Here is a 56,512-nt window from a genome sequence, read left to right as displayed (position 1 = left end):
GCTGTCGACGAGGCGTGCGCCATGCTGCTCGCCATCGCCACCCGCGACGCCGAGCTGGAGTGCCGCTTCGCGGTCACCGAAGACGCGCTGACCGTCGAGGTGACAGTGCCGACAGTGCGCGGTGCCACCCTGCCCGCCGAGTCGTCGTTCGCATGGAAGGTGCTCACCGCGCTGACCACCTCGGCGTCCGCCACGTCCGCCGACGACCGGGCCACTATCTCGCTGCTCACCCGCCGCTCCGGCGGCTACTGACCGGCCCGACGGGCCGGCGCGGTCACTCGAAGCCGAGGGCGCGGGTCGTCGGTGGGCAGATCAGCAACCAGGCCACGCCCAGGCCGAGCGCCATCAGCGGCACGCCCAGCCAGCCAAGGCCAGCCTGGATCATGAACCAACCGATCGGCAGCAGCATCAGCTGAAGCACGATCGCGGGGGCTCGTGCGCCCGCCTGACGGCGCAGCAGCGCGCGGCCCAGGGCCCAGAGCGCGACGGCAGCCCCGATGGCGAACGCTGTCACCAGCAACGCCGTCAGCAGGTCGGTGCGGGTGGCCGTGAGGTCGGCCCAGACCAACCAGACGGCGATCAGCCCGACGACGGCCGCCTCCGCCCACAGCAGCCGGACCGCCCAGCGGAGCGTGACGGGGATCGGGTCCGAGTCGATGGTCACGCGCGCCACGATACCCGGGCTTCCGGAAGGTACAGTGCCGCCCATGCGGGCCGTCCTGGTGGTCAATCCGAAGGCCACCACCACCAGCGAACGCAGCCGGGACGTGCTCGTCCGGGCGCTGCGCAGCGAAGTCGATCTCAGCGTGCGCTACACCCGTCGGCGTGGGCACGCCGTGGCGCTGGCCCGGGAGGCAGCCGCGGAGGGCGTCGACCTGGTCGTCACCCTGGGTGGCGACGGCACTGTGAACGAGGTGGTGAACGGTCTGATGACGGCCGAACCGCCGACTCGCGCCGGCGACCCGCCGATGGCCGAGCGACTGCCCGCGCTGGCGACCGTCCCCGGTGGCTCGACAAACGTGTTCGCCCGCGCCGTGGGTCTGCCCCGGGAGTGGCCGGAGGCGACCAGCATGATCCTGGAGGGGCTGCGGCTGGGCCGGAGCCGGACGGTGGGGCTGGGCCTCGCCGACGACCGCTACTTCACCTTCTGCGCTGGCTTCGGCCTGGACGCCGCGGTGATCCACCGGGTGGAGCAGGCCCGGCGGAAGGGGCGGGTCTCCACACCGTCGCTCTATCTGCGTTCGATCATGAATCAGTACTTCTTCGCCTCGGACCGGCGACACCCGGCGATCGTCCTGGAGCGTCCGGGCGAGCCGGCGGAGGCCGAGCTGGCCACCGTCATCATCCAGAACACGGCACCCTGGACGTACCTGGGCGACCGGGAGGTCAACCCGAACCCGGCGGCGTCGTTCGATCTCGGGCTGGATGTGCTGGCCCTGCGTCAGCTCCGGGTGGCTAGCACAACACGGACGGTGACGCAGTTCCTGTCCCGGCAACCGGATCCACGCGGCCGACAGGTGTTACGACTCCATGACACGGCGGAGTTCACGCTGGTCTCCAACCGCCCGCAGGCGTTCCAGCTGGACGGGGACTATCTCGGCGAGCGGGAGAAAGTCAGATTCACCTCCGTTCCGGCCGCACTGAGAGTAATCTGCTAGGTCTCGGGTACTGCCCTTGGTCGACACGGTGGCCACAACCGATCGACTTGGTCGCCGCCACACCGAGGGGCAGGTGCCGGAAATGTCAGCAATGTCACGCGGACTGTACTATATTGATCCTCGACTGTGGCACGGCGGGTAACCAGGAAAGCACTGGAACCCGGACAAATGGGTTGTGGGCTTGCTCACCGCCCGGAGTTTTTCCGAGCGTCACCCTTGACATCGCGACTGTTCGTGAAAGTATTCACAAGCGAACTTGAGTTACCGGGACATTGCCTGGATATGCTCGTCAGGTTGAGCTGTTCCAGCAGGTCCCCGGCGCTGAACGCCTGCTCACGCACTGCCGAATGGACGGACGCTAACTGTCACCATCGGCACTGCGGATGCATATAGGAAAAGCACGACAAGCAATTGTTCGCCACCCATCCAGAATGAGGAGTGTTGCCGCCATGGACTGGCGTCACCATAGTGTCTGCCGCGACGAGGACCCAGAGCTGTTCTTCCCGATCGGGACGTCTGGACCGGCTCTGCTGCAGGTCGAGCAGGCCAAGGCCGTCTGCAGGCGCTGCTCCGTGACCGACCAGTGCCTTCAGTGGGCACTCGAGTCTGGTCAGGACGCCGGCGTCTGGGGCGGAATGAGCGAGGAGGAGCGGCGCGCCGTCAAGCGGCGCGGCGGTCTCCGGGTGCTGCGCGCTCACTCCGCCTGATCCCCAACGACACAGCTGTACGCCCCGGTGGGTTCGCCCACCGGGGCGTTCTGCTGTCCGGCACCGGATCATCCCGCGCCGGCACTGTTCAGCCTGCGGACGCCAGCACGGGTCGGTCGTCGACCCGACGCAGGACCAACTCGACCAACTCCGGTGCGTCGGTCAACGGAGCGGCGACCGCCACCGCACCCGCCACCCCGGCCGCCTCGATCACCGCGTCGTGGAACAGCCCCGGCGCCAGGAAGTACGCGGACACCGCGACCCGGCGTGCGCCGGACGCCCGCAGCCGGGACACCGCCACACCGGCCGCCGGCGGCGCCGCCGACGCGTACGCCACCCGGCAGGGCACCCCGAACTCCACGCCGAGCGCATCGGCTACCCGGCCCACCGATCGTCGCGCCCGCGCGTCCCGGGTGCCCGCCGCGGCCAGCACCAACGCGTCGAAGCGGCCCGGGCGCGTCTCACCCAGCCGACGGCACAGCCCGGCCAGCAGCCCAGGGTCGGGCGTGTCGTCCGCCGGGCCGAGCACATCGGTCACCCGTACCGACAGCTGTGGCCCGGACCGCGCCGCAGCGGCGACCGCCGCCGGAATGTCCACCCGATGGTGGTACGCGGCGGTCAGCAGCAACGGCACCAGCACCGCCCGGCGGTGACCGGCCACGGCCAGGTCGCGCAGCACCTCGGTCGGCCCCGGCTCGGTGTGGTCCAGCCAGCTCGCCCACACCGGCGTGCCCGGCCGGGCCGCCGACACCGCCCGGGCCAGCGCCCGGGTGGCATCGGCCGCCCGTGGGTCACGGCTGCCGTGCGCGACAAGGACCACCGGGTCCGCCCCGCCGGCCGCACCGAGGCCGGTCAGGGTCGTCGCCGGGGAGGTCAGACGTGCAGCCCGCACTCGGTCTTCTCGAACATGGCCCACCGGCCGGCCCGCGCGTCCTCGCCGGCCTTGGTACGGCGGGTGCACGGCCAGCAGCCGATCGACCCGTAACCCTGCTTGAACAGCTCGTTGACCGGCACGTCGAAGCGGGCGATGTAGGAGTCCACATCCTTCTGCGACCAGGCCGCGATCGGGTTGACCTTGACCTTGCCGCGGCGCGCGTCGAAGGTCACCACAGGTGTGTTGGCCCGGCTCGGCGACTCGTCCCGCCGCAGACCAGCCGCCCAGGCGTCGTACCCGGTCAGTGCCCGCTCCAGCGGCTCCACCTTGCGCAGCTGGCAGCAGTCGTCCGGCGACTTGTTGAACAGCCGGGGGCCGTACTGGCCGTCCTGCTGGCCGACGGTGAGCCGGGGCCGGATCGACCTGACGTTCACCGGCAGCGTCCGGGCGACCTCGTCGCGTACCCGCAGCGTCTCGGGGAAGTGCAGGCCGGTGTCGAGGAAGACCACGTCCACCCCGGGGGCCACCCGGGACACCAGGTGCGCCAACACGGCGTCGGCCATCGAGCTGGTCACGCAGAACCGGTCACCGAAGGTCTGCGCCGCCCAGCGGGCGATCTCCAGTGCCGGGGCGCCCTCCAGGTCCCGAGCGGCCTGCTCGGCCAGCGCCCGCAGCTCGTCCGGGCCGCGCCGGGCCGGGTCGGCCGGCGTCGCGCCGCCCGGACCCACCAGGCGCAGGCTCGCGGCCGAGACGAGACTCATGAGGTCACCGCCCGACTCAGCAACCCGGTGAACTTCACCGAGAAGACCCGGGTGCAGGCGTGGCACTCCCAGGCGCCGTGACCCGCCTCGTGCGGCCGCAGGTCCTCCTCGCCGCAGTACGGGCAGTACAGAGGTGCCGCTCGGTTCTCGCTGCTCACCGCAGTTCCTCCTCGTCGACTCTGATCACCCAGTTGGCGAACGTCTCGCCCTCACTCCGACCGGCCAGGTAGCGACGGGCCAGCCGTTCCACGTACTCCGGAAGTTCGTCGGCGGTGGTCTTCAGGCCGCGCAGCTTGCGGCCGAACCCGGCGGTCTGCCCCTGGGCCATGCCCAGGCCGCCGCCCAAGTGCACCTGGAAACCCTCGACCTGCCGGCCGTCCGGGCCGACCACCAGTTGACCCTTGAGCCCGATGTCGGCCACCTGGGTGCGTGCGCACGCGTTCGGGCAGCCGTTGATGTGGATCGAGATGTCCGCGTCGAAGTCGCGCAGCCGCTGCTCCAGCCGGGCCACCAGCTCCTCGCCGCGGGCCTTCGTCTCGACGATGGCGAGCTTGCAGTACTCGATGCCGGTGCACGCCATCGTGCCGCGCCGCCAGGCCGAGGGCCGGGCCTCCAGACCGATCCCGCGCAGCCCGTCGATCAGCGACTCGGTCCGCTCCGACGGCACGTCGAGCACCAGCAGCTTCTGGTACGGGGTGAGCCGCACCCGGTCGCTGCCGTGCGCCTCGACCACGTCGGCCAGCTGGCTGAGCTGCGCACCGGAGACCCGCCCGACCACCGGAGCGGCGCCCACGTAGTGCCGCCCGTCGGCCTGCTCGTGCACACCCACGTGGTCGACCGGCTTCGACGGCAGGATCGGCGCCGGGCCGTCGAGCAGCGTACGACCGAGGTAGTCCTTCTCCAGGACCTCGCGGAAACGCTCCACGCCCCAGTCGGCCACCAGGAACTTCAACCGGGCCCGGTTGCGCAGTCGGCGGTAGCCGTAGTCGCGGAAGATCCCGACCACCCCGGCCCACACGTCGGGCACCTCGGCCAGCGGCACCCAGACGCCGAGCCGCTTGGCGAGCATCGGGTTGGTGGAGAGGCCCCCGCCGACCCAGACGTCGAAGCCGGGCCCGTGCTCCGGGTGCTCGACACCGAGGAAGGCGATGTCGTTCGACTCGTACGGGGTGTCCACCAGCCAGGAGATAGACGTCTTGAACTTGCGGGGCAGGTTGGAGAACTGCTTGTCGCCGACGTAGCGGGAGACGATCTCGTCGACCGCCGGGGTCGGGTCGAGCAGCTCGTCGCGGGCCACCCCGGCGACCGGGCTGCCCAGCACGATCCGCGGGCAGTCGCCGCACGCCTCGGTGGTCTGCAACCCGACCGACTCCAGCCGACGCCAGATCTCCGGCATGTCCTCGACCCGGATCCAGTGGTACTGGATGTTCTGCCGGTCGGTGATGTCGGCGGTGTCCCGCGCGAACTCCCGGGAGATGTCCGCGATCACCCGCAGCTGCGCCAGGCTGAGCTGGCCACCGTCGATGCGGACCCGGAGCATGAAGAACTCGTCCTCCAGCTCGTGCGGCTCCAGCACGGCGGTGCGCCCGCCATCGATGCCCGCCTTGCGCTGGGTGTAGAGGCCCCACCAGCGGAACCGGCCCCGCAGATCCTGCGGGTCGATCGAGGCGAAGCCTCGGTGCGCGTAGATGGTCTCGATGCGGGCCCGGACGTTGAGCGGGTCGTCGTCCTTCTTGATCCGCTCGTTGGGGTTGAGCGGCTCGCGGTGGCCGAGCGCCCACTGACCCTCACCCCGTGGCCGGCGCGGCGCTCGGGTCGGGCGAGCCGTCGGGTCCTCGGAACGGGCCGGGATGCTGCTGACCGCCATCGCGGCGTCCTCCGTTGTCTGCTGTGCCTCGGGATACGCGGGGCGCGGCGGCCGGCCCGCGAAGCGGGCGGGACAACGGTGTCTTCAGACAGCCGGCGCGGAGCGCGCCCGAGACAGAATGGTCGGGCGTCGTCAGTAGGCCGGACAGATCGCGCTGCGCACGCGGCCGTAATCGACGTGGCGACGTGCCACGAAGCGGCGGACGACTGCGGCGGTCATGGGGCCCATGCTGCCACACGCCATGGGGGCCGGCCAATGTCCACGTGCTGGATCCCACATCACGGGCCGGGGTTCAGCCGACCAGCTGGTCACGGCGCCCGCCACCTGCCGCCGGCTGACGCCCACGGAGGGGGTGGCCGTGGCAGGCTCGGACCGTGGGGCAATTGTCCGAGAATTCGGCCGGGGCGGCGTGGGAGCGCCTGCGCCGCCTGCCGGTCTGGCTCCCCCCGGCACTGTTGACACTGGCGGTGACAGTGACCGGGCTGGGCTCCGCCCAGCTCTGGCGCGACGAACTGGCGACCTGGAGCGCGGCCACCCGGTCGCCGGGCGACCTGGCCCGACTGGCCGGCACCATCGACGCCGCCACCGGGCCGTACTACCTGCTGATGCACCTCTGGACCAGCGTCTTCGGCGACTCCACGATCGCCCTGCGCGTACCGGCGGTGTTGGCGATGACAGTGGCCTCCGGGCTGCTCGCCGTGCTCGGCGCGCGGCTCGTCGGCCGGCGTGGCGGCCTCTTCGCCGGGCTGCTGTTCGCGGTGCTTCCCGGCACCTCCCGCTACGGGCAGGAGGCTCGCCCGTACGCGCTGGCCACCATGCTCGCCGTGCTCGCCACGCTGCTGCTGGTGACCGCGCTGCGTCGGCCGACCGGGGCCCGTTGGGCCGGTTACGCCGCTGCCGTCGGCGCTCTCGGGCTCATCCACCTGATCGCGCTCACAGTGCTCGCCGCCCACGCGCTGGTCGTCCTCATGGCCTGGTGGCGTGGGCCGGCCCCGGCCGGCATCGCCGCCCCGACCCAGCCCGACGTCGAGCGGGACCGGCGGGTGTGGCGGTGGCTGGTCGCCGTGCTGCCGGTAGCGCTGCTGGCCGGCCCGCTGCTGGTCAAGGCCCGGACCCAGCAGTCCCGGCAGTTGAACTGGGTCCACCTGGCCCGGCTGGACGACCTGACCGCGCTGCCCGGCGGCGTGGCCCAGAGCAGCGTGGTCGGTGGCCTGCTGGTCGGGGTCGCCGCGCTGGGCGCGGCCCGGCTCGGGCGACGCGCCCTGCTACCGGTCAGCGCGGTGCTGCTGCCCGTACTGCTGCTCTTCGCCGCCGGCACTGTCGTACCGCTGTGGGTGCCCCGGTACCTGGTCTTCGTGGTGCCCTTCGCGTGCCTGCTGGCGGGCGCGGCGCTGGCCGCCGTGGCCTCTCCGGCCGCGCTCGTCGTGGTGGTCCTGGCCGGGCTGCTCGGCCTACCCGATCAGGCCGCGCTGCGACGGACCCACGAGTGGCCGCGCAGCGCGCCGGTGGACTACGCGGGCGCGGCCCGGGTGATCGCCGACGGTCAACGCCCGGGAGACGCGGTGGTCTACTCGCCCCGGCACAGCTGGCTGTTCCTCGACCTCGGCATCGAGTACCACCTCAGCGACCCACCCCGGGACGTGCTGGTGACCGAGGACGAGGTCCGCCGCGGCGATCTGTGGGCCGCCGAGTGCCCCCAGCCAGCGCAGTGCCTGGCCGGTACGACACGGGTGTGGCTCGTCGTCTCCGGCCGGCACGCCGAGCCGCTGGCCGCCGTGCCCGGCGCCAAGGGCGACGCGCTGCGCATGGACTTCACAGTCACCCAGGTCTGGCCGCGCCCCGGCCTCACCGTCGCCCTGCTGACCAGCCGTCCCGGCCGCTGACCGGTTCGTCCATGGTCGGGCCGCGCACCTCGTTGAGGGTGATGCCTCTGAGTCATCGTGATGACTCACCGGCATCACGCTCATCCAGACATCCGCTCCCCGACGCGGACCCGCCCGAGCGCGAGCGGGAGGCGGAAGCCGCCGGCGGGCGGCGGCTCAGCCCTGCGAGCGGCCGTCGTGGGTGTTGCGGGCCAGCGGGACGACCAGCATGGCCTCGGTGCCACCGTTGGCGCCGGCACGCAGTTCGATGGTGCCGCGCAACTCGCCGGTGATCAGGGCTCGGACGATCTGGAGGCCGAGCCGGCTGCCGCGTTCGGCGTCGAAGTCCGGGGGCAGGCCACGTCCGTTGTCGGTCACCGAGACGTGCAGCATCTTGCGGAACCGGTGCGCGGAGACCACCACCTCGGGCCGCAGTGACGGGTCGACCTCGGGCGCGGCGACCGGCACCATGCCGGAGGCGCCGGCCACCGGGGCCTCCTCTGTCTCGTCGGCCGGCGGAAAGCCGTGCTCGACGGCGTTGAGCAGCAACTCGTTGAGGACCATCACCAGCGAGGTGGCGATCTCCGCCGGCAGTACGCCGAAGCTGCCCCGCCGACGCATGCCGACGCTCACCTCGGTCGCCGCGACCTCGGTCGCCGCGCTGGCCACCCGGTCGACGATGCCGTCGAACTCCACCGCCTCGTCGCTGGACATCGAGAGTGTCTCGTGCACCAGGGCGATCGAGGCGACCCGCCGGACCGATTCCTCCAGCGCGACCCGGGCCTCCGGCATCGCCACCCGGCGGGCCTGCAACCGCAGCAGCGCGGCCACCGTCTGGAGGTTGTTCTTCACCCGGTGGTGGATCTCCCGGATGGTGGCGTCCTTGGTGATCAGCGCCCGGTCCCGGCGGCGGACCTCGGTGATGTCCCGGACCAGCACCAACGCTCCGATCGGCACCCCGGCCGGCATCAGCGGCAGCGCCCGGGTGAGCATCGTGGCACCTCGTGCGTCGATCTCCCGGCGGGGTGGCGCCTCACCGCGCAGCGCGGCCAGGATGCCGTTGGAGGCCTCGGTGCCGTCCAGCGGGTCACCTGCCAACCGGCGGTGCAACGCGGCCAGGTCCTCCCCCACCAGGTGCGAGGCGTAGCCCAGTCGGCGGTACGCGGACTGCGCGTTCGGGCTGGCGTAGGTGACCTTCCCGCCGGCGTCGAGCCGGACCAGGCCGTCGCCGACCCGGGGCGCCGAGGTGGTCTCGCCCGGATGCCGCGGCGGCGGGAAGGTGCCATCCGCGATCATCTGCGCCAGGTCGTCGGCAGTGGTGAGGTAGTTCAGCTCCAGCTGGCTGGGCGTACGCGCCGTGGAGAGGTTGGTGTCCCGCCCCACCACGGCGATCACCTCGCCGGCCTCCCCCTCGGCGGTCCGCAGCCGCACCGGGATCGCCTCGTGCCGGGCCGGTACGTCGCCGTACCAGACCGGGTCGCCCTCGCGCCAGATCCGGCCCTGGGAGTACGCCACCCCCAGGTGGGCCACCTCCGGCCCGCCGACGATCCGACCCACCTGGTCGTCCTGGTAGGCGGTCGGTGCGGTGGTCGGGCGCACCTGGGCGACGCAGAGGAACGTGCCGTCGGCGTCGACGGGCACCCAGAGCAGCAGGTCAGCGAAGGACAGATCGGAGAGCAGTTGCCAGTCGCCGGCGATCCGGTGCAGGTGGTCGATGTCGGCCGGACGGAGATGGGTGTGCTCCTCGGCGAGGTCGCGCAGCGTGGACACGGTGACCAGGGTGCCACGCCGCGCCTCACATCGTCGCGGTGACCTTCTTCAACCCGCGCGGCGCGTCCGGGTCCTCGCCCCGGGTGAGCGCCAGGGCCAGCGCCAACCGCTGCATCGGCAGGATGTCCAGCAGCGGGGCGTACCGCTCGTCGACCTTGGGGACGGCCAGCCGGGTGGCGCCCGGCACGTCGGCGGAGCCGACCACCACGACGTCGGCGCGGCGTTCGCCGAGGCGGGGCAGCACCTCACCCATCGACCGGCCGCCGGGGCCGGAGCCGACCACGGCGAGCACCGGGACCTCCGGGTCGGTCATCGCGAGCGGGCCGTGCAGCAGGTCGGCGCCGGAGAAGGCGAGGGCCGGCAGGTACGAGGTTTCCATCAGCTTCAACGCGGCCTCCCGGGCCGTCGGGTAGGCGTACCCCCGGCCGGTGGTGACCAACTGACGGGCGAACCGGTAACGCGGGGCGAGCTGCGCCGGGGTGCCGTCGGCCAGGGTGCGGGCGGCCAGCTCGGGCAGTGCGTCGAGCGCCTCCCGTTCGGCCTTCGGGAGCACGCCGTCACCGGCCCGGATCCCCTCCACCAGCATCAGCAGGGCGAGCAACTCGGCGGTGTACGTCTTGGTGGCGGCGACCGCCCGCTCGTGCCCGGCGGCGATGTCGACGCTCAGCTCGGCCACGTCGACCAGCGGCGAGTCGGGGGCGTTGGTCACCGCGAGGGTCAGCGCGCCGGAGGCCCGGGCGGCACGCAGCACCTCGGCCAGGTCGGGCGAGCCGCCGCTCTGGCTGACCCCGACGACCAGCGCGTCGGACAGGTCGGGGCGGGCACCGAACAGGGTGACGACGCTGGGCGAGGCGAGCCCGGCGGGCAGGCCGAGCCGGATCTCGGTCAGGTAGGCCCCGTAGAGGGCCGCGTGATCGGAGGTGCCCCGCGCGGTGAAGACCACGTGCCGTGGCCGACGTTCCGCGATGATCGCCGCCACCCGGGCGATCTCGGCGGCGTTGGCAGCCGAGAGCAGGCGCGCGTAGCCAGCCGGCTGCTCGTCGATGTCGGCGGACATTCCAGCCCCTGCACGTGTCACGGAAACCCCTCCCCCTGCGCGATTGCCGCGCGATTCTTGCTCAGTCTTGCACTTTTAAGCGTATCTCAGCAATCGAACGAGCAGGACTGCGCAGGTGATCACCAGTTGATCTCAACATCAACTAAGCTTTACCCACTGCACCCGGTCTAACTGCCACGAGAGGACGACGTGTCCGAGGGAACGGACGATCCCGCACTCTCCGCGACGGAGGAGCTGGCGCTGGCCCGGCTGGCACTCGACGAGGGCGACCTGCACCACGCCGCCGGCCACCTCGCCGGCGCGTTGGCACGGGCCCCCACCCTGCCGGAGGTGCACGAGACGCTGGCCCGGCTCGCCGCGACGAGCGGCGGTGGCCTCGACCTCTTCCCGATCAACCACCACACCTTCGTCGGTGCTGTCGTCGCCCGCGCCCACCTCCTCGCCACCGCCGGCCGCCCCGCCGAAGGGCTGGAGCTGCTGGCCGCGGCGACGTCGTACGCGCCCGGCACCGAGTGGGCCGGGGTGCCCTGGGTCACCGCGCCCGAGCTGGCCGAACGACTGGACCCGGCGCACATCGCCCGCGTCCTCATGCAGGTCTGCGCCGCGCTGCCCGACCCGGTGCCGCGGATCGGCCGGGCCCCGCTGACCCCGTACCTCACGCTCGCCCGCAACGCTGCCACCGTGCACCCCGACCACGGCCTGCTGCTGGGCGCGGCGTCCGCGCTGGCCCGGCGCCTCGGCGAGGTCGAGCTGGCGGTCCGCTGGGCCACCCGAGGGGTACGCGCACAGCCCTCGAAGATGGGCGAGGTGTGGCTCGGGTACGCGTACCGCAGCTCGGGCCGGACCCGCGACGGCCTCGCCGCCCTCGGTCGGGCCGTCGAGCTGGACCCCGACGACCTGGCGATTTACGCCGACATCGCCGGCACCCTGGCCGAGATCGGCCGGCTGGACGAGGCGTTGGAATGGACCGAGCGGGCGCTGGCGCGCGATCCGTCGTTCGACTGCGCGGTGCACACCGCCCACCGCCTGCGACACCTGCGCGACGGCGACCTCGCCCACCTTGTCGCGCTCGCCGACTTCGTGCGGGACCACCCGGACGACAGCCACGAGCACGGCGACCTGGCCCAGTGCTGCCGGGGTCGGCCCTGGCTCGGCCAACTCACCCCGGCCGGCGGGCCCCTGGTCGACGCGATGCGCCAGGCGGTGGCCGACGACGACAACGGTCTCGGCGGCGCCGTACGCCTGCCCGCCGCCGCCCCGCCGAGCGCGGTCGGGACGGCGATCTCCACAGCCCCCGGGCTGCGGATCGAGGTCGTCGGTACGCCGGAGCCCGACCCGCGCGAGCCCCGACGGGCGTCCGCCCAGCGGTTGTGGCACTACGCGGACGCGGTGCCCACGCCCGCGGTGGCGGCGCCCTCGGCGACGGCTGTCGAACGGATCGGGCAGATCGCCCACCCGGCGTGGGCACACCCACCGGCGGCGTACGACGCGGCGGTGGGTCTGGCCGGCCTCGACCTGGCCGACCTGCTCGGCCTGCTGGTGCACCCGCCGGCGGCGCCGGCCAACGCTGTGGGTCGGCTGCTGGCCGCCCACGATCCGTCGGTCTGGGTCCGTGGGGTGCAGGTGTGGGCCTGTCTGGGGCTGCTGCACCACCGCACCGACGAGCCGTGGGAAAGCTCGACCCGACGTCGGGTGCTGCTCGATCTGATCTGGGGCGTCGAGGACTGGGTCACCGAGGCGGCGCTGTTCGCCCTGGTCACCGCCGCCTGGGTGGACCCTTCGGTGCGGCCGGACGTGGCCCGGGTGGTGGCGGAGCGGCTGGCCGACGCGGCTGCCGTGGCGCGGAGCCGACCAGTCCCGATCGTCGCTTCTCTGGCGCATCTGGCTCTCGCCGCCCCGCAGTTGGATCCGGAGACGGCGGCACTGGCCACCGACCTGCTGGGCGCCCACTCCCCCCGGCTTCCCCGCCCCCGCAACCCCCTGCGCCGCCTCTGGCAACGTCTGAGCAGGGGCGCGCCGCGCCGACCGTGACGGTCGACGCGGCGCGGGTCGTGCGATGGGGTCAGGCGACCGGGGCCTTGCCGAGGGCGACCTCGGCGTCCTCCTCCGGGGTGGCCTGCGGCGGCGCCTCGTTCGCGGTGCGCAGCGGGATCTCCTTGATGAACCAGGCGAGCACCGGGATCACGATGGTGAACAGCACCGCCCAGAGGAAGACGTGCGAGATGGCGTCGGAGAGACCACCGAGCACCGCCTCGCGCGCCTGGGCCGGCAGCTCCTTGAGCTTCTCCAGGTCCATCCCGGCGCCGGCCTCGCCGCCACCGAAGGCGCGACCGCCCTCGGAGCTGGCCAGCCGGTTGGCGAAGATCGCGCCGAACAGCGAGATGCCGAACGAACCGCCGATCGACCGGAAGAAGGTGGCCGCGCCGCTGGCCGCGCCGAGGTCCTTCTGCTCCACGCTGTTCTGTGCGATCAGCATCGACGTCTGCATGAGGAAGCCCATGCCGACACCGAGCACGATCATGTACAGCGAGGACATCAGCTTGCTGGTGTCGGTGTCGAGCATGGACAGCAGCGCCATGCCCGCGGTCATCACCACACCACCGATGATCGGGTACGCCCGGTACCTGCCGTTGCGGGTGATCGCCCGGCCGATGACCAGCGAGACGACCAGCATGCCGAACATCAGTGGCAGCAGCAGCAGACCGCTGTTGGTGGCCGACGCCCCCTGCACTGTCTGCTGGTAGAGCGGCAGGAAGTTCATCGCGCCGAACATCGCGAAGCCGAGCAGGAAGCCGATCACCGAGATCAGCGCGAAGTTGCGGTTGGCGAAGAGCGCCAACGGCAGGATCGGCTCCTGGACCCGGCGTTCCACCAGGCCGAACGCCGCCAGCGCGACGACGGCCAGCACGGCCAGGCCGAGGATCTGCGCCGACGTCCAGTCGTACTCGTTGCCACCCCAGGTGGTGATGAGCACGATCGCTGTGATGCCGACCGAGAGCAGCCCGGCGCCGAGCCAGTCGATCCGGTGCTCGGTGCGGTACTTCGGGAGGTGCATCGTGGTGATCAGCACGAGCAGCGCGATGCCGCCCAGCGGCAGGTTCACGTAGAACGCCCAGCGCCAGGAGAGGTGGTCGGTGATGAATCCACCGGCCAGCGGGCCGGCGACCATGGCGATGGCCATGATGCCGGCGATCATGCCCTGGTAGCGCCCGCGCTCGCGGGGCGGGACCAGGTCACCGATGATCGCCATCACGCCGACCATGAGGCCGCCGGCGCCGAGGCCCTGCACGGCCCGGAAGGCGATGAGCTGGACCATGCCGTCCTCTGGGCCGCCGAGCATCCCCGAGCCGGCCATGCCACAGAGGGCGGAGCCGACCAGGAAGACGACCACCGAGGTCAGGAAGACCGACTTGCGGCCGTAGAGGTCACCGAGCTTGCCCCAGATCGGGGTGGAGACGGTGGTGCCCAGGACGTACGCGGTAACCACCCAGGTGAAGTGGTTGAGCCCGCCGAACTCGCCGACGATCCGCGGTAACGCGGTGCTGACGATCATATTGTCGAGCATCGCGAGCATCATCGCGATCATCAGCCCGAACAGCACGACCCGGATGTTGTTGGGTCGCGTGCCGGCCTGGGTTGCCTGAGTCATGGGTAAGCTCCCCCCGAAGATTGCCGTACTTACTTGCCGCCCGGCTAGTCACCTTACTAGCCGGACGGTAAGTTGGGTACGAGCAACGGTCAAGCCATTTGGAGGGTGTGCGTGAGCGAGAGCACAGGCGGCGGAACGCGGGAACGGATCAAGGCCGTCGCGCTCGAACTCTTCACCGAGCAGGGGTACGAGAAGACCTCGCTCCGGGAAATCGCCGAGCGCCTCAACGTGACCAAGGCCGCGCTCTACTACCACTTCAAGAGCAAGGACGACATCGTCGCCAGCTTCGTCGAGGACCGGCTGGAGGGGATGGACGCGTTGATCGCCTGGGCCGCCACCCAACCCGCCACCCTGGCCACCCGGCGCGAGCTGATCTCCCGGTACGCCGACACGATGTTCGACGGCAGCCAGCCGTCGGTGATGCGCTTCTTCGAGCAGAACCAGACCGCGCTCAAGAGCCTCTCCTCCGGGCAGAAGATGCGCGGTCGGATGTTGGAGCTGGCCGAGGCGCTCTGCCGCGGCGACGACTCCCCCGCCGCCCAACTGCGCGCCGCGTTGTCCCTGTTCGCGGTGCACACCAGCTGGTTCGCGGTCCGCGCGCCGCACATCAGCGACGACGAACGCCGCAAGCTCGCCCTGGAGGTGGCCGACGAGCTGCTGGCCGCCATCGGCACGCAGCCCGACGCCTGACCCGGCCGTGATCGTTCCGGCCCGGGCTCGTCGGTCGGCGGCTCAGCCGCGCGTCAGCTCCAGCCGCAGCCCGAGCAGGTCCACACCCGGCGCCGGTGACCAGTCCTTCTCCGGCGAACGGACGAACCCGCGCCGCGAGTAGAGCCGGTGAGCCGGATCGGCCATCCCGGCCCGGACACAGATCACCACCGCCGTGCAACCCAGCTCGGTCGCCCGGTCGACACACGCCTCCACCAACGCGGCACCGACACCCCGCCCCTGCGCGCCAGGATCGACAGCGAGCATCCGGAACTCCGCCTCGCCCGGCCCGGACAGCTCGGCGAACCGGGTGCCCGGCAGCACGAACGTCACCGAGCCGAGCACCGCCCCGGTCACCTCGTCGACAGCGACCAGCACCTCGCCGCTGACGGCTCGGGTCGACACGTCGGCCAGCACCTCGCCGTACCCGTGTTCGCCCTTGAGCTGGCCGTCCGCCTCGTACGCGGCCACTGTCAGCCGGGCCACCGCCGGGAAGTCGGCCGACTCGGCCGGACGGACCCGCAACCCGGTCAAGCGATCACCGCGATCAGGTCACCGTCCTGCACGACGTCGCCCTCGTTGACGACGAGCTGCTGGAGCACACCGTCGGACTCGGCGACGACCGGGATCTCCATCTTCATCGACTCGAGGATCACCAGGGTGTCACCTTCGGTCACCGTGTCACCCGCCGTGGCGACGACCTTCCAGACGTTGGCCACCATCTCGGCGCGGATCTCCTCGGCCATGTCCAGGCCCTCCCTCTTCGCGACGTGCCTGCCGATGTATCCAATCATGCGCCGACCGGCGATGGGCGGGCAGCGGCACAGCCGGGATGACAGGCCCGCCCTGGGGAAGGCGGCGGGTGTCGGCCGCACTACCATCAGCGGGTCGGACCCGACGCCGGACTGCCGGTGGCCGCATCCGCGCCGAGGTCGTGCGCAGGACGGATCCGACCCATCACGAGGAGGTCAGCATGGCGAAGAAGTCCCGGAAGAAGAAGGCTCGTAAGAAGAACGCCGCGAACCACGGCAAGCGTCCCAACTCCTGAACGGGTCGACGGGCCGAGCGCCCGTCGCCGCTCAACCGGCCGAGGCCGGGTACACCGGTGGCCCGGGTCGACATCGACCCGGGCCACCGGTCTTGCCAGCTGGTGCCGACGCTCGATCGGCCAGCTCAAACGCTCAGTCGGCCAGCTCACGGGAGTCGCTGGTCTCGAAGACCACCAACTCGGTGAGCTTGACCCGCAGCCGCTCACGCAGCTGATCCGGCGCGGTCTCGTTGCCACAGCAACGCGCCACCAGCGCCCGCACCTCCTGCTCCAGCCCGTACTCACGCAGGCACGGCCCGCACTCGTCCAGGTGGTGCCGGATCAGCGAGCGACGCTCGTCGGCGCACTCCAGATCCAGGTAGAGATACACCTCCGCGAGCACTTCGCGGCAGTCCGTCTCGTGCGGCTCCCCACAGCTCACGTCACACCTCCCGGCCGGCAGCGGCGGTCGAGCCCTTCGCTGAGCGGGCCGCACTGAAGCCCCGCTCCCCCGCGTAACGCTCGAGCAGCTTGCGCAGATTACGACGGCCCCGGTGCAGACGCGACATCACGGTGCCGATCGGCGTGCCCATGATGTCCGCGACCTCCTTGTAGGAGAAGCCCTCGACATCGGTGAGGTAGACGGCCAGGCGGAACTCCTCCGGCAACTGCTGGAGGGCCTCCTTGACGTCACTGTCCGGCAGCCGGTCCAGTGCCTCGGTCTCGGCCGAGCGCAACCCGCTGGAGGTGTGCGACTCGGCCTCGGCGAGCTGCCAGTCGGTGATCTCCTCGGTGGGCGCCTGGATCGGCTGGCGCTGCCGCTTGCGGTAGGAGTTGATGTAGGTGTTGGTCAGGATCCGGTAGAGCCAGGCCTTGAGGTTCGTGCCCTGCTCAAACTGGTGGAAGGCCGCGTACGCCTTCAGGTACGTCTCCTGGACCAGGTCCTCGGCATCCGCCGGGTTGCGTGTCATCCGCAGCCCAGCAGCGTAGAGCTGATCGACGAATGGCATCGCGTCCCGCTCGAATCGGGCCCTGCGCTCGTCCGTCTTCTCGGTGGTCAACCGCACATCCCCTCGCGTCGGATGCTTTCCCGCCGAGGATACGCGCACAGACCTGCCCGCAGATTCACTTCCGGCCGGTGTGCCCGTGCTCACCGCACCCACCCCGCCCGGTCCCGCCGTCGCGGGCCACTCCGGACCATCCAGCAGCCGCTTCAGCTGCCGGGCGTCCCGTTCGTCCCGTTCCAGGCTTCGTGTCTCGGTTGGCACCGGTCACCCCCCTCGCAGAAAAGTCGTCCGGGGGTAGTAACGCGAGATGACCACTGGGGCATTCCGGCCCGCCCTCCCCGTTCCTGGTCCCGGCCCCGACGGCGGCCGGCGCTGGGACCAGGAAGGGCCTGGGAGGACTGGTGTCACAGGCCCTGTTCGGGCCGGCGGCACCATCGGATGCAACGACCCGTGCCCGCGCCGGAAACGGTCGCCCCGGCGAGCCGGGCGCGACGGGTCAGTTGGCCGCCCAGCCCTGGACGGACAGCCAGTCGCGCACGGCGGCGGCGGTGCCGGCCGGATCCCGGCGCAGATCGTGCGTCTCACCGGGACGGCTCACCACCCGCACGGCCGGCCCCGGCTCCGGCGTCCCGAACGGATCCCGGTCGCCGTTGACGACCAACGTCGGCAGACCGGTGTCCAGTTCGGCGGCGCGCGAGCGTTCCGGCCGGCCGGGCGGGTGCAGTGGAAAAGCCAACGCGACCACGCCCACCGCGCCCACCGCACGGGCCGTCCGACAGGCCACCCGTGCGCCGCTGGAACGCCCACCGACCACCACCGTCGGCACGTCGGCGTGCCGGTCCCGTAGTTCGGCGAGCACCGCCGCCCAGGCCTCGTCGAGGTGACCTGCCGGTGCCGGCGCACGTCGACCGGCGACCCGGTAGGGCTGGGTCACCCGGACCACCGCCAGACCGGCCGCCACCGACGCGTCCCGGACCGCGAGCAGGTCGGGCGCGTCGACGCTGCCGCCCGCGCCGTGCCCGAGCACGAGCAGGGCGGTGGCCGGGCGGACCGGCAGGTCGGTGTCGATCCGCGCCGGACCGCGCGGGGTGTCGATCTCGTTGCTGGCTGGCACCGGCCCATTCTGCGCCGCCGGACGGGCGTCAGGTGCGAACCCGGCCGCCGATCAGCTCAGCGGGACCAGGGCGAGCAGACGATCGCGCACCGGCGGGCCGGCGTCGTCGATGGCGTCCGGGTCGGGTTCGACCTCGCCGCGCCAGGCGACCAGCATCGCCCGTCGTTCCCGCGGCGTGGTGCCGCCCCACACGCCGTGGCAGTCACCGACGTCGAGGGCCCAGGCCAGGCAGGACCCCTGCACGTCACAACTGCGACACAGCGCGACGGCGGCGTCCGCCGGCTCGTTCGGTGCCGGAAAGAATGTCTCCGGATCGACGCTCTGGCAGGTTCCCCTGGTGCGCCACGCGTCGTCCTTTTGCCGCTCTCGCACGGCCCGCAGCAGTCGCGGATCTCGCCGCGCCGCCGCCACCTCGTGCGGGCGCGGCATACGTGCCCGTGTCATCCGCCCACCTCCCCCGTGGGACCGGCAAAATCTGTGGACGTCGTCCGCCCCGTGCGGATCGACAGCCACTACCGGCGCTGTGTTCTATCGCACTTCACAACACCGAGACAAGAGTCTGCCGGGAACATGACTGAACAGTCAGGAGACGAATCGCGCGGAACCCTGGCAAATCGGCGGCCGACGATGCACAGAGCGTCAGAACAGAGTCAACTCCTGCGGTGTCACCGTCGGCGCCACCGCCACCCGGGCGGTCAACTGCGGCCCGTCGTTACGAACGTCTCCCACCGCCGCACCCACCGGGCGGATCTCCAACCCCGCCAACTGCTCCGCCGACGCCGGAGCGAGCAGCCGCCCCGGCTCGTCGGTCGGCGCTAGCCACGACGACCAACGCTCGGGTGGCAGGAGCACCGGCATCCGGTCGTGCACCTCGGTCAGGTCGCCGAGCGCCGCAGTGGTCAGCACGCTGAAGGTGAGCCGGCTCTCCGCGTCGGACTCCCAGACCGACCAGATGCCCGCCAGCGCGAGCACCGACCCGTCCCGGGGAGTCATGAAGTACGCCTGTCGTCCGCCGTCGGGCAGCCGGACCCACTCGTACCAGCCGTCGGCCGGGACCAGGCAACGGCGACGGGAGAAGGAGCCGGCGTACGCCCGGCTGGTGGCCACCGTCTCCGCCCGGGCGTTGATCATGCGGGCGGCTCCCGAGGCGGACCGGGACCAGTGCGGCAGCAGACCCCAGCGGCCGACACAGAGGCTGCGGTGCCCCTCCGGGCTGACCCGGACCAGTGGCACCGGGTCGGTCGGCGCGACGTTGTGATCCGCTCGGACCAGGCCGCCGGAGTCGTCGGACGACTCGAACAGCGCGCTCAGCTCGCCGGAGCTCCGAGTGGTCGCGTACCTGCCGCACATGGGGCACACGCTAACGCGTCGGAGGCCCCGTCGGCTGTCCCGCCAACCGGGAGTACGAGCGCCGGGCGCCGCCGTCCACCCGCCGACACGGCAGAATGTAACCGTGGGGAACCTGACAGCGACCCGGCCGCCGCAGCCGTGGACCGCACCGACCGCATCCGACCCGGTGGCGGCGACGCTGCGCCTGCCCGGTTCCAAATCGATGACCGCCCGGGCCCTGGTGCTCAGCACGCTGGCCGCAGGCCCGTCGACCCTGGCCCGGCCACTGCGCGCCCGCGACACCGAGTTGATGGCCGCCGGCCTGCGGGCGATGGGCGCGCACGTCTCGATCAGCGACGACGAGCGCTGGCTGGTCCGACCGCACCCGCTGGCCGGCCCCGCGCACGTCGATGTGGGCCTGGCCGGCACAGTGATGCGGTTCGTGCCGCCGGTGGCCGGGCTGGCCGACGGGCCGGTCACCTTCGACGGCGACCCGTACGTGCGCACCCGGCCGCTCGGCCCGCTGGTCGGCGCACTGCGTTCGCTGGGTGTCCGGATCGACGTCACCGGCACCGGCAGCCTGCCGCTGACAGTGTTCGGCACCGGTGGGGTCACCGGCGGCGAGGTGGTGATCGACGCCTCGGTGTCCAGCCAGTTCGTCTCCGCGTTGCTGCTGGCCGCCCCGCGCTTCGACCGGGGCGTCGTGGTCCGCCACGTCGGCCCCCCGGTGCCCTCCGCGCCGCACCTGCGGATGACGGTGCGGATGCTGCGGGCCGCCGGCGCGGCCGTCGACGACGGCACCCCCGACGTGTGGACCGTCGAGCCCGGCCCGCTCACCGGGCGCGGCTGGGACATCGAGCCGGACCTCTCCGGCGCTGTGCCGTTCTTCGCCGCCGCCCTGGTCACCGGCGGCGAGGTCACCCTGCAGGGTTGGCCGCACAGCAGCGCGCAGCCGGTCGAGAAACTCCGCTCCCTGTTGCAGCGGATGGGCGGCGAGGTCACCCTCTCCACCAACGGGCTGACCGTCCGGGGCACCGGCGTGGTGCACGGTCTGACCGCCGACCTCTCCGACGTCGGCGAGCTGACCCTCGTGCTGACCGCGCTGGCCATGCTGGCCGACTCGCCGTCGGTCTTCACCGGCGTCGGGCACATCCGTGGCCACGAGACCGACCGGCTCGCCGCGCTCGCGCGCGAGTTCGGCGGGCTCGGCGCGGACATCACCGAGACACCGGACGGGTTGGAGATCCGGCCCCGACCACTGCGCGGCGGGCTCTTCCGCACCTACCACGACCACCGGATGGCGCACGCGGCAGCGGTGGCCGGGCTGGCCGTTCCGGGTATCGAGGTGGACGACGTGGGGTGTACCTCCAAGACCATGCCCGAGTTCCCGGCACTATGGTCAGCGATGGTGACCGGTAAGAGCTGACGCGAGAAGAGGACAGGTCCTGGCGACCAAACGGCGGGAGTACGACGAGGACGACGTGCGGGTCCGGCCCGGAAAGTCGTCGCGCCCGCGTACGCGCACCCGCCCACAGCACGCCGACGCGGTCGACGGGTTCGTCATCGCCGTCGACCGAGGGCGCTACCAGTGCGTGCTGGCCGGGGCCGAGCGCGGCGTCGTCGGCGCCGAACTGCCCACGGTCACTGCCATGCGGGCCCGCGAGCTGGGCCGCAAGTCGGTGGTGGTCGGTGACCGGGTCAGCCTGGTCGGTGACACGTCCGGCGCGGAGGGCGCGCTCGCCCGCATCGTCCGGATCGCCGAGCGCCGTTCGGTGCTGCGCCGCACCGCCGACGACGACGAGACCACCGCCGAGGGTCGGCTGGAACGGGTCGTGGTGGCCAACGCGGACCAGTTGGTGATCGTCAGCGCGTTGGCCGACCCACCGCCGCGCACCGGGTTCATCGACCGCTGCCTGGTGGCCGCGTACGACGCGGACGTCGAGCCGCTGCTCTGCCTCACGAAGGCCGACCTGGCCGGGCCGGAGGAGGTGCTCGGCTACTACACCGAGCTGGAGCTGCCGTACGTGCTCAACCGCCCCGACTCCGACCTCGACGCGCTCCGTGCGCTGCTCAGCGGCAAGGTGTCGGTGCTGGTCGGGCACTCCGGCGTGGGCAAGTCGACGCTGGTCAACCGCCTCGTTCCGGACGCGCTGCGTGCTGTCGGCGTGGTCAGCGCGATCGGTCGGGGCCGGCACACCTCGACCAGCGCTGTGGCGCTGCGGCTGCCACCGGCGCCCGGGATCGACACCGACCCGGGCTGGATCATCGACACCCCCGGGATCCGCAGCTTCGGGTTGGCGCACGTCTCGGCCGACAGCCTGCTGCACGGCTTTCCGGACCTGGTCGAGGGCACTGTCGACTGCCCACCGAACTGCCCCCACACTGCCGACGAGGCCGACTGTGGGCTGGACGCCTGGGTGGCCGCCGGTAAGGCCGACCCGCGCCGGCTGGCGTCGTACCGTCGGTTGCTCGCCTCCCGGGCCGGCGAGGGCGACTCGCGGGGCGACAGCGACCAGCGCGGGCCCGGCGAGGGTGACCGGCGCGGGCCCGACGAGTGACCCGACGGGCGTGGGCTAGGTTGCCGGCATGACCGGGTACGCCGATGACCTCGCCCTCGCCCACCTGCTCGCCGACCGGGCCGATGCCATTGCCACGGCCCGGTTCCGCGCGCTCGACCTGCGCGTCGAGGCGAAGCCCGACCTGACCCCGGTCTCCGACGCGGACACCGCCGTGGAGCGGGAGATCCGCGCCCTGCTGGCCGAGCGACGACCGGCCGACGGCCTGCTCGGTGAGGAGTACGGCGCGCAGCCGTCCGCCGACCCGAACGGCCGTCGCTGGATCATCGACCCGATCGACGGCACCAAGAACTTCGTCCGTGGCGTACCGATCTGGGCCACGCTGATCGCGCTCTACGACGGCGACCGGCCGGCGGTCGGCGTGGTGTCCGCACCAGCGCTCGGACGACGCTGGTGGGCCAGCGCGGGCGCGGGCGCGTACGCCGGGCCGAGCCCCGACGCCGGCGAACGGATCGGTGTGTCAGCGGTGCGTGGGGTAGCGGACGCCAGCTTCTGCTACTCCTCGCTGAACGGGTGGGAGGACGCCGGGCGGCTCGACGCGGTGCTCGACCTGATGCGGGACAGCTGGCGTAACCGGGCGTACGGCGACTTCTACGGCTACATGCTGTTGGCCGAGGGCGCACTGGACGTGATGGCCGAACCGGAGCTGTCGCTGTGGGACGTGGCGGCGCTGGTGCCGATCATCACGGAGGCGGGTGGCACGGTCACGGATCTGACCGGACAACCAGCCCCCGCCGGCGCTCCGGGCACCGACAGCAGCGTGGTGGCCACCAACGGTGTGCTGCACGCCGACATCCTCGCCCGCCTCAATCGACCAGCCGAGCGCTGACCCCCGGCAACCTCTATCCTCGCCAGGTGGTCTCCTCCGGTTGGTGCTTTCTCGCGGCGATGATCGTCGCGTACGGCTTCGCCAACCTGCTCCAGTCGGTGGCGGCGGCCCGCACCACCGTCCACCACACCTTCGATCCGGGCCTGCTGCTGCGCCTCGCCGGGCACCGGACGTACCTGATCGGCCTCGGCTGTCAGATCGGCGGCTTCGTGCTCGCCTTCCTGGCCCGACGGGACCTGCCGCTGTTCCTCGTGCAGGCCAGCGTGGCCGCCGGGCTCGGGGTGACCGCCATCCTCGGGGTGCTGGTGCTCAAGTGGCGGCTGCCTGCGGCGGAGGTGGTGCTGCTGGCGCTGCTCTTCGCGGGGATCACCGCGCTGGTGCTGTCCGCCCGGCCGGCGCCGTCGAAGCAGCTCGGCACCGCCGGTGCGATCGCCCTGCTGGTGGCGCTAGGCGTGATCGCGGTGCTCGGTGTCTTCGCCGTCCGGCTGCACGGGGCGCCGGGTTCGGTGGCCCTCGGCGCACTCGCCGGGCTGGCGTTCAGCTCGGCCGCGGTCGCCGCCCGGCCACTGGCATCCGCGCCGTCCGCCGAGGCGTTCCTCGCCGACCCGCTGTTCTACCTGCTGATCGTCCACTCGATCGTCGGTCAGCTGCTGCTCGGTCTGGCCATGCAGCGCGGCTCGACGACGGCCGCTGTCGCCGCGATGGACGCGGCCGGTGCGGTGCCGGCCGCGATCGTCGGCCTGCTGCTGCTCAACGACAAGATCTGGCCGGGGCGGGAGTGGCTGGCCGCGGCCGGCTTCCTGGTCACCCTGGCCGCGGTGATCGGCCTGACCCGGTACGCCGAACCGCAGCAGCACCGCTCGGTGGCGCGCCGTCGCGACCGCGCCATGGTCGGTGCCGGTCGGCCGGGCTGACCATCCGGCACCGCACCACGGCAAGAGCTCCCACAGCACCGCCAGCTCAGGCCTCGACCGGCTTGCGGCGACTCACCACCCGCTCGTAGAGACGCTCCAACGCCCCGGCGGTCCGCTCCCAGGTGTAGCTGCTGCGCACCCGGTCCACAGCGGCGTGCCCGTACGCGAACCGGCCGGCGTTGTCGGCGAGCAGCCGGCGCAGCGACACTCCGAGTGCCCGTACGTCACCGGGGGGCACCAGGCGGCCGGTGACCTCGTCGACGACGGCGTCCGCCAGGCCGCCCATCGCGTAGCCGATCACCGGCACCCCGCAGGCCATCGCCTCCAGCGAGACCCGCCCGGCCGAGGAGTAGTGCGGCGTGCAGGCGACCACGTCCGCCGACCGGTACCAGGTGGCCATCTGGTCGTGCGGCACCGCCCCGACGAGCCGTACCTGGTCGACGACGCCGAGCTGTTCGGCCAGCTCGCGCAGCCGTCGCGCCTCGGCGTGGTTGGCCAACTGGTCGGCCGGCGGCCCACCGGCGATGACCAGCTCGGCGTCACCGACCAGCCGCATTGCCCGGATCAGGTCCTCCTGGCCGTGCCCGGCGGCCAGCGAGCCCACCGAGAGGATGCGGGGCCGCTGTTCGCGCGGTGCGGCCTCACCGTCGGGGTGGAACAGGTCGATGTCGACGCCGGCCGGCACCAACGCGACAGAGCTGCGTTGCAGACCCATCCGGGTCAGCTCGTCGACCTCGTCGTTGGACTGGGCCACAGCGATGTCGACAGCCCGGGTCAACGCGCGCTCCAGCGTGATCCGCTGGCCCGGCCCGTCGTAGTGGCCGCCCAGGTGGCGCAGCTGCTCGATGCCGAGCGAGTGGAACGTCTGCACCACCGGAATGTCGGTCTCCCGAACAGCGTGAGCGGCGGCCAGGCCACCGACCCAGTAGTGCCCGTGCACCACCTCGGGCCGCCAGGCCCCCGACCAGTCGTCGGCCAGCCAGCGGCCGACCTCCGTCACGTACGGGATCAGCTCGGCGGTGGGCAGTGGGGTGGGCGGGCCGGCGGGCACCTGGTGCACCTGGTAGCCGTCGACGGTCGCCGTCGCCGGTAGCGTCGGGTCGTCCCGGCGCACGTAGAGCCGGACGTCATGGCCTCGCTCGGCCAACTCGGCGGCGACCCTCGCGGTGTGCTGTCGGGTGCCGACCGGCGGGCCGTCGGCGTGGCGGTAGGAACTGGCGTGCGCGCAGACGAGGCCGACGCGCATGGGTCACCTCCCTGCGATCTTTCCTCGGCGGTGGTCCTCCCGGTCAGAGCGTCCCATTAACCCCGCGACGCTGAGCCGAAACCTGGCAGATCCGGAAGAGTCAGCGCGAGTGCCACCGACACTTGCGCCACGGCAAGCACATGCGACACCTGACAGCACGGTTCGACAATGATCGACAAGCCGTCGGCGGTGTGACCAGGCCCGGCCGGGGGTACCGCCCAGGAATGCCGCTGACCCGCAGTCTCGACGATTCGACCGTGGTGATCACCGGCGCGTCCAGCGGGATCGGCACGGCGACCGCGTACGCACTGGCCCGCCGGGGTGCCGCCGTCGTGCTGGCCGCCCGCAGCGAGCCCGCCCTGCAACAGGTCGCGCAGCGCTGCCGGGAGTTGGGCGGCCAAGCGCTGGCAGTGCCGACCGACGTCACCGACCTGGAGTCGGTGCGGCGGCTTGCCGAGCAGGCGGCGGCCGAGTTCGGCCGGATCGACGCCTGGGTGAACAACGCCGCGGTGAGCGCCGTGGGGCTGTTCGACGAGATCCCGGTCGCCGAGTTCCGCCGGGTGCTGGAGGTCAACCTGCTCGGGGCGGTGCACGGCATCAAGGCAGCTCTGCCCTACCTGGGTGCCGCCGGTGGCGGCGTGCTGGTCAACAACGCCTCGGTGCTGGCCGAGGTGGCCATGCCGTACCAGTCGGCGTACAACGCCACCAAGCACGGCATCCGCGGGCTGGCCGACACCGTCCGACAGGAGCTGCGGGTGACCGGTCGCGGTCACATCTCCGTCTGCACTGTGCTGCCCGCCACGATCGACACCCCGTTCTTCCGGCACACCGGCAACCACAGCGGCCGGGAGCTGGTGCCGCCTCCACCGATCTACCCGCCGGAGGTGGTCGCCGAGACCATCGTCCGGCTGCTGCGCCGGCCCCGCCGCGAGGCGTACGCCGGCGGCGCGGCCCGGCTGATCGGCCTCCAGTGGCGGCTGGCGCCCGCGCTGGTGGAGCGCACCCTCGGCTGGTACGCCCACCGCACCCAGTTCGGCCCGGGCGCCCGGATGGACAGCAGCGGCAACGTGTTCCACGCCGATGCTCAGGCGCGCCAGGACGGTGGCTGGCACGGTCGCCGGCGACAGTTGGTGCGGATGAGCGCCGCGTTCGGTCTGGCCGCCGCCGGCACCGCTGTCGGCACCCTGGCGGCCATCAACCGCCGCTCCCGGTCGGACCGCTGATGGCCGATGTCGAGCGCCCGAATGCGCTCACCGTCACCGGCGCGCACAATGGGGCGATCATGTCGAGCTGTCTCGTGGAAATCGACGAGTCGTCAGCGGTGGTCCGGCTGACCGGGGTGCTCGATGCCGCCGGTGCCGAGGCGTTACGCGGCGCGCTGCTCGCCCGTCTCGTGGCCCGGCCCGGCCCGGTGGTGGCCGACGTGTCCGGCCTGCGGGTCGTCGACCCGTCCGGGCGGAGCGTCTTCGCCGAGGTACGCCGGGAGGTCGCCGACTGGCCCGCCGCGGACCTGCTGCTGTGTGACCCGGCGGTCGACGGGCCCGCCCACCCGGACGCCGCGCTCGCCGGAGTGCCGGCCTGGCCGACGCTCGACGGGGCGCTGGCCGCTGTCGCGGCGACACCACTGGCGGCGGTGCTCACCGCCGAACTGGCCCCGGTGGTGGGAGCCGCCCGCCAGGCGCGCGAGCTGGTCGCCACGGGTTGCGAGCGCTGGGGCATGCCGATGCTCACGGACCCGGCGTGCATCGCGGTCACCGAGATGGTCAACAACGTGGTGGCGCACGCCCGGACCCCGATGACGGTTCGGCTGGCGCCCCAGGACAGCACCTTGCACCTGGCGGTTCGCGACCACTCCCCGCGTCAGCCGACGTTCGCCGGGATATCGCCGCCGACCCGGGTCGGCGGGCGGGGGCTGCTGCTGATCGACACGGTGACCCGCCGCTGGGGCAGCAGTGCCGTACCGGACGGCAAGGTCGTCTGGTGTGTGCTGCACCCCGACGACGAGGCCGCCTGACGGGGGCTTTCGCCATCGGCGCGCGGTTCGGCGACGTACCGCCGGAGGCCGCCCGGTTATGGCGGCAGGGCAGCGGGTAGTGATCAGACATGCGCGACAACGAGTACCCGACCCCCCTGTCCGACACCGAGGCGCAAGGGCTGCCCGACACCGCCGATGACGACTCGACCGCCAACGACGACGTCCTCACCGGGCGCGAGGCGGACGGCCCGGACCCGGCCCAACTGCCTGGCGATCGGACGCCGGTGGCGGTGGACCGGTTCGGAACGACCGCCGAGGAGCAGCTCGACGGTGAGTCGTTGGACTACAAGCTCGACCGCGAGGTCTACGAGCGCCCGGCGGACGACCCGCTGGCCGGCACCATCGACCCGAAGATCGCCTTCGAGGCGGACAATCTGGAAGCCGCGGCGGAGGCGCAACTGGACGCCGACGTGATGGATCCCGGCCCGACCTCGGACCCGAACTCGCCGGTCTCCCTCTACGACCACGGTCAGCTCGGCACGGTGGCCGACGCCACTGTGGGCCGGCTGGTGGAACCGGACGAGGGGTCGCACACCGACCAGGAGACCGACTCGGTGGCGTACGACGCCGGATCCGCCGGGGGCGGAGCGAGCGCCGAGGAGTTGGCCATCCACGAGACGGAGCCGCCGCGCTCGGTCTGACGTCCGCTCAGTCGTCCAGGCCGCGTTCGATGGCGTACCGGGTCAGCTCGACCCGGTTGTGCAGTTGCAGCTTGCCCAGGGTGTTCTGCACGTGGTTCTGCACGGTGCGGTGCGACAGGCCGAGCCGCTGGGCGATCTGCTTGTACGACATCCCCTTCGCCACCAGCCGCAGCACCTCCGTCTCCCGTTCGGTGAGCTGGGGCGTCGCTGGTTCGGCAGCGCCGGCCGGGCCGCTCCCCCGCCCCGGTCCGGCGGCCAGCCGGCGGTACTCGCCGAGCACCAGCCCGGCCAGGCCAGGGGTGAAGACCGCGTCGCCGGCCGCGGTGCGGTGCACCGCCTCCAGGAACTCGGCGGGCGCTGTCGACTTCACCAGGTAACCGGTGGCCCCGGCCTTGACCGCGTCCAGCACGCTCTGCTGTTCGCCGCTGGCGCTGAGCATCAGCACCCGTACGGCGGGCAGCGCCGCACGCAGCCCCAGGATCACCTCGACGCCGGAGATGTCGGGTAGTTGCAGGTCGAGGACGACGACGTCGGGCCGGGCGGCGGCGGCCACCCGGATGGCCTGTCGTCCCTCGCCGCTGGTCGCCACCACCAGGAAGCCGGCCTCGGTCAGATCGCGGGCCACGCCCTCCCGCCACATCGGATGGTCGTCCACCACCATCACCCGGATCGGGTTCGCCGCGGTCACCTCGGCACGCTCAGCTCGATCTCGGTGCCCGCCTCGGGGGCCGACATGATCCGCACCGTCCCGCCCACGTCGGCCACCCGGCCCCGGATCGACTGGGTCACGCCGAGCCGACCCTGGGCGGCGGCCTCGTCCAGCCGACCGTCCGGGATACCGGGCCCCTCGTCGCGGATCGACACGGTCACCGTCGCCCCCTCGTCCTCGATCAGCACCCAGGCGCGCCCGCCGGCGTGCCGCCCCACGTTGTCCAGCGCCGCACCGGTCGCGGCGGCCAACTCTCCGGCCACCCGTCGGGGCAGCGGCACCGGGGTGGCCGGGGCGGAGAGCGCCACCGCCGCCGAGGCGTACCGGCCGAGCAGGGTCCGCAGGTCCACGGCCTCGCCGCCGTCCGGGAGGCTCGCGGCGGCCGGGCCGGCGCCGGCGATCAGCGCCCGCAGGGCAACCTCCTGCTCGCCGGCCAGCCGGGCCAGCTCACCGGCCTCGCCGGGCAGGTCGGCGCCGCGTCGCTGCACCAGCGCCAGCACCTGGAGCACGGAGTCGTGAATGTCCCGGGCCAGCCGCTCCCGCTCCCGGGTGGCGGCCTCCAGCTCCACCGCGCGCTGCAACCGCTCCTCGGCGCTCGCCGCCAGCCGGGCCACGTGCCCGACCACCACCCCGGCGAGCAGCATCAGGATCACCCCGGTGAACGAGGACTGGCCGATCCGCTCCCGGGTGGCCAGGTCCGCGCCGGCGACCAGCAGCGCGGCGACGGTGCCCCGCCGCCGGCCCCCGGAGACGGCCCAGGCCAGCACCGGGCCGGCCATCCAGGCCACCCCGAGGGTGGGTACGCCGTGGGTGAGCGCCGTCCGGCCGACCACCCACGGGGTGGCCAGCACGATGGCCATGACGACTCCGAGGTCGGCCAGCAGCAGCGGCCAGCGCCGCCAGGTCGGTCGGGCGTACCCGATCGCTGTCGCGCCGGTCCAGGCGATCATCAGAAGGATCAGGGCGCCGACGGCGTACGGGTGGGCGTACCGGTCGGCGTCGCGCACCGCGAGCGCGCAGACGTACGCCAGGGAGGCCAGCCTGAACACTGCGAGCGCACGCCACAGCGGCACCTCGAACCCACCCGACGGCGACGGCATGGCGGTCAGGATGCCATAACCGGGCCGGGCGCACGGCGAGCAGCGAGTGCGGTTCGGGAAACCCTGACGTACGGTGGAAAAGCCGCGAAATACTCCGAGATGCGCCGCCGGGACGGGCCCATGACGAACGCAGATCCGCACGCACCGCGTACGGTTGTGCCCATCGAACCTGCCCTCCTGATCGCCGAAGCCTTTGACCAGGCCCAGGTGACCGAGATTCGACACTCGGTCACCTCCTGCGCCCATGCCTCGGGTCTCAGTGGCCAACGGCTGGACGACTTCGTGCTCGCGATCAACGAGTTGATCACCAACGCGGTGCGCCACGGCGGCGGGCGCGGGTGGCTGCGGCTCTGGCACGAGTCCGGTGTGCTGGTCTGCGAGGTCGCCGATCACGGGCACGGGATCAGCCCGCAGCGGCTGGGTGATCGCAGTCGACCGACCCCGGACACCGCCGGTGGCTGGGGCCTCTGGCTGGCCCGCGAGCTGACCGACGCGATGGAGGTCGTCACCGGCACCGTCGGCACCACAGTCCGCATCACAACGGGCCTGAACAACCACAACCCCACCCCCCGCTAGCCCCCCGCCCCACCCCACCCCGCCCCGCCCCGCCACACCGATCATGGAGTCGTGGTGGGCGACAGCTCCACATGCGCCCCTTATGCGGGGCACCACAACTCCATGATCGACGCGGGCCAGGCCGGACGTTGCGGCGATCTTGCGTTTTCGGTTGTCGGAATGAGGGGACTAGTCCCTTATGTCGCGACAGAAACCGCAAGATCGCGCGGACCGGCGGCGAGGGCGCGCGGGGGCGAGGGGCCGCGGGGGCGGGTTAGGCGAAGAGGGCGGAGACGGATTCTCCGTTGTGGATTCGGCGCGTCGCCTCGGCCAGTGCGGGGGCCACCGACAGGACCTGCAACTTGGGAACCCGCTTGGCGGCCGGGATGGGCACCGTGTTGGTGCAGACGATCTCCAGGACGCCGTCCTGGTCGCTGAGCCGCTGCAAGGCGTCGCCGGAGAAGAGGCCGTGGGTGCAGGCGAGCCGGATCGACCGGACCTTCAGGCCGCGCAGATGCTCCATCAGCTCGACCACGGTGCTGCCCTTGGCGATCTCGTCGTCCAGCACGATGACGTCCCGGTCCGCCACGTCGCCGATCACCGCACTGATCTTGACCAGGTCGTCGCTGAACCGCTGCTTCGCACCGGCCGCGACAGGCGTGCCGAGCAGCCGGGCGAACGCCGCCGCCTCCTTGGCGTTGCCCAGGTCGGGCGAGACCACCACCGTGTTGCTGAGGTCGTAGCGCCGGAAGTGGGTGGCCAGCTCCCGCAGCGCGTGCAGGTGATCCACCGGGACGCTGAAGAAGCCGTGCACCTGCGGCGAGTGCAGTGTCATCGCGAGCACCCGGTCGGCTCCGGCCGAGGTGAGCAGGTCAGCGACGAGCCGCGCGCCGATCGAGATCCGCGGCGCGTCCTTCTTGTCCGACCGGGCGTACGCGTAGTGCGGCAGCACCACGGTGATCCGACCGGCGGAGGCGCCCCGGGCGGCGTCGATCATCAGCAGCAGCTCGACCAGGTGCTCCTGCACCGGCGGCACCAACGGCTGGATCAGGAAGACGTCCCGCTCCCGGCAGTTGGCCTGCAACTGGACTTCCAGACAGTCGTTGGCGAACCGGGAGACCCGCACCGGGTGCAGCGGCACCCCCAGATGGGCGCAGATCTCGGCAGCCAGGTCGGGATGGGCGGTTCCACTGAAAACTGCGATGTCGCGCACGTTCGCACATCGTAGGGGAAGCCGACGGCCGCCGACGGCTGCGGGGCGGAACCCGCCGTGACGCCTGTCGCGCCGCGCCGCCGTCCGGGTACGGTGCTGCGGTGACCCCCCAGTACGTCGCCGCCATCGACCAGGGCACCACCTCCTCGCGGTGCATCGTCTTCGACCGGGCCGGGGACATCGTCGCCGTGGCCCAGCGCGAGCACCGGCAGATCTTCCCCCGACCGGGTTGGGTGGAGCACGACGCCGAGGAGATCTGGGACAACGTCCAGCAGGTGGTCGCCGAGGCGCTGCGGGCCGCCGGCACCGACACGTCCGGGTTGGCCGCCGTCGGCATCACCAACCAGCGGGAGACCACAGTCGTCTGGGACCGGGCCACCGGCCGTCCGGTGGCCAACGCCATCGTCTGGCAGGACACCCGGACCGGGCCGCTGCTGCGCGAGCTCGCCTCGGCGTACGGCGAGGAGCGGTTCCGGGCCCGCACGGGCCTGCCGCTGGCCACCTACTTCGCCGGGCCGAAGCTGCGCTGGCTGCTCGACGAGGTGGACGGCCTGCGCGAGCGCGCCGAGCGCGGCGAGGTGCTCTTCGGCACCATGGACAGCTGGCTGATCTGGAAGCTGACCGGCGAGCACGTCACCGACGTGACAAACGCCAGCCGGACCATGCTGATGGACCTCACGACCCTGGACTGGGCCCCGGAGCTGCTGGACGCGATGGGCGTTCCGGCGGCGATGCTGCCGGAGATCCGCTGCTCCGCCGAGGTGTACGGCACGGCCAGCGGGGTGCTCGCCGGGGTGCCGGTGGCCAGTGCGCTCGGCGACCAGCAGGCCGCCCTGTTCGGGCAGACCTGCTTCCAGCCGGGTGAGGCGAAGTGCACCTACGGCACCGGCAGTTTCCTGCTGCTCAACACCGGCGCCAGCCCGGTCCCGTCGACGCACGGCCTGCTCACCACTGTCGCCTACCGGATCAAGGACCAACCACCGGCGTACGCCCTCGAAGGCGCCATCGCGGTCACCGGCTCGCTGGTGCAGTGGCTGCGGGACAACCTCGGGCTGATCTCCACCGCCGCCGAGGTGGAGGAGTTGGCCCGCACCGTGGACGACAACGGCGGCTGTTACGTGGTGCCGGCGTTCTCGGGGCTGTTCGCTCCGCACTGGCGCAGCGACGCCCGCGGGGTGATCGCCGGGCTCACCGGCTACATCACCAAGGGGCACCTGGCGCGTGCGGTGCTGGAGGCGTCGGCCTGGCAGACCCGCGAGGTGGTCGACGCGATGAACGCCGACTCGGATGTGGCGCTGCGCCGTCTCCGGGTGGACGGCGGGATGACCGCCAACGGCCTGCTCATGCAGTTCCTCGCCGATGTGCTCGACGTGCCGGTGGTCCGTTCCCGGATCACCGAGACCACCTGTCTGGGCGCCGCGTACGCGGCCGGGCTGGCTGTCGGCTTCTGGCCGGACCTGGCCACCCTGCGGGCGCAGTGGCGCTCCGACGCGCAGTGGAAGCCGGCCATGGCCCCGGACCTGCGCGAGAAGGAGCTGCGCCAGTGGCGCAAGGCCGTGCAGCGCACCCTCGACTGGGTGGAGTGACAGCCGCTGCGGCGGTCACTCCCAGCGGTTGCCGGTGAGCTTCTCGTAGACGTCGACGTAGCGAGCCCGGGTCGCCTCGACCACCTCGGCCGGCATGTCCGGGGCGGGGGCCTGCTTGTTCCAGCCGCTGCCGGTGGCCCAGTCCCGCACGTACTGCTTGTCGTAGGAGAACTGCACCCGGCCCGGCTGGTACGACTCGGCCGGCCAGAACCGCGACGAGTCGGAGGTGAGCAACTCGTCGGCGAGGACCAGGGTGCCGTCCGGCGCCCAACCCAGCTCGATCTTGGTGTCGGCGACCAGGATGCCCCGGTCGGCGGCCAGCTCGGCGCCGCGCCGGTAGATGTCGATGGTGATCTGCCGGAGCCGCTCGGCGGTGGCCTGACCCACCTTGTCCACCACGTCGTCGTACGTGATGGGCTCGTCGTGCTCGCCCATCGGGGCCTTGCTCGACGGCGTGAAGATCGGTTCGGGCAGGATCGACGCCTCGCCGAGCCCTCGCGGCAGTGGCACGCCGGAGACCGCGCCGGTCTGCTCGTACTCCCGCAGGCCGCCACCGGTCAGGTAACCGCGAGCGACACACTCGACCGGAACCATGTCCAGCCGCTGGCAGCGGATGGCCCGTCCGGCGAACTCGGCGGGCACGTCGGTGGCCGAGATGACGTGGTTCGGCACCAGGTCGGCGAGCTGCTCGAACCACCAGAGCGAGAGCGCGGTGAGCAGGCGACCCTTGTCCGGGATCGGTGTCGGCAGCGCCACGTCGTAGATCGAGATGCGATCCGAGGCCACCAGGATCAGGTCGTCGCCGTCGGCGTAGACGTCCCGGACCTTGCCCGAGTGCAGAAGTTCCACGCGCCCTAGTACACCACGCGACATTGGGCGGGCCTGATTCGACCACCCGACCGAGGGTGACCGGACGGACGTTGACACCTTCGTGCGCTGCCTGCGTGAATGGTCCGACCGCCACCCCCGTAGGTCCAGGAGAGCCCCGTGCCCCTTGTTCGACCCCAGCTCGTCCGCCTCGGCGCCGACCCGGGCCGGCGCCGACTGCTCGGCGCGCTGCTCGGCGCACCTCTGCTCGCGTCCGGTGGGCTGGCGGGGTGCAGCGACGGCGCCGCCACCTCGACCCAGGACGGGCCCGTCGAGCTGTCGGTCTTCTGGTGGGGTGGCACCAAGCGGGCCGAGCTCACCGAGAAGGCGCTGCGGCTCTACTCCGATCGCAACCCCCGGGTCACCTTCCGGGTCACCTGGCAGGGCGCCGACGGCTACTACGACCGGCTGGCCACCCAGGCGGGCGGCGGGAACGTACCGGACCTGATCCAGATCGACGACGCCATGCTGACCGAGTACACCCAACGTCAGGTCATCCTCGACCTCACCGACCACCACCTGGATCTTCGGGGCCTGCCGGAGGGTCTGATCCGCTACGGCACCGTGGAGGGGCGGACGATGGCGGTGGCCGCCGGGCAGACCCATGCCGTCGTGGTGTTCAACCGGGACCTGCTGCGGGAGCTGGAGATGCCGGAGCCGCGCGCCGGGATGACCTGGGCCGACTACATCTCCTGGGCCACGCAGGTCACCGAGGCCAGCGACCGTCGGGTGGCCGGCACCATGGACGGGTCGGGCGACTACCGGGCGCTCTGGCTCTGGCTGCGATCGCAGGGCGGCGAGTTCTACCGGGGCAACCAGCTCGGCTTCGGCGCGGACGAGCTGATCGCCTGGTTCGAGTTGTGGCAGCGGGCCCGCCGGGGCCGTGCCACGCCGAGCGCGGCCCTGGTCGAGCAGGCCGACAGCGGCGAGCCGGCCCGGCAACTGGTGGTGAGCGGGGTGACGGCGGCGTCCTTCGCCTGGTCGCACCAGCTACCGGAGCTGCAACGACTCACCGAGTCCGAGTTGGGCATCGTCGGCGTTCCCGGCCCACCGGGCGCGCAGTGGGCACGAGCGTCGATGTACTGGGCGGCGTTCAGGGGCACCCGCCACCCCGACACGGTCGCCGACGTGATCAACTTTCTGACCACCAACGGTGAGGTCGGCGCCGTTCTCGGCCACGAGCGTGGGCTGAACGCCAGTGCCGCGGTCCGCCGCTACGCCGACGGCAGCATCACCGACCCGGCCCAGCGACGTGCCGCCGATTTCGGCGCCAGCATCGCCGACCTGCTCGGGCCGGCGCCGGCGCCGCCGCCCAAGGGGCACGCCAAGGTGCGCACCCTGCTGGTCACCGCCGCCGAGCGCATCCGCGTCAAACGCGACGGCACCCGCGAGGCCACCGCGCGCTTCCTGTCCCAGGCCATCGCGGCCCTGGCGGTGTGAACACCGGCGGCCGGCCCGAAGCCGGCCGCTGGTGACCCGCCGAGCCTCGGGCCCGCTCAGCGCGGCGGGCCACCCCGGCGGTTGCGCATCAGACGCAGCACCAGGAACACGACGATCGCGACCACCACCAGGCAGCAGAGCAGCGGGAGCACCCCGAAGCCACTGCGGCCCCGCCGCCGGGCGGCCTCCACCACGAGTTCGCCGGTGCCCGTGGACGCCCAGGCCGCGACGGGCACGAAGACCGCGAGTACTACCGCACCGAAGACCGCGCTCAGGCGGCCCCACCACTTACCGAATGAAGACATGTGCCCATCCTCGCCGAAGGGCGCAACCTCGGCACGTCGGTCCACGCCGAATCACGGGACCGGTTGGTCCAGCAGCTCTCCGGGCAGGCACGCAATGCGCGCGCAACGTCCCGGCAAAGATGATGATCTTTACATGAATCTCTTGAGGTGATCGGATTCGCCTCATGCTCAACTCTGTAGACAGTGCGCGAATCTCTCGCACCCGAAGATCTGCGGCGGCAGCGGTGGGCGTCACCCTCGTCGCCGCACTCCTCACCCCCGCCGCGGCGCACGGCGCCCCACCGCCCACACCGCCGCCGACGAGACCCGCCCCGAGCGGCGACGCGGGCCGCACACCGGTCACTGTCACGCTGATCACCGGCGACCGGGTGACGGTGACCCCGGGCGTCCACGGCGCAACCCCCTCGGTGGATGTCGAGCGCGCCCCGGGCGCCACCGGCTCCGTACGCATCTCCACCGAGGGCCGGGACACCTACGTCTACCCGGACGAGGCGTTGCCGTACCTCGCCACCGGTCGACTCGACAAGCAACTGTTCGACGTCACCCAGCTCATCGCCGAGGGCTACGACGACGCGCGGACCAGCGAACTCCCCCTGATCGTCACCCGCACGACGGGTTCGGCGAAGCTCAGGAGCGGTGCCACGCTGCCGGGCGCACAGACCACGCTGGAGCTTCCCTCCGTCCGTGGCGAGGCGATCCGCACCCGCCGATACCAGGCCGCGGACTTCTGGTCGGCCCTCACCGCTGGACAGTCGCCGACCGGCCGCAGCGCTGCCACCCCGGCACCCTCCTTCGCGGCCGGTGTCGACAAGGTGTGGCTCGACGGCAAGGCGAAGGCCACCCTGGCCGACACCACAGCCCAGATCGGAGCGCCCGCGGCGTGGGCCGCGGGTGGCACCGGCGGCGGTGTCCGGGTCGCCGTGCTGGACAGTGGAGTGGACACCACCCACCCGGATCTCGCCGACCAGGTGGTGGCCTCCCGGAGCTTCATCCCCGGCCAGGACGTGATCGACCGCAACGGGCACGGCACCCACACCGCCTCCACCGTCGCCGGGACGGGCGCTGCCTCCGGCGGCAGGGAACGGGGCGTGGCCCCCGACGCCGACCTGGTGATCGGCAAGGTCCTCGACGAGTACGGCAGCGGGTCCATCTCGGGGATCATCGCGGGCATGGAGTGGGCGGCGCGCGCCGAGCACGCCAAGGTGATCAACATGAGCCTCGGCGTGAGCGCCTGGCACACCCAGGACGACCCGCTGAGCCAGGCCGTCAACCAGCTGACCGCCGAGACGGGTGCGCTCTTCGTGGTGGCCGCCGGCAACAGCGGACCAGATCCGTACACCCTCGGTGCGCCGGGCACCGCGGACGCCGCGCTGACCATCGGCGCGGTGGACACCTCCGACCACCTGGCGGGCTTCTCCAGCGCCGGGCCCCGGATGAACGACGAGGCCCTCAAGCCGGACATGACCGCCCCCGGGGTGGACGTGCTGGCGGCACGCTCGCAGCACATCCCCTGGGGTGAGGGCTACTACTACGTCGACAGTGGCACCTCGATGGCAGCGCCGCACGTCGCCGGGGCGGCCGCCCTGCTGGTGCAGAAACACCCGACGTGGAGCGCGCGGCAGCTCAAGGACGCGCTGATGAGCACCAGCGTCCGCACGCCCGACTACGACGCCTACCAGGCCGGCAGCGGTCGGTTGAACGTCGCCGCCGCCTACCACCAGGACCAGGTCGTCGCGTCCGGGTCGGTGGACGCCGGCCTCGTCACGTGGTCGCCGGGCAGTACGCCACAGCCGATCAAGCGGACGATCACCTACACCAACACCACGGGCAGCCCGATCGCGTTGGAGCTCTCCGTCGACCACGGCAGCTCCCCCGCGCAGACGTTCACGGCAACCGCCGACCGCGTCACTGTGCCCGCCGGGGCCAGCGCGACCGTCGACGTCGTGGTGGCCCCGGCCGGCCTTCCCGCCGGCAGGTACTCCGCCCAGGTCACGGCCCGCTTCGCCGCCGGTGAGGTGCACACGGCCGTCGGGGTCGCCGTCGAGTCCAAGAAGTACGACCTCACCATCAACCTGAAGGACCGCGCCGGCCGGCCCATGAGCGGCGAGGTCGAGGTCGTCAACGCCGAGACCGGCTCCGCCTTCATGTGGGTGCCGGACGGAAAGCTCACCGCCCGCCTGGCGCCCGGCTCCTACACCGTCGTCACGGCGGCGGACGTGGAGGGCCTGTACGGGCCCCGCTCCCTCGGGCTCGCGATGCTGACCGCTCCCGAGGTCGACCTGACGACCAACCGGGTCGTGGAACTCGACGCCGCGCGGGCTCGCCAGGTGAAGGTGGCGACACCCCAGCCGACCGCCGTCGTCAACAGCAGAATCGACGTCTACCGCTCCTTCACCTCGAGCGAGCCGACACCCACCGACTGGAGCGCTCTCCGCGAGACGTTCTGGCCGGGCACCGCCTATGACAGCCTGTGGGCCCTGCCGACCACTGACAAGGTGCGGAAGGGCAGCTTCGTCTTCACCACCCGGATCCGCGCCGAGCAGACGCCGCTGGCGATCAGCTACCAGGGTCGGCACGTCAGCGACCCGCTCGCGCAGCCCGGTTCCCCACCGCTGCCCGACGGCACCTCGCGCCTGGACGCCGTCTTCGCGGGCGTCGGCGGCACCGCCGACTACGCCGGCGTCTCCGCCCGCGGCAAGGCAGTGGTCGTCCGCGGCGACGACTCGGTGACCCCCACGGACCAGGCAGCGGCGGCGCGCACCGCCGGTGCGGCGATGCTCGTCGTGGTCAACGACAGGGCGGGCCGCAAGAGCGTCTGGTACGGCAACCCCGACGGCGTGACGACCGGACCGATCCCGGTGGCCTCGGTGACCATGGACGAGGGCGAGGCGTTGATCCAGAAGATCACCGCTGCGGGCCGCAACCCGGTGCGACTGGTAGTGGTCGCCCACCCCACTGCGAAGTACCTGTACGACCTGGTGGACTACCACACGGGCGGGGTGCCGAAGGACCCGTCCGCCAAGACCGACCCGCGCCACCTCGCCCGGATCGATCTCACCTTCTCCCCGCCCCCGGGCAAGCAGTCCAGCGAGACCCGGATGGACTTCCCACAGTACGAGTACGCGGCGGCACGGCCGTTCCCGTTCGAGCCGGTCGCGCCGGGCCCGCGCACCGACTGGGTCTCCGCGGGCGGCGGCATCAAGTGGATGCAGTACGCAGACGTCGCCGACTGGGCGCGGTCCAACACGGAGGCCATCGCGTACCGGCCGGGCAGCGTCCAGAAGGACCGCTGGTTCGGGCCCATCACCCGGCCGCGGCTGCTCAGCACGGAGATCCCGTTCCGTGGTGAGACCGCCATGAGCGCCTACATCCAGGGGTTCGGCGACGCGGGCGCCGCCCACAGCGGCGGGGCCAGCATGTCGCAGATCGCCACGTTCTATCAGGGCGACAGGCAGCTGACCCAGTTCGACGGCTGGCCGGAGGTCGGCGCGGGTGATCTGTCGCCGGAGAAGCTGCCGTACCGACTGGTCGTCGAGACCACTGGCAAGCCCGAGTTCAGCCCGTACTCGACCGCCACGCACACCGAGTGGAGCTTCGTCTCCGGCGGCAGCACCGAGGTGCAGGCCATCCCGCTGGTCCAACTGGACTACGGAACGGACGTGGACTTCGCGGGTCGGACGAAGCGCCGAACCGACTTCGCGATCATGCCGGTGGTGGTGGGCAGCACCGCTGCCCGCGACGCCGTGTCGTCACTTCAGCTGGAGATCTCCTACGACGACGGGGCTACCTGGCAGCGGCAGGACCTGCGGGAGAAGAAGGGCACCTGGCAGGCGTCGTTGAACGCACCGCACCGGGCCGACTTCGTGTCGATCCGGGTCACCGCCAAGCAGCGCAACGGTGGCGGCGTCACCCAGACCGTCACCCGGGCCTTCGGCCTGCTGTAGAACCCGCCCGGGGGGTCGGCGCCGACGAGGTGCCGGCCCCTGCGGGGGCCCCTCAGCGCGCAGCGGCACCAAACAAGTCCGGCCCCCACACTGTGGGGGCCGGACTCATATCACTTTCAGTGGTAGCGGGGACAGGATTTGAACCTGCGACCTCTGGGTTATGAGCCCAGCGAGCTACCGAGCTGCTCCACCCCGCGTCGACTTGTTAAGACTAACCCACCCGTTCCGGCGATGATCAGCGGGGGTCACCAATCGCTGTGGCCCGCCACGCCAGAAATTCGAAAGCCCGCCTCCGGCAACCCGGAGGCGGGCTTCGAACTTGTAGCGGGGACAGGATTTGAACCTGCGACCTCTGGGTTATGAGCCCAGCGAGCTACCGAGCTGCTCCACCCCGCGTCGGCTCGCTAACCGTAGCGCACCACCCCCGGGCCCCGCAAAACGACATCCGAATCCGCCGGATCGCGGTCCGGCACGTCCCGGTCAGCCAAGCCAGACCTTGATGGCCGCGGCCGCCCGGCGACTGTCCGCGTCGACCTGAGCCCGCTGGCTGGAGGTGCCCTCCCAGCCCTGCTCCCAGAGGATGGTCACCACGTCGCCGACCCGGATCGCCCGGATCAGCCGAACGTCCTCCATACCGGTCGGGTCGCCGTTCACGTCCTGACCCGCGCGGCGCATCTCGAACAGCACCGACTCGTCGCCGAACCCACTGTCCGGGATCAACCGCTGCCTGCTCTCCCCCGGCGTGTCGTCGCCCGGCAGCTTCTGCACGGGGCAGTCCCGCACCGCCTGCCGCAACTCCCTCAGCACGTCGTCGGCGCGCCCGGCCCGATAGATCGTGATGGAGTGCGCGTAGCTGCCGTCCGGGACGTACCCCTTGGGGGTCTGGGGCAGCTTGTAGATCAGGACTCGGGTTCGGCGGTGCACGACCGCCTCGCTCGGGATGCGTGCGCCGCACAGGCCCGGCAGCGCGGCCACGTCCTGGAACACCGGCGCGATGCCCTTGTCGTTGCTCGGCGCGAGCGTGAAGAACGCCCGATCCGGGATGCGCGTCGGCGTCCTGGGGGGCTGCGGCGCGCCGGTACCCGGAGACGTGGCCGTCGCACTCTGAGTGCGGCCGGGCGTCGTCGGCGGGACGGACGGCGATGGCGAACCGCCGGTCGCGCTCGGAGACGGCGACGCCGACAGCGTCGGCGTCGCGGCCGGCGCGGGTACGGACGCCGACGGCGGGGCGACCACCTGGGACCCGATCACCACGCCCACCACCACCAGCCCCACGGCGAGGGTGCCCCCGGCCGCACGGAGCCGGGCCCGACGGTCCGCCTGGTGCCGGAGGACGTCAGGAAGGCCCAGATCGCGAGCGTCAGCGTCGGCGGCGAGGGACCTGTACAGCTCGGACAGTTCACGCGACATCGGTGGCCTCCAATTCCACGACAGCCAGATCGGGCAGCAACGCGGCGAGTCGGGCTCGGCCGCGGGAAAGCCAGGACTTCACAGTGCCGACGGGTACGCCGATCTCAACGGCGATCTCCTCGACCGGCATGTCGAACAGGTAGTGCAGCGCCAAGGCTCGCCGGTGGGTCGCCGGCACCTGACGCAAAGCCTGGACCAGCAGCACGCTGTCCTCGTTGGGCGGAGACACCGACGGGGGAGCCCCCGCCAACCGCAACGCGCCCCGCAGACCGCGTAGCCGCCGCCAGCGGTCGGTCGCCAACCGGGACACCACCAGCCGCAGCCACGCCTCTGGCGCCGGATGCGCCGACAACCTGCCCCACTGCCGCCAGGCCCGGGCGTACGCCTCCTGCACCAGGTCCTGCGCCTCGTTGTAGTCGCCGACGACCGCATAGCCGTACCGCATCATCCGCCGCGTCGTACTGCGGTAGAAGTCATCGAAGCTTTGCCCATCCCTCACAACTGCTCCCCCTCATCCACCCCGTTGCAATTGAGGACGGTGGACCGGTGCCGCAGGTTGCGGCCCAGCCGCACCCTGTCGGCGAGGTGACAGGAGCCCAGTTCCGGACGCGGCGGAGCCCCCGCCGTTCGGACCGGTGCGGTCCGACGACGGGGGCTCCGAGACGTACTCCCGGCGGTGGTCGGTCAGCCGCCGACGCTCGGGCTGGCACCCGGCGCACCAGCGGCCTGCTGCGCCTGCTGGAACGCGGTGAGCGCCTCGTCGAGGGCCTTCAGCGCACGCCCGTACCGCTCGAAGTCGCCCGACGTCTGCGCGGCCCGGACCTCGGTGATCGCGGTCTGCACCCGGTCTGCGGCGGCAGCCAGGTCACCGGTCGGCGGTGGGGTGCCGGCGCTCGGGGTCGGCGTTGGTGCGGCCGTCCCCGAAGGCGTCGGCGTCGGGGTCGGGGTCGTCGGGTTGCCCCCCGTCGTCGGCGGCGGCGACGTGCCCTGACCGGCCTTCTTACCCTGCTCGACCAACTGCTTGATGCCGTCGTTGATGTTGTCGGCCAGCGCCACGAACGAGCCGCCGTCGCCGTACGAGAGCAGCACCTTCTGCAACAGCGGGTACGCGTCCTGCTGGTTGCTCTTCACGTAGACCGGCTCGACGTAGAGCATCCCGTCGGCGAACGGCAACGAGAGCAGGTTGCCGTACTGCACCTGCGCCTGGTTGCTGGAGAGCAGGTTGAGCTGCTGACGGATGTTCGCGTTGTTGGTCATCTGCTGGTGCACCTGCACCGGGCCGGAGATCCGGGTCTGATCCGGCAACTCCAGCACCTCCAGCCGGGGCTGCCCGTCGACGTACGACCCGGAGATCAGCGCGGCGAGGTTCTGCCGGCCGTTCGGGGTGACCGCCGAGGTGAGCTGGAACCGGGGGCTCTCCTGCCCCGGGAACTGGGTGAACAGGTAGTACGGAGGCTGCTTCTGACCGCTGTCCGGAGCGTCCGGCACGTTGGGCACCTGCCAGAAGTCCTGTGCGGAGTAGAAGTCACCCGGGTTCGTCACGTGGAACTTGGTGAGCAGGTTGCGCTGCACCTTGAACATGTCCGCCGGGTAGCGCAGGTGCTCGGTCAGCTCGACCGGGATCTCCGCCTTCGGCAGCACCAGGTCACCGCCGAACGCCTTGTTCCATGCCTTGAGCACCGGGTCGGTGTCGTCGTACTCGTAGAGCTTCACAGTGCCGTCGTACGCGTCGACGGTGGCCTTCACCGAGTTGCGCATGTAGTTGACGTCCTCCCGGGCGAGCTGGAAGGTGCCCCGGTTGGTCAACTCGTCGGTGGTCTCGGTCTGGAGGTTGACCTTCTCCGCGTAGGGGTAGGAGGCCGCAGTGGTGTAGCCGTCCACGATCCACTGCACCCGACCGTCGACCACCGCCGGGTACGGGTCGCCGTCCAGGGTGAGGAACGGCGCGACCTTCTCCACCCGGTCGCGCGGGTTACGCACGTAGAGCAGCTTGGAGTCCTTGTTGACCGCCTCGGAGAGCAGGAAGTTCGACTCCTGCTCCTTGATGGCGTACAGCAGTCGCCGGGTGAAGGAGCCGATCTCGACGCCGCCCTCACCGGTGTAGGTGTACGACTCGCCGCCGCCCTCACCGACCGGCCTGTCGAACTCGGCCTTCTTGTTCGGGTCGGACTGCCCGACGATCGCGTAGTCGTCGGCGGCCATCCGCTCGCCGTAGTAGATGCGCGGCTGCTTGGCCGGGATCTGCTCGGTCTGCGAGGAGCACGCCTCCTGGGTCTTCTCGCCGAGGAAACCGGAGACGAAGAACGGCTGCCCGCCGCAGACCACCTGGTTGGCCGGGGCGGCCACCAGCCCGTACCCGTGGGTGTAGACGGTGTGCCGGTTGATCCAGGTGTTCTGCTGGTCGGTCAGCTCGCCATAGTTGATCTCCCGGACGCCGACCACGTAGTCGGAGACCTTGCCGTTCACCCCGTACCGGTCGATGTCCAGCTTCGGACCGAAGTCGTAGAAGCCACGCACCTGCTGGAGCTGGGTGTACGTCTCGCTGACCAACTGCGGGTCGAGCAGCCGCACGTTCGACACCACCGACGTGTCGGTGGCCAGGTTGCCCGGTGGGGTGAGGTTGTTCGCCGCGTACGGTGTCGTCTCGGTGGCCCCCAACCCGAACGCCGCCCGCGTCGCGTCGATGCTGCGCTGGATGTACGGCGCTTCCTTGTCCTTGGCGCTCGGCTTGACCTCGAAGGTCTGCACCGCCCAGGGGTAGATGCCACCGATGGCCACCGCGGACACACCGAGCAGCGCCAGCGAGATCCCCGGCCAGACCAGGTTGCGCATCCAGGCGTTGGAGAACACCAGGATCGCGATGGCGACCACGATCGAGATGTAGGCGAGGATCTCCTTCGCCGGCAGCAACGCGTTGACGTCGGCGTAACCGGCGCCGTACAACTTGGCGCCCTCGTTGTACTCCAGCAGCATGGCCCGCCGGTCCAACACGTACGCGATCGCCTTCAACAGCACGAAGACCGCGACCAGGGTGCTCAGGTGCGCGCGGGCCGCGTTGCTCATCCGGTCGCCGACGCCCTGCAGTCGGACCCCGCCGAAGAGGTAGTGCACCGCCAGCGCGCCGATCACGGCCAGCACCACAGCGGTGAAGGCGACGCCGAGCAGGTAACGCCAGAACGGCAGTTGGAAGACGTAGAAGCCGATGTCGACACCGAACTCCGGGTCCTTGATGCCGAAGTCACCGCCGTTGCGGAAGAGCAGCCACTGGTTCCACCGGTTCTGCGCGGAGAGACCGGCGAAGAGCCCGACCACAGCGGCGGTCAGCGAGATCCAGGTGCCGAGACGCGGGCTGAGCACCATCCGGTAGCGCTCCAGGGTCGCCTGCTCCACCGAGTGCGGGCGCAGTCGCGGGCGCAACCGGTAGGCCAGCCACAGGTTGCCGCCGACGATCACCGCCATGCCGAGGCCGATGGCGAGGAAGAGCACCAACCGGGTGAGCAGGACACCGGTGAAGACCTCGGTGTAGCGGACCTCGTCGAACCAGAGCCAGTCGGTCCACGCCTGGACACCCCAGCCGAGCAGGGTGAAGAGCACGAAAACCCCGACCAGGACCGCGATGGTGACGCGCCCGCGCCGGCTCATCCTCGGGAGGGGGCTGCTGCTACGCATGACCACTGTTGGCTCCGCACGCTCGATATGATCGGCTCCGACCAGGCACCCAGAGTACGGGGTGTTCCTGAGCGTGTCGGGGCACGGTCACACCGGTCAGCAACGCGTCGGCTGACCACCCGCGCGTAACGTCTCCAGAGCGGTCATCGCCTCGTCCAACGAGCCCACCCGCAACAGCGGCAGATCGGGCTGCGGATTGCGGACCGCCTCGGCGCAGTTGTCCGCCGGCACCAGGAAGACCTTCGCCCCGGCGCGCTTGGCGCCGACCAGCTTCTGCGCGATCCCGCCGATCGGGCCGACGGCGCCCTCGTCGTCGATGGTGCCGGTGCCGGCGATGATCTGGCCGCCGGTGAGGTCGGCCGGGGTCAACTTGTCAACGATCCCCAGGGCGAACATCAGACCGGCGCTCGGCCCACCGATGTCACCCAGGTCGATGCCGAGCGTGAAGGGGTGCGGCTGCTGCTGATCGATCTCGACACCGATCCGCGGTCGGCCGTCCTGCTCCTGACTGGTCACCGTCGCGGTGGCCGGCGCGCCGTCACGGGTGTAGCCGATGGTCAACGCCGTGCCCGCCGGCTTGGCCCGGACCAGCTCGGTGACCTTCGCGGCCACCGGCACCGGCTGACCGTCGACCGAGGTGATCAGATCGCCGGCCTTCAGCGCCCCGGCCGCCGGGCCGTCCCCGGCCACCGTCTTGATCACCACCTGTACCGGAAAGCCCAGCTCCCGCAGGGCGGCGGTCTCCGCGCTGGTCTGCGACGCCTTGAAGTCCTCGGCGTTGCGCTGCTCGACCTGCTCCGTCGACTCCCCCGGCGGGTAGACCAGCTCACGCGGCACCACCGCCTCGTCGTCGGAGAACCAGCCCGCGATCGCCCCCCGCAACCGCACAGTGGGCTGCACCCCCACCGTGGTCAACCGCAACTGACCGGCCGAGGTCGAGGTCTCCCGACCGGAGACCTGGATGACCTCCTTGCCGTCGGTCGTGCCGAGGGTGTTGACCGTCGGCCCCGGGCCCAGCACCACGTACGGAATCGGCACCCGGAGCACCCCGATGCTCAGCAGGGCGGTGAACAGGGCACCGAGCAGGACCGTCAGGCCACGACGTCTCATGCCGCAGAGCGTACCGACCGGTCGCGGGTCACCCGCCGGATGCGGCGCGCGACTTCGCCCTCAGCGCAACGCCAGCGGCGGCTACCTGGGGCGCGGTCCGCGTACCGTAGATGTCGTGCCTGATATTCCGTTCGGTTTCGCGCTCCCGGGTGGGCAGCCACCAGACCCCAACGATCCCGCGCAGATGCAGCAGTTCATGTCGCAGTTGCAGCACCTGCTCTCCGCGCCGGGCAGCGGGCCGGTCAACTGGGACCTGGCCCGGCAGGTAGCAGCCAGCCAGCTCGCGGCCGCCGGTGACCCGGCGGTGTCGATGTACGAGCGCAACGCGGTCGAGGAGGCGTTGCGCCTTGCCGACCTGTGGTTGGAGCCCGCCTCGGCGTGGCCCACCGGCATCCAGAACCCCGTTGCGTGGAACCGCAACGAGTGGATCTTCAAGACCCTGGACGTGTGGCGCAAGCTGTGCGACCCGGTCGCCAGCCGGATGGTCGGCGCGATGGGCGACCTGGTGCCACCGGAGGCCCGCGCCCAGCTCGGCCCGATGCAGTCGATGGTGGCCTCCCTCGGTGGCGCGCTCTTCGGCGGCCAACTGGGCCAGGCCCTCGGTTCGCTCGCCGCGGAGGTGCTCTCCGCCGGCGACATCGGGCTGCCGCTCGGCCCGGCCGGCACGGCCGCGCTGATCCCGGCCAACATCCGGGCGTACGGCGAGGGCCTGGAGCTGCCCGAGGACGAGGTCCGCCTCTACGTGGCGCTGCGCGAGGCCGCCCACCAGCGGCTGTTCCAGCACGTCCCGTGGCTGCGCGGGCATGTGCTCAGCGCTGTCGAGATGTACGCCTCGGGCATCCGGGTCAACCGGGAGGCGATCGAGGAGGCGATGGGCCGGGTCGACCCGACCGACCCCGAGTCGATGCAGGCGATCGCCCTGGAGGGCATCTTCACCCCGGAGGACACTCCGGCACAGAAGGCCTCACTTGCCCGCCTGGAGACCGCACTCGCCCTGGTCGAGGGCTGGGTGTGTCACGTCGTGGACAGCGCCGCCAGCGACCGGCTGCCCAACGTCGTCCGGCTGGGCGAGGCGTTCCGCCGTCGCCGGGCCGCCGGCGGTCCCGCCGAGCAGACCTTCGCCGCGCTGGTCGGTCTGGAGTTGCGCCCCCGCCGACTGCGCGAGGCCGCAGCGCTCTGGGCCGCGCTCACCCAGCACCGTGGCATCGAGGGCCGCGACGCCGTCTGGGGCCACCCGGACCTGCTCCCGTCGGACGACGACTTCGCCGACCCGGTCGCCTTCGCGATGAACGACATGGACCTCAGCGAGCTGGACAGCTTCGACTTCACCGCCCCCGGCGGGGTGGAGGAGAAGGCCCCCGGCCAGCCGGGTCAGTCGGGGCAACCCGGTCCGTCGGACGAGACCGACGGCGAGGGCGACGCCAAGTCCTGACGCCCGCGTATCCACGGCCTACGCCGCGGGTGCCCGCAGATCGACAGCGGGCACCCGCGGCGCGTTCGGCGGTTCAGGTGGGTCGGCCCGACCCGGAGAGCAGGGCGCGGGTCGCTTCCCAACCCTCGAAGGCAGGGTCCAGCGTGGCCAGGTCGGCCGGGCCGCGCAGTCGTCGCCAACCGGTGGTGACCGCCACGTCACCCGGGCGCGGGGCGTTGGCGCGCGCCTCAGCCGGCGTCGCCGTGTCCAGTTCCAGCGTCGGCAGCCAGTCCGGCGCGGGCAGTCGTACCGCGACCCCGAGCAGACCCGGGCCGCCGCCCTCGACCGGGGCCACCGCGACCGGCCGGCTGGTGAGTGGGCGGAGCAGCTTGCCGACGGTCAGTGCGGGCAGGTCAGGCACGTCACTGACCAGCACGGCCGCCTGGTCGTACCCCTCCAGCGCGGCGAAGACGGCGTTCGGTGTCGGCTCGGCCACCTCGTACACCGTCGTGCCGGGCCACACCAGGGCATCGGCCAGAGCCCGGTCGGCCGGGGTCACCGCGACCGCGACCTCCACCTCGTTGAGCGTGGCGAACAGGTCGATCACGTCTTCCGCGAGAGCCGCTCGCCACTGCGCCAGGTCGACGCCGGGGGGCGACCAGTGCACCGGCCCGAGCAACGCCACCACCACCCGTCGCGCCATCCCCCGACCCTAGCGCCCCGCCCCACACGGCCACCCGACCCGCCTACCTGAGCGGGGCTCGCCGACATGATCGACTCGGTTTCGTTGAAGTCGCGGTGTCCCGGAGCCCTCATTAGCGCGGTCTTCAGGAACGCGAGTGGATCTCGACGCGGGGGGCCCCGGCTCGGCGCGGGTGTGGATCAGCTGGGCAGCGGTGCGCAGGAGGAGGCGGCGGCGACCCCTTCGAGGTAGCCGCGGGCGCGTTCCGACTTGGGGTAGCGACCAACCAACGCCCAGAACCGGGCGTTGTGGCTGGGCACGATGAGGTGCGCCAACTCGTGCAGCAACACGTAGTCGATCACCCATTCGGGCATCTCCTGGACGCGGTGCGAGATTCGGATGCTCCGGTCTGCCGGCGTGCAGGAGCCCCACCGGCCGTTCTGGTTGGTGACCCACCGGACGCTGGCCGGCACCGCCTTCGTGGCGTACCCGGCGAGGTAGAGGTCGATGAGCCGGTTGGCGCGGGCCAGCAGTTCGGCGTCGGAGCGGGCGAGGCGGCCCTCCCGGGCGGCGAGCCGGGCGAGCATCCGGTCGACCCACTCGCTCTCCTCGGCACGGGAGAACTGGTCGGGGATGAGGACGACAACTCGCTCACCGTCACGGTAGGCGGACACCGTGCGTCGCCGACGCTGGCTGCGCCGCACCTCGACGACCGGCTTGCGCGTCCCCGCCATCACTGGCCCGCGCAGCCTCGACTACGTGTCACGAAGGACAGCTAATGCCCACTGACCAGGGGTCCGCAAGAGTCAACCGCACGACACGCGCCCAGAAAATGGTGATTGGTCGCCAGGCGTCCCGAAAATTTCTTGACCGCAGCGCCATCGCGCCATCTCGTCACCCTTGGTGAACGGCGATGGCGCCGGTGCGTGGCACGTCCCCACCGTAGGTGATCACCGTCCCGGATGCCGCTGCGGGGGCACTCGCACGGGTGGCTGTCAGGGTTTGGTCGGCGTGTCCCCGCCAAACTGACTTATCCGACCTATTTCGCCATGCACACTCTCGACGTCGACTTGCTCACAGTGTCGATGCACAGCTGACATGGAACTGCCCAGACCTGGGTAGGGTCCGCGGACCAGCGGTCACGAAGGTGGCCGCGGAGTGAGACCCAGCGCCGGCGCCCCGTGTGGCCCGCCGCCGGGCACCCCGCCGGAACGGCATTGACCGGCGGACGAGACGAGGAGGGCATCGTGGCCGACCAGGCCCAGACGACCTACAACGGTTACTGCGTGAAGTGCAAGGAGAAGCGGGACTTCGAGGGGCACGTCGAGGTCTCGAAGACCGGAATGAACATGGCCAAGGGCAAGTGTCCGGTATGCGGTACAACAGTGAACCGCATCCTGGGCAAGGCCAAGGTCTGACCCGAACGGGTGAACGGGGGTGGGGTGGCCGGTGGCCACGCCACCCCCGTTGCCGATCGGGAGGTCGGTGCCACCGGCGTCGGTAGGCCTGTGGGGTGCACCGACCACAGCAGCCCTGTCGGGTGACCGACAACAGGCGCGAGGGCCTGTGGAAAACCCGCTAGATCCTGTGGATAGCGCTGGACAGCGGCTTGGCCGCCTGTGGACAACGATCGACCGAACGCGAAGGTGCGGTCACGATTCGTGACCATGAGCCGCACCGCACTGCCCCGGCCCACACTGCTGCCCGGCCTCAACCGGCTCTGGCGGAACCGGCACACTCTCCAGCTCGGCGTCGGCCCTGGGCCGGCCGTCCTCCTGGAGTTGGCAAACCCCCGCGCCGCCCACCTGCTCGACCTGCTCGACGGCACCCGCAGCGAGCGCGCCGTGCTGGCCCAGGCGCCGGCCGCCCAGGTCAGCGCCGACGACGCGCGTACCCTGCTCGACACCCTGCGGGCCGCCGGCCTGTTGGTGCCCGCGCACAGCCTGCTCCCCCGCGACCTGACCGGTCCGGTCCGTGCCCGGCTCGCGGCGGAGGCCGGCGCCCTGGCCCTGGCCGCCGCCCGGCTGCCCGGCAGCCCTGCGCAGGTCCTGCGTCGGCGGCGGGCGGCCCGCGTCCTGCTCAGCGGCGCCGGCGCGCTCGGCGGGCCGCTGACGGTGGCGTTGGCCCAGTCCGGCGTGGGGCAGGTGATTCCCCAGCTCACCGGCCCGGTACGCCCCGTCGACCTGATCGGCACGGGCATCCCCGCCACCGAGCTGGGTCGCCCGCTGGCACCGGCGGTGCGAGGTGCGGTCAACCGTGTCGCACCGGGCACCGGCACCCACCCCAGCCGCGCCGGACGGATCGACCTGGTGATCCAGCTCGGCACGGACCGGCCTCCCGCGCTGCTCGCCGCCGGCCTCGCCCAGCGCCGGCAACCGCACCTGCTGGTCACGCTGCGAGAGGGCGTACCGGTGATCGGGCCGTTGGTCCGCCCACCCGCCGGGCCCTGCCTGCACTGCGTCGAGCTGCACCGGGCCGACCGCGACCCGGACTGGCCCCGGCTCGCCGCGCAGCTCGCCGCCGCCGACCCGGTGGCCGCCGGAACGACCGGCACGCTGCTCGCCGCCTGCGGGTACGCGCTGGCCGAGGCGCTGACGCAGCTGGACGGCGGCCAACCGGAGACGCTGGGTAGCGCCATGGAGATCACCGGTGCCGGCCGTTTCCGTCGTCGGGGTTGGCCGCCACACCCGGCCTGTGGGTGCTCGCGGGGCCGAGTGTCCGCACCAGCCCGGCCGCAGAGCAGCAGCGGGGCCCTCCGGTCGGTAACAATGACCGAGTGACCGACATCCCGCGCCGCGCCGTGTCCCGCACCGCCAAGCTCGCCGCCCTGCCGCTCGGCTTCGCCGGCCGGACCGTTCTCGGGATGGGGAAGCGCGTCACCGGGCTGGCCTCCGACGTGATCTCCGCGGAGATTCAGCAGCGCACCGCCGAGCAGCTGTTCAGTGTGCTGGGCCAGCTCAAGGGCGGGGCGATGAAGTTCGGCCAGGCGCTGTCGGTCTTCGAGGCCGCGTTGCCGGAGGAGATCGCCGCGCCCTACCGCCAGGCGCTGACGAAGTTGCAGGAGGCGGCACCGCCGCTGCCGGTCGCCAGCGTGCACAAGGTGCTGGCCGAGCAGCTCGGCCCCGACTGGCGGGACCTGTTCGTCGAGTTCAACGACGTCCCGGCCGCCGCCGCCAGCATCGGCCAGGTGCACCGGGCCCGCTGGCGCGAGCCGGGCTTCGACGAGTCGGGCGAACCGAACAGCCGCGACGTGGCGGTCAAGATCCAGTATCCGGGGGCCGGCGACGCCCTGCTCGCCGACCTCAAGCAGCTCTCCCGACTGGGCGGAATGTTCCGGGCCATCCAGCCCGGCCTGGACGTGAAGCCGCTCCTGGCCGAGCTGCGCGAACGGATCACCGAGGAACTGGACTACGAGTTGGAGGCCGAGTCGCAGCGCGCCTTCGCCACCGCGTACGCCGACGACCCGGAGATCTACATCCCGGACGTGATCAACGCCTCGCCCCGGGTGCTGGTCACCGAATGGGTGACGGGCACGCCGCTGGCCGACATCATCCGCGAGGGCACCGAGGAGGACCGGGACGAGGCGGGCCGGTTGATGGCCACCCTGCACCTGTCCGCGCCGCAGCGGGCCGGGTTGCTGCACGCCGACCCGCACCCGGGAAACTTCCGGCTGCTGCCCGACGGCCGACTCGGGGTGATCGACTTCGGTGCGGTGGCCCGGATGCCGGAGGGCACCCCGGCGCCGATCGGTCGTATCGCCGCGATGGCCCTGCGCGGCGATGCCGACGAGGTCGTGGCGGGGCTGCGGTCGGAAGGGTTCATCGGCTCGACCGACGAGATCGACGCCGAGGGAGTGCTCGACTTCATCCGCCCCATGCTGGAGCCCATCGCGGCGGACGGCTTCCGGTTCACCCGGGCCTGGCTACGGGCCGAGGCGGGTCGACTGGCCAGCCCTCGCTCCCCCACGTACCAGCTGAGCAGGCAGCTCAACCTGCCACCGTCGTACCTGCTGATCCACCGGGTGACGCTCGGGTCGATCGGGGTGCTCTGCCAGTTGGAGGCGAAGGCCCCCTACCGGAGCATCCTGGAGCGCTGGCTGCCCGGCTTCGCCCCGGTCGCCTGACCACGACGAGGCCCGGTCGCCTGACGACATGGGGAAGGGCGGGTGCCGGTCGGCACCCGCCCTTCTGCGTGCAGTGGTACTAGAGAACGCCCAGGTCGCGAGCCGCCTGGTTGCGGCCGGTCATGGCGACGGTACGGGCGGATCGGGTTGCCTCAGTGCTCGTGGTGGTACGACCGGCCTGAGGCCGGCGCATTCGAGCCCGGGTCAACGCTTCGTGGAGTAGTTGCATCTCGAAGGCTCCACTCGGAACGTTCAACATCGTTTTCTCACTCACTGCCGGTGTGCCACCGGCGTAGTTGGAACGGGTCGGGAACATGTCAGGCTGCCAGCCGGACCGCGCCACGCACCTCGGACAGCCCACTGGCCGCCAGGCGCGCCTCGGCCTCGACCCGAAGCTCGGCGTCACGGGCGACGTCCTCCTTACGCGGACGGCCACGGGGCCGCTTACGCGGGACAACCGCGCCACGCTCGAAGATCTCGCCGCCCCAGACGCCCCACGGCTCCGCTCGCTCAACGGCTCCGGCCAGGCACTCGACACGCAGCGGGCAGTCCCCGCAGAGTGACTTGGCCAGTTCGAGCTCGGTGGGCGAGTCGGAGAACCACAGGTCGGGGTCGAACTTCCGGCAGGGCAGGTTCGCCTCCATCTCGACGCTCATGTCGAGGGGGGCCAACGCCAGACTCATCTCCCGGTCACCTCTCTCTCACTTCGATCTCGTGGATCGCATTCCGACGTACTTACGGCGGGCAAAAAACTGAGGCCGCGGATCCCGGTAAGCGGGTTCCGCGGCCTCGAGGTGAGCCGGAGTCTGATGGTCAGACCGGTTTACCTCGAGGTGGAACGCCGCGGACATCCATGCGCTTCTTGGCGACTCGGATGCCATTGCCCGTGAAGCCACTGGTCCCCTCGACTCCAGCGGGCGCGACGGTCAGGATCAGCTCGGCCTGAACCTGGTGCACCTGTGGAACCGACGGTTGTGCAGCCGCGAGGGCCACCCGGACAGCCGACAGCGGAGCGCAGACAGACGGCATCGCCGCCAGACGCTCATAGGTGAAGATCTTCACGGGACCCACCTCCCTCACGTTCCTCGTATCGACTGGACCGACCCCGTGAGCAGCCGGAATGGCGCCGCTCGCGTGGTGTGTTCTGAGGCTATTCCTCGCGCCGGGGCGAGGGCAAACGAATTTACGACGAGATTTCGAAAGTTTTCTCCGGGCAGACATCGTCCACCCCGGCACCGGCCACGAGTGCCAGCACCGACTCCCCGTAGAGGCCCAGCTTCCGCGGGCCGATACCGGCGATGGCGATCAACTCTTCCGACCGGCCCGGTCGCCGCTCGGCCAACGCGACGAGCGTCGCGTCGGTGAAGACCACGTACGCCGGGACCTTCTGTGCCCCGGCCACCCGCTGCCGCCACTCGCGCAGCCGTTCGTGCAGCTCATCGTCTATGTCGGACGGGCAGGTAGGACAGCGGCCGAGCTTGCGGTCCGGGCCGGCGAGCAGGGTGGCGCCGCAGATCCGGCAGGAGACGATCTGGGTTCGCCGCCGCTCGGGACGACCGGCCGGACCGGTGCCCCCGGTCGCCCGTTCGGTGCCGCCGGAGCGGTCCAGCTGGGGCAGGAACCGCGACGGCCGCCGGGCCCGTCCGCCCGGCGAGCGCGCCGCGGCGTACGACAACCACAGCCACTCCCGGGCGCGGGTGATCCCGACGTAGAGCAGCCGACGCTCCTCCTCGACCTGTTCGACGGTCTTGGCGTACGTGGTGGGCAAAGTGCCCTCGGCGAGGCCGACCAGGAAGACCGCGTCCCACTCCAACCCCTTCGCCGAGTGCAGGGACGCCAGCGTCACGCCGTCCACCGTCGGCACGTGCTGCTGGGCGGCCCGGCGCGCCAACTCCTCGGTGAAGTCGGTGAGGGTGACCGGGCGCTCCACCGAGGCGGCCTCACCGATCGGCACCACCTCGGGGGTGGCCGCGTACTCCTCGGCGAGCTGGACCAGCGCGGACAGCGCCTCCCACCGCTCGCGGGCCGCTCCGCCGGCCGGGGGCGCGTCCGGTGCCCAGCCGACGGCGGTGAGCGCCTCGACGACGGCGGCCGGCAGCGGTGTCTCCCCCGGGATCGAGCGGGTGGCGGCACGCAGCGCGATCATCGCCTGGCGCACCTCGGTCCGTTCGAAGAACCGCTCCGCGCCCTGCACGACGTACGGCACCGCGGCCTCGGTGAGCGCCTTCTCGTACGCCTCGGACTGCGCGTTGACCCGGAACAGCACGGCGATCTCCTTCGCCGGCGTGCCCGCGTCGATCAGCGCGCGGCAGCGCGCGGCCACCGCGTTCGCCTCGGCCGGCTCGTCGGTGAAGATCCGCAGGTCGGGCTCGGGGCCGGGTGGGCGCTGCCCGCTCAGCTCCAGCCGTAACCGCGCCTCGGTGCCCCGGGCCTGCGAGATCACCGCGTTGGCCAGCCCGACCACCTGCGGGGTGGAGCGGTAGTCGCGGACCAGCCGCACCACCGTGGCGTTGCGGTGCCGGCGGGGAAAGTCGACCAGGTACGCGGAGGTCGCCCCGGTGAACGAGTAGATCGTCTGGCTGGCGTCGCCGACCACTGTCAGGTCGTTGCGGCCGGCCAACCAGGCCTCCAGCAGCCGCTGCTGGAGCGGGTTGACGTCCTGGTACTCGTCGACCACGAAATGCCGGTACTGGGTGCGGATCTGCTCGCCGACGTCCGGGTGCTCCTCGATGCCCCACACCGCGGCCCGCAGCATGTCCTCGAAGTCGATCACACCGTTCGACCGCTTGAGCTGCTCGTACGCGGTGAACACGTCGGCAACCTTGGTCGGCTCGTGCGGTGTGTCGCGCAGCGCCCGGGCCGCGGCCACGACGTAGTCCGTCGGCTCGATCAGCGACGACTTCGCCCACTCGATCTCGCCGGCCAGGTCACGGGCGGCGGCCCGGTCGGTACGCAGGCCGACCCGGGCGGCAGCGAGGGTGACCAGTCGTACCTTGCTGTCCAGCAGTTCGGGCATGGCGCGGCCGGCCAACAGCCGGGGCGCGAAGTACCGCACCTGACGCAGCGCCGCCGCGTGAAATGTCCGCGCCTGGACACCCTGCGCGCCGAGCAGAGTGAGACGGTGTCGCATCTCGGCGGCGGCGCGGGCGGTGAAGGTGACAGCGAGCACGTGCCGGGGAGAGATCTCCCCGGAGAGCGCCCGGTGGGCGATTCGGGAGGTGATCGCCCGGGTCTTGCCGGTGCCGGCGCCAGCCAGGATGCAGACCGGGCCGGCAGGTGCGGTCACGGCGGATCGTTGCTCAGGGTCCAGCCCGGCGAGCACCTGTTCCGACGCTGAGTGAACCACCACAACCAGGAATCATCTCAGCTCCTCCCAGCGTTGCAGCGAACAGGCTCGGCTTGATCCGCAAGCCGCGGCCGGAGGAGTTGGAGGATCCGAGGATGCTGACGATGTATTCCACCCCCTGGTGCGGCTACTGCCACCGGCTGAAGTCGCAGCTCGACCGGGAGGGCATCGGGTACGAGGTGGTCGACATCGAGCAGGACCCGAAGGCCGCGGATTTCGTGATGAGCGTCAACGGCGGTAACCAGACGGTGCCGACGCTGCGCTTCGCCGACGGCAGTGCCCTGACGAATCCCTCGATCACCCAGGTGAAGCAGCACCTGGAGACGCTCAACGCCTGATCTGCCGGTTCATTTTCGGTGCGCGGCCGCCCCAGCCGGGGCGGCCGCTCGTCGTGTTCGGGAACGGGTCACTGTGGCGACGGTCGGTGGGTGCCGGAAGCCCGGGTCGGTCGGCGTCCTCGACCGGTCGGCGGGGCGCCGGGAGCGTCGGGCGGGTGGGCGGCGTCGGCGGGCGGGCCCCGGCCGGCGCGCTCAGGTGCCGACCCCGCCACAGGTAGCTGCCGGCGGCCAGCGTGGCCACGCCGACCAGCGCGAACAGCAACCGGTAGTCCAGGAACCCGACCAGCAGGGCGCCCGCCCCGATGGAGAACGCCTGCGGTCCGCTGACCACCGCCTGGGTGGCCGCGGCCACCCGGCCGACCAGCGATGGCGGGGTGCGGCGCTGGATCAGCGTGTGCAACCCCACCATCGTCAGCGGGAGCGACACCCCGGCCAGCAGCACCGCCGCGAACCCGAGCCGCAGATCGGGGTACGCGAGCGCGAGCGCGGCCGGCGAGAAGAACGCGACCCCGGCGGCCAGCGTGCCGACCTCTCCGAGCCGGCGGACGAGCGTCGGTGAGCAGAGCCCACCGAGCAACCCACCGACGCCCTGCACGGTGACCAGCACGCCCACGAACGCGGCATCCCGGTTCAGCCCCTGGTCGACATAGGCGAAGATGAGCGACTCGCTGAAGCCCATCACCAGCGACCCGAGCCCGTAGCCGAGCAGGGCCCGCCGCAGGGCCGGCTCGCCGGCCAGGTGCCGCAGGCCGGCGCCCAACTCGGCCGGCCACCGCAGCCGTACGGCCGGTGGCAGCTGTTGCGGGGTGGGCAGCGCGGTGACCACCGCCGCCGCGGTCAGAAATCCGACCATGCCGATTCCGGCCAGCACCCACCCGCCGAGCGCCGCGTAGAGCGCCGCGCCCACCAGCGGGCCGACCAGTCGAATCCCCTGGCGCACTGTCTGGAGCACGCCGTTCGCGTCGGCCAGCAGCTCGACCGGCACCATCTCGCGGATGAGCCCACTGAGCGCCGCGCCGAGCGTGATGGACGAGAGTCCGTACAGGGCGGCCACCAGGTAGACGACCCAGATG

52 protein-coding genes, 2 tRNA genes and 2 pseudogenes (2 of these 56 cut by a window edge) are annotated in these 56,512 nt (G+C 71.8%); 23 read left to right on the top strand and 33 right to left on the bottom strand.

From position 1 onward, the window contains the following. Window positions 1-252 carry the 3' portion of an ATP-binding protein gene (locus NIE79_RS07580; RefSeq protein WP_238677851.1) on the top strand. The gene continues 156 nt to the left of window position 1, outside the view, so 252 of the gene's 408 nt are visible here — the last part of the coding sequence; its start codon lies off the left edge, out of view; its stop codon occupies window positions 250-252. A 22-nt stretch (window positions 253-274) separates the two neighbouring features. Here NIE79_RS07580 and NIE79_RS07575 read toward each other — a convergent pair whose 3' ends face one another. After that, a complete protein-coding gene (locus NIE79_RS07575; protein ID WP_238677850.1) occupies window positions 275-664 on the bottom strand; it encodes a hypothetical protein in 390 nt (129 codons plus the stop codon). A gap of 43 nt (window positions 665-707) precedes the next feature. On the opposite strand from NIE79_RS07575, the gene NIE79_RS07570 reads away from it, so the two are divergent. Continuing rightward, window positions 708-1,658 (top strand): diacylglycerol/lipid kinase family protein, encoded by a 951-nt coding sequence (locus NIE79_RS07570; RefSeq protein ID WP_238677849.1) that lies wholly within the window; start codon window positions 708-710, stop codon window positions 1,656-1,658. Window positions 1,659-2,107: 449 nt separating this feature from the next. After that, entirely contained in the window at window positions 2,108-2,365 is a 258-nt protein-coding gene (locus NIE79_RS07565) for a WhiB family transcriptional regulator (protein WP_088950012.1), read from the top strand. 88 nt (window positions 2,366-2,453) lie between these two features. On the opposite strand, the gene NIE79_RS07560 is transcribed toward NIE79_RS07565, so the two are convergent. Genes NIE79_RS07560 through NIE79_RS07545 form a run of 4 tightly spaced genes read right to left on the bottom strand, consistent with a single transcriptional unit; the run spans window position 2,454 to window position 5,867 of the window. Beyond that, entirely contained in the window at window positions 2,454-3,257 is an 804-nt protein-coding gene (locus tag NIE79_RS07560) for a sirohydrochlorin chelatase (RefSeq protein ID WP_372471420.1), read from the bottom strand. After that, entirely contained in the window at window positions 3,239-4,000 is a 762-nt protein-coding gene (locus NIE79_RS07555; protein ID WP_238677848.1) for a phosphoadenylyl-sulfate reductase, read from the bottom strand. The genes NIE79_RS07560 and NIE79_RS07555 overlap by 19 nt, the downstream gene beginning before the upstream one ends. Beyond that, complete coding sequence (locus NIE79_RS07550) at window positions 3,997-4,158, bottom strand: hypothetical protein (RefSeq protein ID WP_165435836.1); 162 nt, start codon at window positions 4,156-4,158, stop codon at window positions 3,997-3,999. The genes NIE79_RS07555 and NIE79_RS07550 overlap by 4 nt, the downstream gene beginning before the upstream one ends. After that, window positions 4,155-5,867 carry a nitrite/sulfite reductase gene (locus NIE79_RS07545; RefSeq protein WP_238677847.1) on the bottom strand — a complete coding sequence of 571 codons (1,713 nt, stop codon included), beginning with the start codon at window positions 5,865-5,867 and terminating at the stop codon, window positions 4,155-4,157. The genes NIE79_RS07550 and NIE79_RS07545 overlap by 4 nt, the downstream gene beginning before the upstream one ends. A gap of 374 nt (window positions 5,868-6,241) precedes the next feature. Between NIE79_RS07545 and NIE79_RS07540 the strand changes: the two genes are divergently transcribed. Continuing rightward, window positions 6,242-7,750, top strand: coding sequence for a glycosyltransferase family 39 protein (locus tag NIE79_RS07540; RefSeq protein WP_238677846.1), 1,509 nt, complete (start codon window positions 6,242-6,244; stop codon window positions 7,748-7,750). A gap of 156 nt (window positions 7,751-7,906) precedes the next feature. Here the strand turns inward: NIE79_RS07540 and NIE79_RS07535 are convergent, their stop codons facing one another. Both NIE79_RS07535 and NIE79_RS07530 read right to left on the bottom strand, forming a co-directional pair. Further along, complete coding sequence (locus tag NIE79_RS07535) at window positions 7,907-9,499, bottom strand: PAS domain-containing sensor histidine kinase (RefSeq protein ID WP_238677845.1); 1,593 nt, start codon at window positions 9,497-9,499, stop codon at window positions 7,907-7,909. 25 nt (window positions 9,500-9,524) lie between these two features. After that, the gene (locus NIE79_RS07530; protein WP_238677844.1) at window positions 9,525-10,556 is read right to left on the bottom strand and encodes an SIS domain-containing protein; all 1,032 of its coding nucleotides are present in this window, start codon (window positions 10,554-10,556) and stop codon (window positions 9,525-9,527) included. 189 nt (window positions 10,557-10,745) lie between these two features. On the opposite strand from NIE79_RS07530, the gene NIE79_RS07525 reads away from it, so the two are divergent. Next, window positions 10,746-12,587, top strand: coding sequence for a tetratricopeptide repeat protein (locus NIE79_RS07525; protein WP_238677843.1), 1,842 nt, complete (start codon window positions 10,746-10,748; stop codon window positions 12,585-12,587). Between the two features lie 31 nt (window positions 12,588-12,618). Here the strand turns inward: NIE79_RS07525 and NIE79_RS07520 are convergent, their stop codons facing one another. Continuing rightward, complete coding sequence (locus tag NIE79_RS07520) at window positions 12,619-14,205, bottom strand: MDR family MFS transporter (RefSeq protein WP_238677842.1); 1,587 nt, start codon at window positions 14,203-14,205, stop codon at window positions 12,619-12,621. A 105-nt stretch (window positions 14,206-14,310) separates the two neighbouring features. Here NIE79_RS07520 and NIE79_RS07515 point away from each other — a divergent pair. Continuing rightward, window positions 14,311-15,037 (top strand): annotated as a pseudogene (locus NIE79_RS07515) (TetR/AcrR family transcriptional regulator). On the opposite strand, the gene NIE79_RS07510 reads toward NIE79_RS07515, so the two are convergent. Continuing rightward, window positions 14,938-15,447, bottom strand: coding sequence for a GNAT family N-acetyltransferase (locus NIE79_RS07510; RefSeq protein WP_238677840.1), 510 nt, complete (start codon window positions 15,445-15,447; stop codon window positions 14,938-14,940). The pseudogene NIE79_RS07515 and the gene NIE79_RS07510 overlap by 100 nt on opposite strands. Beyond that, complete coding sequence (locus NIE79_RS07505; RefSeq protein ID WP_181518367.1) at window positions 15,444-15,665, bottom strand: biotin/lipoyl-binding carrier protein; 222 nt, start codon at window positions 15,663-15,665, stop codon at window positions 15,444-15,446. The genes NIE79_RS07510 and NIE79_RS07505 overlap by 4 nt, the downstream gene beginning before the upstream one ends. Window positions 15,666-15,745: 80 nt before the next feature. Here NIE79_RS07505 and NIE79_RS34195 point away from each other — a divergent pair, with 80 nt between their 5' ends. Beyond that, window positions 15,746-15,961 carry a 50S ribosomal protein bL37 gene (locus NIE79_RS34195; RefSeq protein ID WP_372471419.1) on the top strand — a complete coding sequence of 72 codons (216 nt, stop codon included), beginning with the start codon at window positions 15,746-15,748 and terminating at the stop codon, window positions 15,959-15,961. Window positions 15,962-16,094: 133 nt separating this feature from the next. Here the strand turns inward: NIE79_RS34195 and rsrA are convergent, their stop codons facing one another. From rsrA to NIE79_RS07475, 5 genes are all read right to left on the bottom strand, one after another. Beyond that, window positions 16,095-16,382: a mycothiol system anti-sigma-R factor gene (rsrA, locus tag NIE79_RS07495; RefSeq protein WP_030490399.1), complete on the bottom strand. Its 288-nt coding sequence runs from the start codon at window positions 16,380-16,382 to the stop codon at window positions 16,095-16,097. A gap of 1 nt (window position 16,383) precedes the next feature. After that, on the bottom strand, window positions 16,384-17,208 hold the full coding sequence (locus tag NIE79_RS07490; RefSeq protein WP_112583674.1) for a sigma-70 family RNA polymerase sigma factor: 825 nt from the start codon (window positions 17,206-17,208) through the stop codon (window positions 16,384-16,386). Window positions 17,209-17,443: 235 nt separating this feature from the next. Then, window positions 17,444-18,061, bottom strand: coding sequence for an alpha/beta hydrolase family protein (locus NIE79_RS07485; protein WP_238677838.1), 618 nt, complete (start codon window positions 18,059-18,061; stop codon window positions 17,444-17,446). A gap of 51 nt (window positions 18,062-18,112) precedes the next feature. Further along, a complete protein-coding gene (locus NIE79_RS07480; RefSeq protein WP_112681315.1) occupies window positions 18,113-18,505 on the bottom strand; it encodes a WhiB family transcriptional regulator in 393 nt (130 codons plus the stop codon). A 195-nt stretch (window positions 18,506-18,700) separates the two neighbouring features. Next, on the bottom strand, window positions 18,701-19,411 hold the full coding sequence (locus NIE79_RS07475) for an SOS response-associated peptidase (RefSeq protein ID WP_238677837.1): 711 nt from the start codon (window positions 19,409-19,411) through the stop codon (window positions 18,701-18,703). 103 nt (window positions 19,412-19,514) lie between these two features. On the opposite strand from NIE79_RS07475, the gene aroA reads away from it, so the two are divergent. The 4 genes and pseudogenes from aroA to NIE79_RS07455 all read left to right on the top strand — a co-directional run bounded on the left by aroA (window position 19,515) and on the right by NIE79_RS07455 (window position 23,798). Next, complete coding sequence (gene aroA, locus NIE79_RS07470; RefSeq protein ID WP_238677836.1) at window positions 19,515-20,816, top strand: 3-phosphoshikimate 1-carboxyvinyltransferase; 1,302 nt, start codon at window positions 19,515-19,517, stop codon at window positions 20,814-20,816. Between the two features lie 223 nt (window positions 20,817-21,039). Then, window positions 21,040-21,948 carry a ribosome small subunit-dependent GTPase A gene (gene rsgA / locus NIE79_RS07465; RefSeq protein ID WP_372471421.1) on the top strand — a complete coding sequence of 303 codons (909 nt, stop codon included), beginning with the start codon at window positions 21,040-21,042 and terminating at the stop codon, window positions 21,946-21,948. 28 nt (window positions 21,949-21,976) lie between these two features. After that, window positions 21,977-22,795, top strand: a complete 819-nt coding sequence (gene hisN / locus NIE79_RS07460; protein WP_238677835.1) for a histidinol-phosphatase — start codon at window positions 21,977-21,979, stop codon at window positions 22,793-22,795. A 59-nt stretch (window positions 22,796-22,854) separates the two neighbouring features. Beyond that, window positions 22,855-23,798: pseudogene (locus tag NIE79_RS07455) on the top strand (DMT family transporter). Here the strand turns inward: NIE79_RS07455 and NIE79_RS07450 are convergent. After that, window positions 23,756-24,955 (bottom strand): glycosyltransferase, encoded by a 1,200-nt coding sequence (locus tag NIE79_RS07450; RefSeq protein ID WP_238677833.1) that lies wholly within the window; start codon window positions 24,953-24,955, stop codon window positions 23,756-23,758. The pseudogene NIE79_RS07455 and the gene NIE79_RS07450 sit on opposite strands and share 43 nt — an antisense overlap. Before the next feature lie 224 nt (window positions 24,956-25,179). Between NIE79_RS07450 and NIE79_RS07445 the strand changes: the two genes are divergently transcribed. The 3 genes from NIE79_RS07445 to NIE79_RS07435 all read left to right on the top strand — a co-directional run bounded on the left by NIE79_RS07445 (window position 25,180) and on the right by NIE79_RS07435 (window position 27,631). Next, window positions 25,180-26,178 carry an SDR family oxidoreductase gene (locus NIE79_RS07445; protein ID WP_238677832.1) on the top strand — a complete coding sequence of 333 codons (999 nt, stop codon included), beginning with the start codon at window positions 25,180-25,182 and terminating at the stop codon, window positions 26,176-26,178. Beyond that, complete coding sequence (locus tag NIE79_RS07440) at window positions 26,178-26,969, top strand: ATP-binding protein (RefSeq protein ID WP_238677831.1); 792 nt, start codon at window positions 26,178-26,180, stop codon at window positions 26,967-26,969. Before NIE79_RS07445 ends, NIE79_RS07440 begins: the two co-directional genes overlap by 1 nt. Window positions 26,970-27,058: 89 nt before the next feature. After that, the gene (locus tag NIE79_RS07435; protein ID WP_238677830.1) at window positions 27,059-27,631 is read left to right on the top strand and encodes a DUF5709 domain-containing protein; all 573 of its coding nucleotides are present in this window, start codon (window positions 27,059-27,061) and stop codon (window positions 27,629-27,631) included. A gap of 7 nt (window positions 27,632-27,638) precedes the next feature. Here NIE79_RS07435 and NIE79_RS07430 read toward each other — a convergent pair whose 3' ends face one another. Both NIE79_RS07430 and macS read right to left on the bottom strand, forming a co-directional pair. Beyond that, window positions 27,639-28,292 carry a response regulator gene (locus NIE79_RS07430; protein ID WP_238677869.1) on the bottom strand — a complete coding sequence of 218 codons (654 nt, stop codon included), beginning with the start codon at window positions 28,290-28,292 and terminating at the stop codon, window positions 27,639-27,641. Window positions 28,293-28,315: 23 nt separating this feature from the next. Next, the gene (gene macS / locus NIE79_RS07425) at window positions 28,316-29,440 is read right to left on the bottom strand and encodes a MacS family sensor histidine kinase (protein WP_238677829.1); all 1,125 of its coding nucleotides are present in this window, start codon (window positions 29,438-29,440) and stop codon (window positions 28,316-28,318) included. A gap of 120 nt (window positions 29,441-29,560) precedes the next feature. Here macS and NIE79_RS07420 point away from each other — a divergent pair, with 120 nt between their 5' ends. Further along, window positions 29,561-30,016 carry an ATP-binding protein gene (locus NIE79_RS07420; RefSeq protein WP_238677828.1) on the top strand — a complete coding sequence of 152 codons (456 nt, stop codon included), beginning with the start codon at window positions 29,561-29,563 and terminating at the stop codon, window positions 30,014-30,016. Between the two features lie 253 nt (window positions 30,017-30,269). Here the strand turns inward: NIE79_RS07420 and NIE79_RS07415 are convergent, their stop codons facing one another. After that, entirely contained in the window at window positions 30,270-31,208 is a 939-nt protein-coding gene (locus NIE79_RS07415; RefSeq protein WP_112623539.1) for a ribose-phosphate diphosphokinase, read from the bottom strand. 101 nt (window positions 31,209-31,309) lie between these two features. Between NIE79_RS07415 and glpK the strand changes: the two genes are divergently transcribed. Further along, complete coding sequence (gene glpK, locus NIE79_RS07410; protein ID WP_238677827.1) at window positions 31,310-32,794, top strand: glycerol kinase GlpK; 1,485 nt, start codon at window positions 31,310-31,312, stop codon at window positions 32,792-32,794. A gap of 15 nt (window positions 32,795-32,809) precedes the next feature. Here glpK and NIE79_RS07405 read toward each other — a convergent pair whose 3' ends face one another. Next, window positions 32,810-33,643 (bottom strand): phosphoribosylaminoimidazolesuccinocarboxamide synthase, encoded by an 834-nt coding sequence (locus NIE79_RS07405; protein WP_238677826.1) that lies wholly within the window; start codon window positions 33,641-33,643, stop codon window positions 32,810-32,812. Between the two features lie 138 nt (window positions 33,644-33,781). Here NIE79_RS07405 and NIE79_RS07400 point away from each other — a divergent pair, with 138 nt between their 5' ends. After that, the gene (locus NIE79_RS07400) at window positions 33,782-35,101 is read left to right on the top strand and encodes an ABC transporter substrate-binding protein (protein WP_238677825.1); all 1,320 of its coding nucleotides are present in this window, start codon (window positions 33,782-33,784) and stop codon (window positions 35,099-35,101) included. 56 nt (window positions 35,102-35,157) lie between these two features. Here the strand turns inward: NIE79_RS07400 and NIE79_RS07395 are convergent, their stop codons facing one another. Beyond that, window positions 35,158-35,406, bottom strand: a complete 249-nt coding sequence (locus NIE79_RS07395; RefSeq protein WP_030336617.1) for a hypothetical protein — start codon at window positions 35,404-35,406, stop codon at window positions 35,158-35,160. A 224-nt stretch (window positions 35,407-35,630) separates the two neighbouring features. Here NIE79_RS07395 and NIE79_RS07390 point away from each other — a divergent pair, with 224 nt between their 5' ends. Beyond that, a complete protein-coding gene (locus NIE79_RS07390; protein WP_238677824.1) occupies window positions 35,631-39,350 on the top strand; it encodes a S8 family serine peptidase in 3,720 nt (1,239 codons plus the stop codon). A 120-nt stretch (window positions 39,351-39,470) separates the two neighbouring features. Here the strand turns inward: NIE79_RS07390 and NIE79_RS07385 are convergent. The 6 genes from NIE79_RS07385 to NIE79_RS07360 all read right to left on the bottom strand — a co-directional run bounded on the left by NIE79_RS07385 (window position 39,471) and on the right by NIE79_RS07360 (window position 45,539). Continuing rightward, window positions 39,471-39,547, bottom strand: a tRNA-Met gene (locus tag NIE79_RS07385). A gap of 125 nt (window positions 39,548-39,672) precedes the next feature. Further along, window positions 39,673-39,746, bottom strand: a tRNA-Met gene (locus NIE79_RS07380). An 84-nt stretch (window positions 39,747-39,830) separates the two neighbouring features. After that, the gene (locus tag NIE79_RS07375) at window positions 39,831-40,760 is read right to left on the bottom strand and encodes a hypothetical protein (protein WP_238677823.1); all 930 of its coding nucleotides are present in this window, start codon (window positions 40,758-40,760) and stop codon (window positions 39,831-39,833) included. After that, complete coding sequence (locus tag NIE79_RS07370; protein WP_308193146.1) at window positions 40,750-41,259, bottom strand: RNA polymerase sigma factor; 510 nt, start codon at window positions 41,257-41,259, stop codon at window positions 40,750-40,752. The genes NIE79_RS07375 and NIE79_RS07370 overlap by 11 nt, the downstream gene beginning before the upstream one ends. Window positions 41,260-41,444: 185 nt before the next feature. Beyond that, complete coding sequence (locus NIE79_RS07365; protein ID WP_238677822.1) at window positions 41,445-44,429, bottom strand: UPF0182 family membrane protein; 2,985 nt, start codon at window positions 44,427-44,429, stop codon at window positions 41,445-41,447. A gap of 96 nt (window positions 44,430-44,525) precedes the next feature. Beyond that, window positions 44,526-45,539: a YlbL family protein gene (locus tag NIE79_RS07360; protein WP_238677821.1), complete on the bottom strand. Its 1,014-nt coding sequence runs from the start codon at window positions 45,537-45,539 to the stop codon at window positions 44,526-44,528. A gap of 184 nt (window positions 45,540-45,723) precedes the next feature. On the opposite strand from NIE79_RS07360, the gene NIE79_RS07355 reads away from it, so the two are divergent. Further along, window positions 45,724-46,971 carry a zinc-dependent metalloprotease gene (locus tag NIE79_RS07355; protein ID WP_238677867.1) on the top strand — a complete coding sequence of 416 codons (1,248 nt, stop codon included), beginning with the start codon at window positions 45,724-45,726 and terminating at the stop codon, window positions 46,969-46,971. Window positions 46,972-47,044: 73 nt separating this feature from the next. Here NIE79_RS07355 and NIE79_RS07350 read toward each other — a convergent pair whose 3' ends face one another. Next, window positions 47,045-47,653 (bottom strand): glycosyltransferase family protein, encoded by a 609-nt coding sequence (locus NIE79_RS07350; RefSeq protein WP_238677820.1) that lies wholly within the window; start codon window positions 47,651-47,653, stop codon window positions 47,045-47,047. Between the two features lie 179 nt (window positions 47,654-47,832). Continuing rightward, window positions 47,833-48,366 carry a M48 metallopeptidase family protein gene (locus tag NIE79_RS07345; RefSeq protein WP_238677819.1) on the bottom strand — a complete coding sequence of 178 codons (534 nt, stop codon included), beginning with the start codon at window positions 48,364-48,366 and terminating at the stop codon, window positions 47,833-47,835. A 513-nt stretch (window positions 48,367-48,879) separates the two neighbouring features. Between NIE79_RS07345 and NIE79_RS07340 the strand changes: the two genes are divergently transcribed. The 3 genes from NIE79_RS07340 (at window position 48,880) to NIE79_RS07330 (ending at window position 51,755) form a co-directional block, all read left to right on the top strand. Next, complete coding sequence (locus NIE79_RS07340) at window positions 48,880-49,050, top strand: DUF5679 domain-containing protein (RefSeq protein WP_167457767.1); 171 nt, start codon at window positions 48,880-48,882, stop codon at window positions 49,048-49,050. Between the two features lie 249 nt (window positions 49,051-49,299). After that, window positions 49,300-50,412 carry a TOMM precursor leader peptide-binding protein gene (locus NIE79_RS07335; protein WP_238677818.1) on the top strand — a complete coding sequence of 371 codons (1,113 nt, stop codon included), beginning with the start codon at window positions 49,300-49,302 and terminating at the stop codon, window positions 50,410-50,412. Then, window positions 50,409-51,755: an ABC1 kinase family protein gene (locus NIE79_RS07330; RefSeq protein WP_238677817.1), complete on the top strand. Its 1,347-nt coding sequence runs from the start codon at window positions 50,409-50,411 to the stop codon at window positions 51,753-51,755. The genes NIE79_RS07335 and NIE79_RS07330 overlap by 4 nt, the downstream gene beginning before the upstream one ends. A 317-nt stretch (window positions 51,756-52,072) precedes the next feature. On the opposite strand, the gene NIE79_RS07325 is transcribed toward NIE79_RS07330, so the two are convergent. The 3 genes from NIE79_RS07325 to NIE79_RS07315 form a co-directional block, all read right to left on the bottom strand. Further along, window positions 52,073-52,438 carry a WhiB family transcriptional regulator gene (locus NIE79_RS07325; RefSeq protein ID WP_030490434.1) on the bottom strand — a complete coding sequence of 122 codons (366 nt, stop codon included), beginning with the start codon at window positions 52,436-52,438 and terminating at the stop codon, window positions 52,073-52,075. Window positions 52,439-52,568: 130 nt separating this feature from the next. Then, window positions 52,569-52,817 (bottom strand): hypothetical protein, encoded by a 249-nt coding sequence (locus NIE79_RS07320; RefSeq protein WP_238677816.1) that lies wholly within the window; start codon window positions 52,815-52,817, stop codon window positions 52,569-52,571. Window positions 52,818-52,938: 121 nt separating this feature from the next. After that, window positions 52,939-55,104, bottom strand: a complete 2,166-nt coding sequence (locus tag NIE79_RS07315; protein WP_238677815.1) for an ATP-dependent DNA helicase UvrD2 — start codon at window positions 55,102-55,104, stop codon at window positions 52,939-52,941. 92 nt (window positions 55,105-55,196) lie between these two features. Between NIE79_RS07315 and NIE79_RS07310 the strand changes: the two genes are divergently transcribed. Next, window positions 55,197-55,439, top strand: a complete 243-nt coding sequence (locus NIE79_RS07310; protein ID WP_112681335.1) for a mycoredoxin — start codon at window positions 55,197-55,199, stop codon at window positions 55,437-55,439. Here the strand turns inward: NIE79_RS07310 and NIE79_RS07305 are convergent. Then, window positions 55,429-56,512, bottom strand: the 3' portion of a protein-coding gene (locus NIE79_RS07305) for an MFS transporter (protein ID WP_372471418.1). It continues 290 nt past the right edge of the window; only the last 1,084 of its 1,374 coding nucleotides appear in the window; its start codon lies beyond the right edge, outside the window; it ends in the stop codon at window positions 55,429-55,431. The genes NIE79_RS07310 and NIE79_RS07305 overlap by 11 nt on opposite strands.

The organism is Micromonospora trifolii (assembly GCF_022229005.1).
GTDB classification, from domain to species: domain Bacteria; phylum Actinomycetota; class Actinomycetes; order Mycobacteriales; family Micromonosporaceae; genus Micromonospora; species Micromonospora trifolii.
This window is presented reverse-complemented; position numbering and strand designations above follow the sequence as displayed.

Coding starts and splice junctions, on each gene's coding strand:
- NIE79_RS07570 (WP_238677849.1), top strand. CDS start 708: ATGCGGGCCGTCCTGGTGGTCAATCCGAAGGCCACCACCACCAGCGAA.
- NIE79_RS07565 (WP_088950012.1), top strand. CDS start 2,108: ATGGACTGGCGTCACCATAGTGTCTGCCGCGACGAGGACCCAGAGCTG.
- NIE79_RS07555 (WP_238677848.1), bottom strand. CDS start 4,000: ATGAGTCTCGTCTCGGCCGCGAGCCTGCGCCTGGTGGGTCCGGGCGGC.
- NIE79_RS07545 (WP_238677847.1), bottom strand. CDS start 5,867: ATGGCGGTCAGCAGCATCCCGGCCCGTTCCGAGGACCCGACGGCTCGC.
- NIE79_RS07530 (WP_238677844.1), bottom strand. CDS start 10,556: ATGTCCGCCGACATCGACGAGCAGCCGGCTGGCTACGCGCGCCTGCTC.
- NIE79_RS07520 (WP_238677842.1), bottom strand. CDS start 14,205: ATGACTCAGGCAACCCAGGCCGGCACGCGACCCAACAACATCCGGGTC.
- NIE79_RS34195 (WP_372471419.1), top strand. CDS start 15,746: ATGACAGGCCCGCCCTGGGGAAGGCGGCGGGTGTCGGCCGCACTACCA.
- NIE79_RS07480 (WP_112681315.1), bottom strand. CDS start 18,505: ATGACACGGGCACGTATGCCGCGCCCGCACGAGGTGGCGGCGGCGCGG.
- NIE79_RS07475 (WP_238677837.1), bottom strand. CDS start 19,411: ATGTGCGGCAGGTACGCGACCACTCGGAGCTCCGGCGAGCTGAGCGCG.
- rsgA (WP_372471421.1), top strand. CDS start 21,040: ATGCGGGCCCGCGAGCTGGGCCGCAAGTCGGTGGTGGTCGGTGACCGG.
- hisN (WP_238677835.1), top strand. CDS start 21,977: ATGACCGGGTACGCCGATGACCTCGCCCTCGCCCACCTGCTCGCCGAC.
- NIE79_RS07450 (WP_238677833.1), bottom strand. CDS start 24,955: ATGCGCGTCGGCCTCGTCTGCGCGCACGCCAGTTCCTACCGCCACGCC.
- NIE79_RS07445 (WP_238677832.1), top strand. CDS start 25,180: ATGCCGCTGACCCGCAGTCTCGACGATTCGACCGTGGTGATCACCGGC.
- NIE79_RS07440 (WP_238677831.1), top strand. CDS start 26,178: ATGGCCGATGTCGAGCGCCCGAATGCGCTCACCGTCACCGGCGCGCAC.
- NIE79_RS07435 (WP_238677830.1), top strand. CDS start 27,059: ATGCGCGACAACGAGTACCCGACCCCCCTGTCCGACACCGAGGCGCAA.
- NIE79_RS07430 (WP_238677869.1), bottom strand. CDS start 28,292: ATGGTGGTGGACGACCATCCGATGTGGCGGGAGGGCGTGGCCCGCGAT.
- macS (WP_238677829.1), bottom strand. CDS start 29,440: ATGCCGTCGCCGTCGGGTGGGTTCGAGGTGCCGCTGTGGCGTGCGCTC.
- NIE79_RS07420 (WP_238677828.1), top strand. CDS start 29,561: ATGACGAACGCAGATCCGCACGCACCGCGTACGGTTGTGCCCATCGAA.
- NIE79_RS07395 (WP_030336617.1), bottom strand. CDS start 35,406: ATGTCTTCATTCGGTAAGTGGTGGGGCCGCCTGAGCGCGGTCTTCGGT.
- NIE79_RS07375 (WP_238677823.1), bottom strand. CDS start 40,760: ATGTCGCGTGAACTGTCCGAGCTGTACAGGTCCCTCGCCGCCGACGCT.
- NIE79_RS07365 (WP_238677822.1), bottom strand. CDS start 44,429: ATGCGTAGCAGCAGCCCCCTCCCGAGGATGAGCCGGCGCGGGCGCGTC.
- NIE79_RS07360 (WP_238677821.1), bottom strand. CDS start 45,539: ATGAGACGTCGTGGCCTGACGGTCCTGCTCGGTGCCCTGTTCACCGCC.
- NIE79_RS07355 (WP_238677867.1), top strand. CDS start 45,724: ATGCAGCAGTTCATGTCGCAGTTGCAGCACCTGCTCTCCGCGCCGGGC.
- NIE79_RS07350 (WP_238677820.1), bottom strand. CDS start 47,653: ATGGCGCGACGGGTGGTGGTGGCGTTGCTCGGGCCGGTGCACTGGTCG.
- NIE79_RS07345 (WP_238677819.1), bottom strand. CDS start 48,366: ATGGCGGGGACGCGCAAGCCGGTCGTCGAGGTGCGGCGCAGCCAGCGT.
- NIE79_RS07335 (WP_238677818.1), top strand. CDS start 49,300: ATGAGCCGCACCGCACTGCCCCGGCCCACACTGCTGCCCGGCCTCAAC.
- NIE79_RS07325 (WP_030490434.1), bottom strand. CDS start 52,438: ATGAGTCTGGCGTTGGCCCCCCTCGACATGAGCGTCGAGATGGAGGCG.
- NIE79_RS07310 (WP_112681335.1), top strand. CDS start 55,197: ATGCTGACGATGTATTCCACCCCCTGGTGCGGCTACTGCCACCGGCTG.